Raw genomic sequence first — 57035 nt, 5'->3', positions numbered from 1 at the left:
CGTCGCGCACCTGGTCGATGCGTTGCTCGGCCGGTGCCCGGCGCTGCGCATCATGGCCACCAGCCGCGAGTCACTGGGGGTAGTCGGTGAGTCGCTGTTCGACGTCCGGCCGCTCGACCTGCCCGAACCCGGTGCTCCCGCCGTGGCAGCCGCCGCGGCCCCGGCCGTGCGCCTGTTCGCCGACCGCGCCCGGGCGGTGCGGCCCGGCTTCACCGTCGACGACGCGACGGTGGACGACGTCGTGGAGATCTGCCGGCGACTCGACGGCCTCCCGCTCGCCTTGGAACTCGCGGCGGCGCGGTTGCGCTCGCTGCCGGTCGGCGAAGTCCGCCGCCGACTGGGCGAACGGTTCGGCTTGTTGACCCAGGGCAGCCGTACGGCCCCGCCCCGGCACCGCACGCTGGCCGACGTCGTCGCCTGGAGCTGGGAGCTGCTCGACCACGACGAACGCCGCTTCGCCCAGCGGCTGGCGTTGTTTCCGTCGACCATCACCCCCGAGGGTGCGGCCTGGGTCGGCGGATCGGCGGCGACGCTGGATCTTCTCGCCTCGCTGGTCGACAAGTCGCTGCTGCACAGCGTGGACGAGATGCAACCGCGGTACCGGATGCTCGAGACCATCCGCGAGTACGCCCAGCAGCGGCTCATTGAATCCGGGGACGACCACGAGGCCCGGAAGGCGCTGATCGACTACGCCGTGGACCTCGCTGAGCGCGCCGAGCCACACCTACGCAACGCCGGCCAACTGCCGTGGCTGGCCCGGCTTCGCAGCGAACGCGACACGCTCGACGCCGCAGCCGTCCTGGCGCGCGAGGCGCGAGACGCCGTCGCCGTCAGCCGGCTCGCCGCCGCATCGAGCCTGTTCTGGACGATCCAGCTCGATCACCGCGACACCGTCCAGCGGCTGGAGCGAGCGCTGAGCGACGCCGTCGGCGCGCCCGCGGAGGCCAGAGCGACGATCGCCGCGTTCTACCTGTTCAATGCCGTGCTGGCCGGCGTGACGATCGACGTCGGCGAGGACCTACCGATCGGTGGTACCCATCCGGCGCATGCGTTGATCGCCCCCCCTGGTCCTGCTCATGCGTGGCGAGGACGTCGCCGCTCAAGCGCACGTGGACCAGGCGCTGGACGGCGCCGAGCCCTGGGCACGCGCCCTGCTGTTGTTCGTTCGGGCCATGGCGGGCGGGACCGGCGGCGACATGGCCGTGATGAACGACGATCTCGAAGCCGCCGCGGCGGCTTTTCGTGAATGCGGCGAGCGGTGGGGACTGTTGGCCGCGCTGACCATCTTCGGGCTCGCGCTGAGCATGTTCGGCGACGGGCGCGCGGCCGGCGCGCTCGAAGAGGCGATCCGGCTGCGTCGTGAGCTCGACCCGAGCGACGACGCTGTCGAGCAGCGAGCTTGGCTCGCCCAGATCCATGCCCACGCCGGGCGGACGGATCTGGCCAAGCCGGAATTGGCGGAGCTGGTGGCCGGGTCGCCGGGGCGTTACGTCGCGCTGGCGCATCACGTGCTGGGTGACATCGCCCGGCGCGACGGTGACCTGGCCGAGGCGAGGCGGCAGTACGACGCGGGTCTGGAAGTGGAGCGGCTGGCCGGAGGCATGCTGTTCGCCGCCGGCCTGAGTTCGTCACGGGCTCATCTCGATCTCGTCGTAGGCGACGTCGACAGCGCCCGGCGGCAGCTGGACCGAGCGCTGCGGGACGCGCTGCGGATCCGGGACATGCCGTTGGTGGCGATGGTCGCCGTCGCCGTAGCGCGGCTACTGGATCATCAGGGCGATGCGCGCGGCGCCGCCGAGGTCCTGGGGGCAGCCGAGATGCTGCGCGGTGCGCCGGACGTGCTCAACCCGGACATCGGTGAGCTCAGCGAGCGGCTACGGGCGACCCTGGGCGAGCGCGCCCACGCCGAAGCCGTCGAACATGGCCGCCGGCTCCGGCACGAGGACGCGCTCGAGCTGATCTCACATCACGCACGCTTGCGGTAGGCGTACACCGATGCCGGCACGAACACCGCGACGAAGGCCGCCGACCACAACAGCGACGCGGTGACCGGCCCGGAGACCGGACCGCCGAGCAGCAGGCCCTGAGCGGCCTCCACCACGTGCGAAACCGGGTTGACATCGACCCAGGCCTGCAACCAGCCCGGCATCGTCTCCGCCGGCGCCACCATGCTCGTGCCGAAGGCCAGCGGGAAGATGCCGAGAAAGGCGAACGTCGTGACCGCGGTCTCCTCCTTCACCGTCACCCCGATGAGCACGTTCACCCAGCTCAGGCTGAACCCGAAGAGCAGGGCGAGCGTTGCGGCGGCCAGCGCGGAGCCGGCGTTCGTCTCGACGCGGAATCCCATCAAGTAGCCGATGGCGAACAGCGTCACGAAGGCCACGATGTAGCGGACCATGTCGCCGAGCACCGAGCCGAGCAACGGAGCGGATCTGCCGATCGGCAGGCTGCGAAAACGGTCGAAGACGCCCTTCTTGATGTCGAGGTTGATCGCGAGACCCGTCGAGGTCAGCCCGGTCAGGATCGCCGTCATCACCAGGATGCCGGGGAAGACGTACTGCAGGTACTCCTGAGTCGAGCCGGCGACGGCGCCGCCGAACAGGTAGACGAACAGCAGTAAGAAGATGACCGGCAACAAGATGGCGTCCATGAACAATCCGGGGTTGCGCCGCACCTTGGTCAGGCTGCGCCCGGCCAGGGCGAGGCTGTGGCGGGCCAAGGCGTGCGGGCGGCTCACCGGCTGCTGTGTCGCCGCCGTGTGCTCGGTGGTGGTCAACGCGTCGGTCATGCTGCGTCCTCCTGGTCCTGGGGCTGGTCGTCGGTGTGCCGGCCGGTGAGGGCGAAGAACGCTTCGTCGAGGCTGGGCAGGCGCAGGGACAGTTCGGTGATGCCGATGCCGGCTTCGTCCAGGCGGCGCACGGCGGCGATCAGTGCTGCGTCGCCGTCGGCCGGCACGGTGAGCACGTCGCGGCGGGTGGTGTCGGGCGTGCGGCCCGTCACGGCTTCCAGGATTCCGGCCACTTCGGCGAAGCGGTCCGGATCGGTGGGAGATACGACGAGGGTCTGCCCGCCCACGATCCGCTTGAGCTCCGGCGGAGGCCCGGAGGCGATCAGCCGGCCGTGATCGATGACGGCGATGTGGTCGGCCAAGGCGTCGGCCTCCTCCATGTACTGCGTGGTGAGCAGGACCGCGCCGCCGTCGTCGGTCATCGACCGGATCATCCGCCAGACCTCGTCGCGCTTGCCCGGGTCGAGTCCGGTCGTCGGTTCGTCGAGGTAGACCACGCTCGGTCGGGCGATCAGGCTCGCTGCCAGGTCGAGGCGGCGACGCATCCCGCCGGAGTACGTCGACACTCGCCGCCCAGCGGCGTCGGTCAACTCGAACCGGGCGAGCAGCTCGTCGGCGCGCGCCTTCGCCTGCGGCCCACGCAGATCGAGCAGCCGGCCGAACAGGACGAGGTTCTCCCGGCCGGTCAGGTCTTCGTCCACCGAGGCGTACTGCCCGGTCAGCCCGATTCGTCGGCGTACCTGATCAGCCTGCTTGACCACGTCGAGGCCGTGCACGCTCGCCGTTCCCTCGTCCGGGCGGAGCAACGTGGCCAGGATCCGCACGGCCGTCGTCTTGCCCGCGCCGTTCGGCCCGAGGACCGCGAGGACGGTGCCCGGCTCGGCCGCCAGGTCGATACCGTCCAGCGCGGTCGTCTTCCCGAACCGCTTGACCAGGCCTTCTGTTCGGAATGCAAAGCTCATGTCCCGGAGCCTGCCGAACCGTCCTGGCAGATCTCGCACAGCGCACGCACAGTGCATGCACAGGGGCGGCACGGAAGCGCGCCATAGGCGCGACGGTAAGCGCTTGCCGCCGCGCCGCTCGTCTGTTTGACTGACGCCTCGTCAGGTCTAGACCTTTTCGAGGGGCACCCATGGATCTCTCCCGCCGTCGCTTGTTGTCGCTCCTGTCTGCCGCCGGGGTCCTGCCCGTCCTGGCGCCCCGCCTCGCCGGCGCGGCCGCCGCCACCGACGCCGACCGCGTGCTGGCCAACACCGTGGCGATCTTCGCCGGCACCGAGCAGACCAACGCTCGGCCCGAGGTCGCCGACAAGGTCGCCGCCATCGTGAGCACGGCCGCCGACCGCCTGCACCGCCTGGACACCGCCGGAGACGGCGAGTTGTTCGCCGGTCAGCCGCTCGGCACCGACAGCTCCAACCTGAACGCGGCGTACCAGTACCTCTACGAGATCGCGCTGGCGACCCGGACGCCGGGCTCGGACCTGCAGGGCGACATCGAGGTGCAGCGACGGGTCCTGGACGGGCTGGTCTGGCTGTATGAGAACTACTACGGCGACCAGTCAGCGGGCTACTACGGCAACTGGTTCCATTGGGAGATCGGCATCTCCAACTCGGTCACCCGGATCCTGGTCCTGCTCGCCGACGTGGTGAGTACGCAACGGCCGGGCCTCGTGGACACCTACGTCGCCGCCATGGACGCCTATCTGCGCAGCGGCAAGGACGGCGACGTCGACCTCGACTCGCGCTTCCACACCGGCGCGAACCTCGCCGACATCACCACCAACCGGATCTTGCAAGGAGCCGTCCTCGGCGACGACGAGCGCATCCACAAGGCGATCGAGGACCAGCTCACGGTCTTCGCCACCATCGACCCGTACAACCTGAAGCACGGCAACACCGACGGCTACTACGCCGACGGCTCGTTCATCCAGCACCACTCGGTCGCCTACACCGGCTCCTACGGCAAAGCGCTGCTCACCCGCGTGGTCCAGACCCTGAAGATCCTCGACGGCAGCGGATACGCCAACGGCGAGGCGCTGGTGCCCGTGGTCCACAGGTGGGTGGCCAACGGGTTCGCGCCGCTGATCTTCGAAGGCTGGATGATGGAGATCGTCAAGGGCCGCGCGGTGTCGCGGACCGGCAGCGGCTACGACGACGTCGCCGTCATCGTCGAGGCCGTGGTCGACCTCGCCGCCTACTCCGCAGGTGCCGACGCGGCCGCGCTGCGCAGCTACGTCGCCTTCATCCGGGCCAGCTCACGCACCACGCTCGACCCGTCTGATTTCGAATCCCCGATCAGCATCGCGCGCTACGCCGACATCGTCGACGACGACAGCATCGTGCCGGCGGATCTCAACCCTGCCTCGCGCACCGTGGCGTTCAACGCCATGGATCGCACCGTGCATCGTCGTCCCGGCTACGCGTTCGCACTCGCCCGCAGCTCGGATCGGATCAGCAAGTACGAGTACATGAACGGCGAGAACCTCATGCCGTGGTTCCAGGGCGACGGCGCGTACTACCTGTACCTGTCCGGCGTCGACCAGGCCGAGGCGTTCGGCGTCGACTACTACACCGTGGTGTCGCCGTACCGGCTGGCCGGTGTCACGGCCCCGGTCGAGCAGCGCCAGACGATCCCGCAGCTCTACGGCGAGCGATGGTACGAAAACCCCGACCACCCGTTGGAGTTCACGTCGTCGTCGGAGTCGCAGAACACGTACGTGTACTTCCCGCGCGGTACCAATCAGCACTCTGGCGGGGCGACGTTGGGCGCCTACGGCGCGGCCGCGCTGATTCAGTCCGACGACGTCGCCTACGCCGACAAGCAGGAGGGCATCCTGCCCGACGACTTCGTCGTCTACCGCAACGCCAACGCGACCAAGTCGTGGTTCCTGCTCGACGACGAGATCGTGGTGCTGGCCGCGGGGGTGGGGGACGAAGCCGGGCGCGCGGTGACGACGACGGTGGACTCCCGGCTGGCGGAACCGTCGGACGACGTGACCGTGCACGGAGTGCTGCGTTCCGGCGACGAGTGGGCGGGGCCGGGGACGGCCGACCTGCGCTGGTTGCGCTACGCCAACGCCACACACGGGACGGCGGTCGGCTATCTGTTCCTCGGCGGCGGACCGGTCGATGTCGCACTCGACGAGGTCACCCGCAGCCACCGCGTGATCCGCCTGTCCAATCGCGACACCGACGTCACCAAGAACGTCTTCGGCGTGACGTACGAGCACGCTGCGGGCGCCGAGCCGGCGACATTGGCGTACGCGCTGGTGCCGCACGCCACGGCTGAGGGGATGCAGGTCTACGACGACGGCCGGCTGTCGGTCGTCGCCAACGACGTGCAGGTGCAGGCGATCACGCACAGCGGGCTGAACCTCGTGGCTGCGAACACGTTCGGCCCAGGGAGCCACGAGGCGGCCGGAATCGTCATCGACGGGGCGGCATCGGTGCTCGTACAGACGCGGGCCGACCGTGTGACCACCGTGGCCGTATCCGACCCCACCATGCGGCGCGATTCCGTCACCGTCGTGCTGCGCGGCCGGCGGTTGACGAAGATCTCCTCCGGGCGAGGCGTACGAGTCAGCCACACCGACGACGGCACCCGCCTCGACGTCGACACCCATCACCTCTACGGCGGCACGCGGACGATCCGGCTACGCGGCTGAGCTCTCGATCATCGGCGCCGGCAGGAGGACAATAGTGTTGACAGGGGGAGGTCGCCATGACCGACAGGTCCGGCACGGCAGGCGCAGGTGGGGGAGCGTTCTACGGACTGGCGTTCATCGGGGCGCTGGTCTACTTCTGGCAACAGGCCTCGACGTTCGGCGAGTACGTGCTGGCGGTGCTCAAGGCGCTGGTCTGGCCTGCGTTCCTGGTGTATGAGGCGTTCGGGGCACTACTCGGCTGAGCAGCGTCACCGCTCTGGGGTGGATCATGGGTCGTCTGCGGAGTGGTGGGGCTGTGGGTGCATCATGATCGTCGTTTTGGGTGGATCATGGGTCGTCTGCGGCGTGGTGCGGCCGCTGATGCCTCATGATCGCCACAACCAGAAGTGCATTTAAAGTAATTTATGATTAGATCTTGACGTTCGAGGGCGCCTGGGCCACGCTGTCCAGCAACCGCGGGCAGGGCCCGCGGCACGCCGACTGCACAGCGCGGCACCGGTGGCGAAGCTGAATCCGCCTGCAACCCGCCGTCTCCACCCAGAGGTGCGCCCATGTCGAGACCCATCCGAGTCATCCGCCGACGCCGTGTCGTCGCCGCAGCAGCGTCCGCCGCCGTGATCATGCCCGTGCTGTGGTTGCCCGGCGCCGCTGTCGCTGACGGGCCTCCGGCGCGCCTGGGGGAGTTGCGGGTCGATACGCTGTCCGGCCGCGCGGACATGGTCACCGGCGGCGACGCGCTCGTTCAGGTCGACCTGCCGCGCCACGTTCCGCCGCGACGCGTCGACGTCACCGTCGACGGTCGCGACGTCACCGGCGCCTTCGAGTTCGACGACGCCGAACGGACCCTCACCGGACTGGTCACCGGCCTGGCCGAAGGTCCCAACGAACTACACGTGACGACGGGCGGCTCGAACCGGCCGTCGGCGGAGCTCACGCTGATCAACCATCCCATCGAGGGTCCGGTCTTCTCGGGGCCGCACCAGCAACCGTTCGCCTGCGAGACCGAGGGGTTCGAGGTGCCGGTCGTCGGTGGCACCCTCGGCGCGCCGCTGGATGAGAACTGCTCCATCGAGACCAGGGTCGACTACTTCTATCGGACGACATCCGACCAGTACGCGCCCTGGCCGGCCCAGGCGTCGGCCTATCCGGACGATCTGGCGACCGCGACGGTGAACGGTGCGCAGGTGCCGTTCATCGTGCGGATGGAGACCGGCACCGTGAACCGTGCCGTGTACCAGACGAGCATCCTGCACGATCCGCTGGCCGAGCCGGAGCCAGAGCCGGACGTCACCACCCGGCCGGCGGGCTGGAACGGGGCGGCCATCTACACGCTCGGAGGCGGGTGCGCCGGAGGGTGGTACCGGCAGGGGAGCACCACCGGCGGCGTGACGGACGAGGTGTTGCTGGGGCAGGGCTACGCACTGATGTCGTCGTCGCTGAACGTCTTCGGGAACAACTGCTCGGACGTGACGGCGGCGGAGTCGGCCATGATGGTCAAGGAACTCTTCGTCGAACGTCATGGCCCGATGGATCACACCATCGGCTTCGGCTGCTCCGGTGGCTCGTACCAAGCTCATCAGATGGCGGACAACTACCCGGGCATCCTGGACGGGATCGTCGTCGGGTGTTCGTTCCCCGACGTCGGGTTCAGTACCGTCAACTTCATCACCGACGCCTGGCTGCTCGACCACTACTTCACCAGCGACCCCGACGTGGCCTGGACGGAAGAGGAGCAGCGTGCGGTGACAGGTTTCGTCACCTACGCCACCGCCCCCAACGTCGCCTGGGGTGCTCGGCGTATCGACCCCCGTGCCTTCTGCGACAGCGTCCCGGCCGAGCAGCGATACCACCCGGACACCAACCCCGGCGGGGTGCGCTGCGGGGTGTACGACCACACCGTCAACGTCTACGGCGTCGACCCGGAGACCGGGTTCGCCCGACGACCCCTGGACAACGTCGGCATCCAGTACGGCCTGGCTGCGCTGAACGACGCGACCATCACGCCCGAGCAGTTCCTCGATCTCAACGAGAACGTCGGCGGGTTCGACGACGACGCCACCATCGGCCCCGAGCGCAGCGAAGCCGACCTGCACGCCGTACGCGCGGCCTACCGGACCGGGCGGCTGACCAACGGCGGCGGCGGATTGGCCGAGATCCCCATCATCGATCACCGTTCGTACGCAGACGACGCCCCGAACGGCGACATCCACGTCCGGTATCACACGTTCTCCATGCGGGAACGGCTCGAGAAGGCCAACGGCACGAGTGTCAACCACGTCAGCCTGCTCGACGACCGTATGCACGGATGGTTCAGCACGCAGAATCCGCTGGTCGTGCATGCAGTGACCCAGATGGACCGGTGGTTGCGCAACATCGCGGCCGACGACTCCGACCGGGCGCAGATCGACAAGATCGCCAGCGCGCGGCCGGCGGAGCTGGTCGACGGTTGCCAGACCCGGGAGCCGAACCCGACGTTCATCGCCGAGCCGCTGGACCGCGACCCGGACAGCACCTGCGAGCAGCTGTACCCATCCGCGTCGTTCCCCCGTGAGGTCGCCGGCGAGAGCGTCGCGGCGGACATCATCAAATGCCGCCGCAAGGATCCAGATCCTGCGGACTACGCCGTGGAGTGGACGGACGAGCAGTGGGACCGGCTGCAGGCCATTTTCGCCGACGGAGTGTGTGACTACTCCGAGCCCGGCGTGGAGCAGCAGGGCCTGGCGGGGACCTGGCTGCGGTTCTGATGCACAGTGGGCCTGGATCTGGTCAGCCCCGCGGTCCAGGTGTCTGAGCCAGTCCAGGCGCTGTCGGCCTGAGTGCTTCGTCGATCTCGGCCAGCAGCCGTGCTTTCGGGCGTGCTCCGACGACGGCCATCGTGATCTGCCCGTCGCGGAAGACCATCAGCGTCGGCAGCGACAACACCCGGTACCGCGCTGCGGTCGTGGGGTTCTCGTCGTTGTTGATCGTCGCCACGGTCAGCGAGTCAGCACGCTCGCGCGCAACGGCCTCGAGGACGGGTGCGAGCATGTGACACGGCGGGCACCATTCGGCCCAGAAGTCGACCAGGACCGGTCGAGGATGTTGAAGTACGGCGTGGTCGAAGGTGGCGTCGGTGACGATCGTCACGGCGCTGTCGGAGTCTGTCCTCGGCATCAATGCTCCTGCTCGGTGGTGGACGTGGTGGTCGTCGGACAGCCGGCGGCCAGACGGGCTCGGGCACGTTCGAGCTTGTCCGCCACCTGGGCCCGCCGCGCTGAGAGGACGCCGAGGCAGGCGTCGATGTCGGCCAGTTTGCGTTCGTAGGCGTCGATGGATTCCGCGCACGAGTCGCCGGTGTCGTGCCCGGCCCGGAGGCAGTCGACGAACGGCCTGGTGTCGTCCAGACTGAACCCGATGCTCTGCAGGGCCTGGATCTCGCGGACCAGGCGCAGGTCGGCTTCGTCGTACTCGCGATAGCCGTTGGGCGCGCGCTGCGCGGTGATGAGCCCTTGCGACTCGTAGAAACGCAGTGCCCGTGTCGTGATGCCCGCCTCGGAGGCGAGGTCGCCGATGCGCATGACCATGACGGTAGACCTTGACGCTCACGTCAGGGCAAGCACGACGGCGGGCGAGCAGCAACCCGGACGAGGTTCGACGACGACGCCGGCTACTGACCGATACGGCCGTCGATCCGCTCGCGCCATGGCCTCGGCGTCCAGGTCAGCGCACTTCAGTTCCAACGTGAGTCGGGCCGAGCGCAGCGCTTCGCTCAAGGTGGTGCGCTCGTCATCCAGCGTGGGCCCGTGTTCGCGCGGGTCGTCGTCGGAGGGCTTGCCGTCGGCGGTGAACATGTCGGCGCGTCGCGACGCAGTCACGGGCACGATGATGTGCCCGGATCGGCGCCGGGACAACGGATTTCCGCGACGACACTAGAACGTTCGTTCGAATCCGAGGTACGGTCGGTCTATGGCTGTTGCCTTCCAAGCGTCGCTGCTGGACGAACCGCTGGAGCCCGCGGGTGTGGGTGCTCTGGGGGCGAGCGTCGAGCGTACGGAGCTGACCGCCGGCGCATGGGTGGACCTCCGGCGTAGCTGGGTGCACGGGTCCGACTCGTTGTTCGCCCGGCTGGCGGAGTCCGTGCCCTGGCAGGCCGAGCGGCGGGAGATGTACGAACGTGTGGTCGACGTTCCCCGTCTCATCCGGTTCTACGGCGCTGATGAGACCCTGCCCGATCCAGTGCTGATCGAGGCGCGCGACGTACTGAACGACCATTACGGCGCCGAGTTGGGCGAGCCGTTCCGCACGGCGGGGCTGTGTTACTACCGCGACGGTCGCGACAGCGTCGCCTGGCATGGCGACCGCATCGGCCGGGGGAAGAGCGAAGACACCATGGTCGCGATCCTGTCGGTCGGTGAGCCGCGCAACCTGCTGCTGCGTCCGCGTGGCGGCGGTGAGAGCCTCAAGTTCTCCGTCGGGCACGGCGATCTGTTCGTCATGGGTGGCTCGTGCCAGCGGACCTGGGAGCATGCCGTACCGAAGACCAATCGCCCGGTCGGCCCGCGCATCAGCGTGCAGTTCCGGCCGGCTGGTGTGCGCTGAGTCGGGACCGACAGATGGCGGCCGGTGCATCACAGCGCGCACGTCGCGCAGCGCCGCTTGGTGTGCCGGTGATGAGCCAAAGACGCCATGGCCAGGGCGGCCGCCCAGATGAGATAGCCGGGGATGGCGACCCAGAAGAACGCCTCCGGCAGGTCGCCCATGCCGTCCGACGGCGGGAACGGGTTTCGGCCGCTGAGGCGCTCGATGATCATCTGGATCTGCATGAACCCGAAGTAGACCGTCATCGATCCGGACACCGCGATGCCGGGCCACAGCACCAGCGGGCGCGGTACCCGGCGCCCTCGCAGCCCAGGCACCCATTGCGGCCAGATCCGGCCGAACTGATGGACCTGCGCGAGGGGCAGCAGCGAACCGGCCAGCACGAATCCGAGGTCGAACAGCAGCGCCGAGGCACCGGCGCTCAGCGGTGACCGGTCGAAGCCCACCGCCGCCTGCGCCCCGATCCGGAGCACGCAACCGGCCACCGACACATACGCTGCCGCGTAGGCCCAACGCGGCATGTGGTCGATGGCTCCGGTCATCGCCCACAGTCGCCGGCAGGTCCGACAGGTCGGCCGCGCAGCCAGCAGATCCGATCGCACCGCCAGCAGCAGGGCCAGTCCTGACCCGACGCACACGGTGCGGCTGAGCGCCCCGAGCGGGTAGAACTCGATGCCAAGTCCAGGAAGCACCCCGCCGACGACGTCGAGCAGCAGCATCGCGCCCGCGGTGACCATCGCCAGGCCGACCGCCGCCGCCGTGATGCGCACCGCGTGTGCGGGGACGCCGGACACCGGCCGGACGACCAATACGCCCGCCAGCATGGCGGCGGCAGCACACAGGCCGACCGTGCCCCATCCGGACGTGAGCACGAGATCGGTGCCCACAGGCGAGAGCTCGCTCGGCTGGGTCGACACCTGCCACCACAGCCGTAGCGCGGTGTAGGCGGTAGCCATCGTCAGGGCGATCGCGGCGAACCGGTTCGGCGCGGATCGTGCGGCGGGTCGGGTCGCATGCTGGTGAATCGTCATGCGGCCAGCCTGGCCGCACAGCGAAGCTGAGCGCGTCCCCGCGGCGACGGAGTGCAGTCCCTCTGTCGGGGGAATGGCGGCCGTCGCCACGCGAACTAGAGCCAGCCGCGTCGGGCCGCCTGCACCCCGGCTTGAAATCGGTTCGCCGCCTGCAACTCGTCGAACAGCCGGCGAGTGCGCCGTCGCATCGTCCGGGTGGACCACCCCAGTTGCCGAGCGATCGCGTTGTCGGTCAACCCTGAAGCCATCAGCTGGGCCAATCGGTGGTCTTCGGCTCCATCGCCGGGCTCCTCGGGCGGGGCCGAGCCCACCGGTACCGCACGTTCCCAGTAGACCTCGAACAGCTCCAGCAGCGCCTGCAGGAGGGTCGATTCGCGAATGAGCGCCGCCTGAGCGTGCTCCACGTCGAGGTCGAGCGGCATCAGCGCCAGCCGCCGGTCGGCGATGGCCAGCTTCATCGGCAGTCCGCGCAGGACCCGCCCCTTCTCGCCCCGGGCGGCGAGCTGCTCCACTTCCTGCAGTGCCCCGGGCATCTCCAACGACTCGGGTGCGTAGATGGCGCGCCAGCGCACGCCGTAATCGAGGCTGACCGGCTCGACGGGGTTGGTGGCCGCGAGCGCGTAGGGCGGGCGGTCCAGGACGAGCATCTCTTCGTGGACTTGATGCTGCAGGCGGACGAACCACCGGCCGAGCTCTTCGGGCCCGTTGAGGATCTCGACCGTGCCGCCCCCGCCGCCGCGTCGCCGCACGGCGTGGAACACCGACGACAGCGCCAGCACGGAGCTGCGGACGCGCTCCAGCTCGTTGCTGCGATCTCGCACCAGCGCCTCGACGGCAGCCTCGGGATCGATGGCGGTGTACCGGCGTCGCCGCCCGGCCATCCGGGTGACCAGGCCGTAGGAGCGCAGTCTGGTGAAGGCGCGATCGACGCGGTTCTCCGGTGCGCCAAGCTGCTCGGCCAGTGCCGCGGGCGTGGCTTCCGGGAGGCTCAGCAGGGCGCGGTAGACGCGTTCGTCGAACGCACTGATGCCGACCGGTGCGAGGGACAGCGCCTGCGGGTCGTCGACGAGCGAGTCGTCGGGACGTACCTCGTCGGAGATCTCATCGGACATGGCGGACAGTGTGGCCGCATTGTGCCATAGGCCGCAATCGGCCACCGATCATCCGTTGTGTTCGGTGATCGTGCCCAGTACGAATAGGTCTAATCGCCACGGAATCCCCCGTCGCCGTGGCCGACACCGGGAGCACGATGTACCGCGAATCCACGTCCGCCGGCTCACCGTCTCGCCCCAGCCGGGTCCGATACGGCCTCGGCGCCACCCTTGTCGTCGCGCTCGGCACCGCCGGAGTCGCTCCAATGGCATCCGGTACCCCCACCGACACCGAAACGCCGATCCGGGTCATCGTCATGATGGCCGGCACACCCGCGCTGACCTCGGCTGGTGCTGGCTCTGCCGCAGCGGAGTCGACGATCATGGCCGAGGTGGATGCGAACCGCGCCGACCTGCGCGCCGCTCACGACGACATGCTCGCTGCCGCCGACGACGCCGGACTCGAGGTGACCCCGGTTCGCGAGTTCACCGACCTGATCGACGGCGTCGCCGTCACGGTCAGCGAGGCCGACGTCGAGCGGCTCGCGGACCTGCCCGGCGTCGCCGACGTGGTGCCCGATCAGCGCATCCGCAGCGCTACCGACGACAGTGTGCCGCTCATCGGTGCTCCCGAGGTCTGGGAGCGCGACGACGCCGACGGCGCCCCGGTGCGCGGGGCGGGCATGACGGTGGCAGTCCTGGATTCGGGCATCGACTACACCAACCCGTCGCTCGGCGGAGCCTTCGGCCCCGGGCACAAGGTGGTCGCCGGCTACGACTTCGTCGACGGCGACACCGATCCGATGGACGAGCACAACGGGCACGGCACCCACGTGGCCGGCATCATCGCCGGCGACGGTGAGGTCGTGGGGGTGGCGCCGGAGGCCGAACTGACCGCGTACCGAGTCATGAACTCCTATGGCTCCGGCTGGACGGCGGACATCATCGCCGGCCTCGAAGCGGCGATCGACCCTGCGAACCCGCACCGCGCGGACGTCGTGAACCTCAGCCTCGGCGGTCCCGGCGACGGGACCGACCCGCTCGGGCAGGCCGCCACCGCGGCCACGGAGGCCGGTGTGGTCGTCGTGGCCTCGGCCGGCAACTCCGGACCAGGAGCGCACACCGTGGGCTCACCGGCGCTCGCCGACGGGGTGCTGTCCGTGGGCGCCTCCGCCAGTGGCATCCGGCTGCCGGTCGCCGACCTCGTCGAACCGCGGCAGGAGCCGCTGCAGACCTTCCGGGTGCCCTACTCTGCCTCGCCACCGGACGAGCCGGTGATCGGTGAGCTGGTGGACGTCGGGGACGGGACCGAGGAGGACTACGACCGGATCGGGGACGTGACCGGCAAGATCGTCGCCTACCGCGCCCGGCTCCCGCGGGGCATGGAGAACGTCCAGCCGCACATGCTCGAGCAGGCGAGATTGGCCGAGGACCGCGGCGCCCTGGCACTGATCGCCTACACCGGAGCCGGCTCCGGCCCGATGCTCTCAGGCGAAACCGGTGAGCTCGTGAGCGCGGACGAGGCCGGAACGGTCGAGGTGCCGCTGCGCGGGATCGAATCCGGCGAGAGCTTCCGGATGGATCGTCTCGTCGTGCTCGGCTTCGCCGAGACGCAGTGGGAACGCGTGGTCCGCGACCTCGCCGAAGGGCCGGTGCGCATCGCGATCGCGGGCGAGGACATCACCGACCAGGTGGCGTCGTTCAGCTCGCGTGGCCCGACGGACGATTTCAGCATCGAGCCGGACCTGGTCGCGCCCGGTGTCGAGATCGCCTCCACCTGGCCGCTGGCGCAATGGGAGCCCGGCGTTTACCGACTGTCGGGTACCAGCATGGCCGCACCGCACGTGGCCGGTGCGGCGGCGCTGGTGCGCCAGCTGCACCCGGACGCGTCGGTGGCCGAGATCAGTGGTCGGCTGGTGGGTTCGGCGAAGGGCCTGGAGGCCGGACCGACGACGGCGGGCGCCGGTCGACTGGACGTGCCTGCCGCAGCTTCGACGTCGCTCATGGCCACACCGACGGCGGCATCGATGGGATTGGCCGACATGGCCGGGGACACCGTCGAGGGCAGCAGCACGGTGACGCTGCACAATCTCGGCGCCGACGACCTCGACGTCACCCTCACCACCGAGGCGGCACCCGGAAGCGTCGGAACGGCGACGGTCACCCCGAGGGAGGCGGTCATACCCGCCGGCGGCGAGCTCGAGGTGCAGGTGGCGGTTTCAGCCGAGACCCCCGAGTACGACGCCGATCTGTCCGGATGGGTCGTCGCGACCGCTGGCGCGGACGTTCCGCAGGTGCGCATTCCGTACCTGCTCGCAGCGCGGCACCTGGTGGTGCAGGCCTCGCCTGATCCGTCCGACGGCGCGTCGGAGGGCTTCGTCTGGACTCCTGTGGCGGTCTCCGAGCCGCCGGTGGTGACCGTGACGCCGCCTCGGGGCGCGCCCTACGACGTGCCCGCGCACCACGACCACGGCAACTGGTACCGCGCCGAACTGCACGGCGAACACGTCGGTGCATACGCCGTCCGGGCGTCGGTGACCACGGACGACGGACGGTACCTGCACGGTTCCGGCAGCTTCGAGGTGGCCGCACCGGTCGGGAATTCGCCCAGCCCCGTGAGCTGGCAGCCGATCGGCCCGAACGCCGACGGCGGCCCGATCGCCACCACGGCCGCCGACCCCGACGTCGCCGCGATCACCCAGTACACCAAAGCCGGGCCGTGGACGACCGATGACGGCGGAAGGACGTGGCGCCAACACAACCGGCTGCCCGTAGCGGGCGGAACCGGCGACATCGTCGTCGACGCAGCCGACCCGCAGACCATGTGGTACGCGGTCAACGGCAGCACGGGCGGCGTCTTCGACGTTCTCCTCGACCCGACGTATCAAGGCCGCATCCTGCGCACCGACGACGGCGGCGAGACCTGGCGCATTCTGGATTTCCCGGACGTCAGTGTGCTTCAGCTGGTCAGCGACGCGCGCACGCAGACGCTCGTCGCGGTGACCGAGGACGCGGTCATGGTGAGTCGCGACGGCGGCGAGCAGTGGTCCGGCCATCCGAACCCGGTGGGCGACGAACTCAGGGATGCCGATGTCGGCGGCACCGACGTGTTCCTGGCCGGCCCGGCCGGAGTGTGGGCACTACGAGGCGTGGTCGCCGGTGAGCCGTCGACGACGGAGCAGGTGTACGACTCCGAAGCTGCCGGCGTGGGCACCGTGGACGGCATGGTCGCCGACGACGTCGTGGTGGCCATGCTGACCGGCGACGACACCGTCGTCGGGTCCTACGACGGCGGGGCCACGTGGTCGCAGTTGTACGACGTGCCCGACGGCGGTGCCCTCGACATCCACATGGACGGCGGCGACATCATCGTGTCGACGTACCGGGAGTACAACCATCTCGGCGCCGACCACGGAACGTCGTGGACCACGCTCGCTCAGCCGGTGCCCGGCGCGATCGAGGACGACTTCGCCCGGTGGGGTGACGATCTGCTGTGGTCGTCACCCGGCGCGGGGATGTTCCGCACCGACCGCGACGGCGCCGGGTCGCAGCGCACCGGCGTCCAAGGCCGCACGGCCTACGACCTGGCCGTCGTCCAGGACGCTGAAGGCGAGGCGCGGTTGCTCGCCGGGACCGACGCGGACGTGTACGACACCGCACTGCCGACGCGCCCGAAACTTCCGGCCGACGTCGCCGAGTGGGGCCTGTCCGGGTTCGAGGCGCACACGGGAACCCGCGTGGCCACCGTCGTGCCGTCACCGCACGACCCGCAGACGGTGTGGAAGATCCGCGCGGACGCCTTGTCACAGTTCTGGGTCTATCGCAGCGTCGACGGCGGGCAGGAGTGGGAAGTACGCGGGAGGACGCATGAGGTCGCGTACGACCTCGCTCTCACCCCGGCCGATCCGGCGCGCGTGGTCGTGCCGTTCGGTAGCCGGGACGGCTACGGCCTGTTCGTCACGACCGATGCCGGAGACACGTGGCGCAAGCTCTTCCACGATGAGGTGTTCACGACGGTCGTCGCCGATCCCGACGATCCGGACCGGTTGTGGCTGGGCAGCTCGTCGGGCCTCTACCGTTCCGACGACTTCGGCCACACGGTCCAGAAAGTGACCGACGGTCAGGTCACGGCGCTGGCGATGTCCGGGGACCGGATCGTCGCCGCCGGCCCGGTCATTCAGGTCAGCGAGGACGGCGGGCAGAGCTTCACCACCGCTGACGCGGGTGGGGTGCCGATGATGGTCAGCGACGTGGTGGTCTCACCGCGCGATCCGGACGTCTGGTACGCCGCGGCCGGGTCGTACAGCGCGAACGGCCTGATCAAGGGTGGCCGAGGGGTCCTGCGCAGTTCCGACGGCGGGCACACCTGGGTGAACGTCTCCGGCGGGCTGCAGAACCTCGACGTCGTCTCGCTCGCTGCGAGCCCGGACGGGCGCTGGCTGTTCGCCGGCACCGACCAGGGTGGCGTCCACCGGGCTCGAATCCGGTAGCGGTGATCGTTGGCGCGTCGTGGCTGCCACAGCGACCACGACGCGCCAACGATCACCCCTCAGGGGTGGCCCGGAGTTCACCCTGACACATCCCTGAATCAACCCTTGACCTGCTGTTTCAGCGGTCCGGGTGGCCTTAGCGTGGCAGTCGTGCGGTGCTCGATACGCCGCCGATCGACCGACACGACCACGTGAGGACAGCCATGATCAGGGCACGACAACTCACCAAACGCTACGGAGACACGACCGCGGTCGACGCCATCGACTTCACCGTCGAACCGGGCACGGTCACCGGCTTCCTCGGCCCGAACGGTGCCGGGAAGTCCACGACCATGCGGATGGTCATGGGCCTGGATCACCCTTCGTCCGGTTCGGTCACCGTGAACGGCAAGGCGTACCGCGACCTCCCGGCGCCGCTGCACGAGGTCGGCGCGTTGCTCGAGGCCAAGGCGATCCACGGTGGGCGCAGCGCCTACAACCACCTGCTCTGGCTGGCCAAGAGCAACGGCATCTCCCGTCGCCGCGTCGACGAGGTGATCGAGCTCGTCGGGCTGGGCGCTGTCGCGCACAAACGATCCGGCGGCTTCTCGCTCGGGATGGGCCAGCGCCTCGGCATCGCCGCCGCCATGCTCGGCGACCCCGGCGTGCTGCTGTTCGACGAACCGGTCAACGGCCTGGACCCCGAGGGCATCCGCTGGATTCGCAACCTGATCCGCAGCCTCGCCGCCGAGGGGCGCACCGTGTTCGTCTCCAGTCACCTGATGTCGGAGATGGCACTGACCGCCGACCACCTGCTCGTCATCGGCCAGGGCAAGATCCTCGCCGACACCGACATGAACGACTTCATCGCCCGCAACTCGGCGAGTTACGTCCGCGTGCGCTCCCCGCACGCCACCGAGCTCGCCGAGCGGCTGAGCGCGCGCGGCTGGACGGTCGAACCGACCGATGACGGCGCGATGGCGGTCTATGGCGCCACCGCCGAGGAGATCGGCGACCTCGCCGGGTCCGAGCGGCTCTACCTGCACGAACTGGGCAGCGTGCAGGCCTCACTGGAGGACGCGTTCATGCGGCTGACCGCGGACGCCGTCCAGTATCAGGCCGCCGTTCCCGCAGCCGCGGCCACGCCCGCTCCAGGATCCACGCCCGATGCGCACGAACGCGCCGACCTGAACCCGGCTGGAGTGTGACCACCATGACCATCACCGCAACCGAACCCCGTGCGGTGCGAACGCATGCCGCGCCACCGCAGCGCGTCACGTTCGGCCGCATCGTCAGCGCCGAGTGGACGAAGGTTCGCTCCGTGCGCTCCACCATGTGGACGCTCGCGTCGATGATCGTCGTGAGCGTGGGGCTGACGGCCCTGATCTGCTGGGCGGTCGCCGGCGACCTGGCATCCGGAGACGCCGGCGGCGAGACGCCTGGCTCGTTCGTCAACTGGGGCATGATGTTCGGCCAGATCGGAGCGCTGGTGCTGGGCATCATCGTGGCCTCGGCCGAATACTCCAGCGGCATGATCCGCTCGACTCTGGCGGCCGTACCTCGCCGCTGGGCGGTGCTGCTGGCCAAGACGACGGTGCTCGGCGGGTTGCTCCTCGTCCTGGGCACCATCACATCGGTGGCGAGTTTCGCCGCGGGCAACGCGTTCCTGTCCGCCGAGGGCGTCGGGTTCGCCCTGGACGATCCGGGCGTCCTGCGGTCGCTGATCGGCGGCGGGCTGTACCTGGCGACGCTCGGCGTTTTCGGCCTCGGTCTCGGCATGCTGATGCGCCACACTGCCGGAGCGGTGACCGTGGGTATCGCCCTGGTGTTCGTGGTCGGGAACCTGGTGGCCCTGGTGCCCGGCGTGGCGGGGGAATGGCTGACGAAGCTGATGCCTGGCAACGCCGGCTCGGTGGTGGCGATGCTGGACTCCTTCAACCCCAACCTGCTGGGGCCGTGGACAGGCTACGGCGTGTTCGTCGGCGAGACCATCCTGCTGCTGGCCGTCGCCGGAGCCTTGTTCGCCCGGCGGGATGCCTGAGGCCGAGGGCGACTCACGGCGAGCGTTCGCAGGCGGTCGGTGGTGCACCGGCCGCCTGTGTTCCGTTGATCCGTACGGCGCTGACGGCGGCATTGTCGGTGTCGTCGGTCTCGCGTAACAGGTTCGCCGGGTCGGCGCGCAGCGTCAGGCAGTAGATGCCGTCCGGCAGGCCGTCGGCCAGCGGAAGCGATTGGCCAGGGGTTTCGACGTCGTAGTCGTCGGCGAAACCGGCGGTGATGCCTTGGACACTGGTGCGGTCGCAGTCGTCGTAGCGCTGGCTCGCCCCGGGCCACCGTGACCCGGGCAGTCGGCGGCTGTCGCGGAGGCAGAAGCTGACTTTGTCCGTCGCGGCGATCCGGGCCGCCCGGCCCGGGCGGGTGAGTACGTAGGAGGCCGAGGCGTCGAAGTGCCAGTGTTCGTGCGTGGGATGGTCGAGCATGCACCCGGCCGGAACCGTCTTGGCGGGCGTGTCGATCTCCGTGTCGTAGCGCTGGTCCCCGTCCGCATCGCCGATGACGGACTGGGCGGCGTGGCGCTGGTCGGGTGGGCAGTCCCCGCCGACGTCGGGCACCACGATCAGCGGGCCGTCCCCGACGTTGGCCAGCACAGCGCCGAACCGCAGCTCACGGCCGCCGTCGCCGGTGCGGCGGATCTGGACGTCCTCGGCCGGCAGGCTGCGCAGGTTCGGCAGCAGCAGTTGCGGCGCCCCTGCGCGGCGGGGGAGGTCGTTGGACTCGGCTTGAGCCGGTGCGGGCGCCCTGCCGCCAGCAGAATCACCGCTGGTCGAGGACGAGTCGCTGCACGCGGTGAGGGCGGCCGCCACGCACAGTGCGCCGATGGCCGCCGAGCCGAATCGGCGATCCCCCACACGTCATTGTCGCCCGAATCATCGCCCCTGGGTACCCGTCACGGTCATCGGGAACATGGCGGTGCACGCTAGGCTGTGTTGAGCGTTCCTGTCGCCTACATTCGAGGGTCCACGCCACCGTGTTCGCCACGCTCTCCGATCGCCTGTCCGCGACGTTCAAGAACATCCGCGGGAAGGGCCGCCTCTCCGAGGCCGACATCGACGCCACCGCACGCGAGATCCGTGTCGCGTTGCTCGAGGCCGATGTCGCCCTGCCGGTGGTCAAAGACTTCATCGCCGCGGTCAAGGAGCGCGCCCGCGGTGAAGAGGTTTCGCAGGCTCTCGATCCCGCCCAGCAGATCATCAAGATCGTCTACGACGAGCTCGTGCAGATCCTCGGCGGCGAGACGCGCCGGGTGCGCTTCGCCAAGCAGCCGCCGTCGGTGTTCATGCTCGCCGGCCTGCAGGGTGCCGGTAAGACGACCCTGGCGGGCAAGCTTGCCCTGTGGCTGAAGGACCAGGGCAAGCAGCCGTTGTTGGTGGCAGCGGACCTGCAGCGCCCGAATGCGGTCACCCAGCTGCAAGTGGTGGGCGAGCAGGCTGGTGTGGCGGTGTGGGCGCCCGAACCGGGCAACGGCGTGGGCGATCCCGTCGAGGTGGCTCGCTCCGGTGTCGAGCATGCCCGGCAGAAGCTGTACGACGTCGTCGTCGTCGACACCGCCGGCCGGTTGGGCGTCGACGAGGAGATGATGCGCCAGGCCGCGGACATCCGCGACGCCGTGTCGCCGGACGAGACCCTGTTCGTCGTCGACGCGATGATCGGTCAGGACGCCGTCGCCACGGCCAACGCGTTCCTCGAGGGCGTCGGTTTCGACGGCGTGGTGTTGACCAAGCTCGACGGCGACGCGCGCGGCGGGGCGGCGCTGTCGGTGGCGTCGGTCACCGGCCGACCGGTGATGTTCGCCTCGGCTGGGGAGAAGCTCACCGACTTCGACGTGTTCCATCCGGAACGGATGGCCTCGCGCATTCTCGACCTCGGCGACATGCTGACCCTCATCGAGCAGGCCGAGAAGGCCTTCGACAAGTCCGAAGCCGAGCAGATGGCCCGCAAATTGCAGGCCAAGGGCGGCAAGGACTTCACCTTCGACGACTTCCTGCAGCAGATGCAGGCGGTCAAGAAGATGGGCTCGCTCAAGAGCATCATCGGCATGCTCCCCGGAGCCGGGCAGATGCGCGAAGCGCTGGACGCCTTCGACGAACGCGAGCTCGACCGCGTCCAGGCGATCATCCAGTCGATGACGCCGGCAGAGCGGGCCAACCCGAAGATCATCAACGGCTCTCGCCGCGCACGTATCGCCCGCGGGTCCGGCACCCAGGTCAGCGACGTCAATCAGCTGGTCGAGCGGTTCTTCATGGCCCGCGACATGATGAGCCAGGCCGCCAGCGGCAAGTTCGGCGGCGGGATGCCAGGGATGCCCGGCATGGGTGGCATGCCCGGGATGCCAGGTGTCGGCGGCAAGAAGAGCAAGGGCAAGCAGTCCAAACAAGGCAAGAAGGGCAAGCGGGGAGCGCGGTCGGGCAATCCGGCCAAGCGCGCGGCGCAGCTTGCCGCCGCCGAAGACAAGCGCAATCAGCAACCTGCGCCAGGGCAGCTGCCGTCGGCGTTCGGCGGCGGCGACGAGGCGCCGGGTGATGGAAACTTCGAGTTGCCTGACGACATCGCCGAGTTCCTCAAGAAGCGTTGAGCCTCGGGGGAGGCGTGGTGAGTCCGGCCTGGCACGTCCGCGGCGTGGTGCTTCCCGAAGCTGAGCACCGAGACCTGTGGATCCACGACGGCCGGGTCACCTACGAGCCGGTCTCCGGCGCGCAGAGCGTGGGAACCGGCTGGGTCCTGCCGGGATTGGTCGATCTGCACTGTCACGTCGGTCTCGACAGCCATGGCGCTGTGGCCGACGACGAAGCCGAAAGCCAGGCCGTGACCGACCGTGACGCCGGCGTGCTCCTCCTGCGCGATGCCGGCTCACCGGCCGACACCCGCTGGATCGACGAGCGTGGTGACCTGCCGCGGATCGTGCGGGCCGGTCGGCACATCGCTCGGACTCGCCGCTACATCCGCAATTACGGCTGGGAGATCGAGCCCGAGGAGCTGGTCGCCTACGTCGAGCAGGAGGCCCGGCGCGGGGACGGTTGGGTGAAGCTGGTCGGCGACTGGATCGACCGCGAGAAGGGCGACCTCGGGCCGTGCTGGCCCCGCGAGGCCCTGGAGCCGGCCATCGCCCGCGCCCACGAGCTCGGGGCGCGGGTGACAGCGCACGTGTTCGGTGAGGAGGCGTTGCCGGACCTGCTCGGTGCCGGTATCGACGGCATCGAGCACGGCACCGGGCTGTCCGACGATCTGCTGGCGCAGATGGCCGAGCGCGGGGTCTCCATGGTGCCGACCTTGATCAACATCGCGAACTTCCCCACCTTCGCCGATCAGGGGGTGGCCAAGTTCCCGGCCTATGCCAAGCACATGCGTGCCCTGCACGAGCGTCGCTACGACACGGTGAGAAACGCCTACGAGGCTGGTGTTCCGGTGTTCGCGGGCACCGACGCGGGCGGCTATCTGCCGCACGGGTTGATCGCGCGCGAGGTGCTCGAGCTGGTCACCGCCGGCATCCCGGCCGTCGACGCCGTCGCCGCAGCGTCGTGGAAGGCACGCGCGTACCTGTTGGGCGACAGCGGTCGTCTCGACGAAGGTGCTGCCGCCGACCTGTGCGTCTACGCCGCCGACCCACGGGTGGAGCCCCAGACGCTACTGGAACCGGTCCGCATCGTCCTGCGCGGACGCATCGTTCGCTGACGTCGTTCGTTCCGCCGGCCGTCTTCTGCCACTTCTGGAGTGTCGTCCACGCTTGACGGGCTGCTGATGCGTGGAAAACCCTCCAGAAGTCGAACGTGGAACGGGTTCATGATGGTCGTGGGCGGGTCGTGAAGATCGTCGTGGTCCCAGGTGCGCGGTATAGCGGCATCTTCGACCACGACGATCTTCACGACCCCTTCTGGACTCCGCTGGGGGCGCTGATGAACGTCCCCGGCGGCAGCGCTTCAGCTCATGCTAAAGAAGTCTTGTTAAAGGAGTCTTTAGCAAGGTATCTTTAGCATCATGACCTCCGAACGACAGGCGATCAGCGATCCGACGAGCGTGCGCGCGCTGGCGCACCCGTTGCGGCTGCAGCTCTTGGACCTGCTCGGTATGGAGTCCGAACTGACGGCCACGCAATGTGCCGAGCGCACCGGTGAGAGCGTCGCCAGTTGCTCGTTCCACCTGCGGATGCTGGCGAAGTACGGCTACGTCGTGCCGGGCGAGCCGCGCGGGCGGGAAAAGCCGTGGAAGCTGGCCTCGCGTAGCCGAACCATCAGCCCGGACTACGACGACCCTGCCTCCGTTGAGGAAGTGTCGGTCTTCGCGCAGCTCGTGGTGGATCGTGAGGCCGACCGGCTCAAGCGGTGGCTGGCGCGGGCCGGGCGCGAGTTGCCGGAGTGGACCGACGCCACGCCATTGACGACGACGTCGTTGTGGCTCACCGCCGACGAGGCGAAGGAGATGTCCACCGCCATCATGGAGGTGCACCAACGCTTCAGCGAGCGGTTTCGGCAGCGACGCGACGACCCGACCACGCGCCCCGCCGGTGCTCGCCCGGTTCACGTGCTCGGCGCTTCCAGTGTCGACCCAGCAGCAGAATCTGCGGCATGAGCGCCTGGCGGCGGCCCGCCTTCCGGCGGCTGGGCACGGCGTGGACGTTCAGCAACTTCGGCGACAGCGCGCTGATCCTGACGCTCGGTATCTGGGCCAAGGACCTCACCGGCAGTAACGCCGCAGCCGGTTTGGTCTTTCTCGCCTTGGGGCTGCCGGTGTTCTTTGCTCCGCTCGCGGGCCACATCGCCGATCGCGTGTCGCGGCGGCGTCTGGTCATCGTCGTCAACGCCATCGCGGCCCTCGGCGTCCTCGTCCTCTTGTCGGTGCGCTCGGTCGATCAGCTGTGGCTCATCTACGTGGTGACCTTCGGCTACGGCTGCGTCGGCTATCTCACCAGTGCGGCACAGTCGGGGCTGCTGCGTGACATGCTCGCCGACGACGAACTCGCCGCGGCCAACGGCACGCTGAGCACGATCGATCAAGGGCTGCGGTTGCTCACACCGCTGGTCGGCGCGGGGCTGTACACGCTGTTCGGCGGTGCTGCGGTAGCGGTACTGACCTCAGCGATGCTGGCCGTCGCGGCCGTCGCCATGGTGACAGTGCGCGTCGACGAGACGCCGGCCTCACCGTCGGGGGAGCGCGAACGCTTCGTGCGCGAGGTGGCCGCTGGGGTCCGGCACATCCGGAGCGTGCCGGGCCTGGCACAGACGGTGCTCCTGGTCGGTGTCGCGTTCGCGGCCACCGGTCTCGCCAACTCCACGATCTGGGCCGTCATCGATGACGGGCTCGAACTCGGTAGCGAATTCTTCGGCGTGCTCGCCAGTATCCAGGGCGGCGGTTCCGTACTCGGCGGCCTGACCGCTGCCTGGCTGATCCGCCGCGGTGGTGAGCGGATGGCCATCGGGGCCGGGTTGGCGCTGCTGGCGGTGGGGATGGCGACCGGTCTGGTCGCCGTCGTCGCCGTCGTCACCGTCGGTGCGGCCGTGCTCGGCGTCGGCGTGGTGTGGATGGTGGTCGGGCTGGTCACCCTGCGGCAGCGGCTGACGCCGGCACGCTTGCAGGGTCGCGTCTCGGCCGCGACGAACATGGCGCTCAACGGCCCGCAGGCCGCGGGTACAGCCACCGGAGCTGCGCTGATCGCGGCGGTCGACTACCGCATCCTCGTCGCCGTCATGGCTGCTTCCATCGCCGTGTGCGCTGCGCTGGCCCTGGTACGCGCCCTCCAGCAGGCACGCTTCGACGCCGTCAGCACCGAGCCCGGCGCCGTCCTGAACGCTCCCGAACCGATCTGACCCGAGGAGGTCACCGATGCTGTACGTGCACGCCGGGGTGTACGACCCGCACGCCGAACGATGCATTCAAGCCGAGGAGAACCGGAACGCCCAAACCCTGATCAGGGCACGCCGACTCGAACGGTGGTCCCGGCGCGCCGCCAGGGTGTCGGCTCGACTGTCGCGTCACGCCGGAGCCTGGCGCGCCCGGCTGGTGTAGCTCGCCTCAGCCACGACGCTCGCGCAGCTGGTGAACGACGTGCCGGACGCACTCGCCCTGGTTGCGGAACCCCGGGTTGTGGAACGTGCGCCAGCCACCGTTCTTGCAAGCTTCCTTGGTGCCGAGTACGACGACCTCGAGCGGCTGCGGGTCCGGCCAGGTGGCTCGTGGACGGTCCTGGTTCTCGCCCAGGCTTTCCCAACGCAGCAGGTCTCGTCGGGTCTCGCCGGGCTGGGGGAGTAGCCGACGGGCGTGGAACGAACCGGCGTCGCCGGAATCGTCGTTGAGGTTGACCTGCATCTCGGTGCCGTTCTCATCGGCCGGTGGATGCTCGTAGTCGGAGCGGACGGCTGCCACGGAGTCAGGGACGGTCGGCGGCGAGGCGATCTCCTCGATCGGTTCGAGGCTCTGCCCGTCGATGACGAAGGTACGGGCGTCGCCGTGGCAGGTGACGTCGAGGCGCAGGTTGCCGTCGTCGGTCAGTTCCGGAGCCCAGTAGATCTCGACCTCGAAGACCAGCGTGCCGGGCTGGGAGAAGTCCCACGCTCCGGTCCAGTCGCTGACCTGGACGCGTTGCCAGCCGTCTTCGGAGTCGTCCGGGCGAGCCACGTAGACCTGCGTGTTCCCGTCCTCGTCGTACTTGTGGTAGGCCACCACCGGCTGCCCGTCGGCGTCGAAGCCGACCTGGACGTTGTTGTTGATGACGCCGCCGTCCACCGGCACGGGGTCCACCGCGTCGCTCTCGGCGCGGGTGATGGGCAACGGCTCGGGGGTATCCGCGCTGTCGCTCCAGCTGATCAGATCGGTGGTCTTGGCGTAGGAGACGGTGTTGCTGGTGGAGGCTATGCCGGTTTCGCGCCACACCCACACCATGTGGTAGTCGCCGTCGGGGCCGAGTCGCGGCTTAGCGGCGTAGGCATTGCGCTCACCCTCACCGTCCAGTACCGGGGTCTCCAGCAGCGCTCGCCACTGGTCGGTGGCCTCGTCATAGGCGTTGTAGATGTCGACGCCGTTGCCGCTGCTGCCCTCGCGGTAGCGGAACACCAGCGTGCCGTCCTGGAGCCGGAGGAAGACCGGGTAGGTCACCGAACTCTCCAGCTCGGGGTTCGTCATGTGCGCCACCCGTTGCAGCGTGGTGACGTCTCCCGGGGTCGTCGTGCGCCAGTAGCGCAGCTCGTCGTTGTGCATGTTGCCGGCGACGTGGAGGTTGCCCTCACGGTCGGTCTTGACGGTGATGTAGTTGTGACTGTCCCAGTCGATGGTGGAGGTCAGCTGCTGTTTGGTCCACTGATGGCTGTCGAGTTTGCGATGGGCGACGGTGAGGACGCGGTCGGAGCCGTAGTAGGCGACGTACTGGTCGTCGCCATCGGTGACCATCGACTGCCCGACGTAGTGACCGGCCCAGGTGTCGCCCACCGAGACGGTGTCGATGATCACCTCCTGCGGCGCATCGGCGGGGTCGGCGTCTGGCACGGTGCCGCAATTCAGCGGCAGATCGTTCGGCTCGGCCTGGGCAGAACTGACGAAAATAGTGGTCAGCGTGGCGACCGCGGCGAAGGCGGCCACGCCGGCGACGACGGTGCGCCGCGCGCAGCTGAGACGGTGAGGCATCACACGGGCTCCTGGAGTCGCGGACTCAAAGCCCGCGGCGGACGACGAGATGTAACGTTTCAAACACAGATCGTCGCGAACAGCAAGCCCCTGGCCGAATCAGGACGCCGAGAACGTGGCGGTACACCGCCGCCGTGGAGTTGGGTCGGCAGCGATCGATCTGGCACAATGACGTGTTGAACCGGTGCCCGTGTGGACCCTCTCACCCGCGGATGCCGTGTCCATCGAACCGTCGGCACCGATCCCCACTCGGGTGGCGGCGGGTCATTCGCGCGTGAAAACTCGAGGAGACTCCGCCCAAGTGGCTGTCAAGATCAAGCTGAAGCGGATGGGCAAGATCCGCACCCCGCACTACCGCATCATCGTCGCCGACGCCCGCAACAAGCGCGACGGCCGGGCGATCGAGGAGATCGGCCTGTACAACCCCAAGGTCGAGCCCAGCTACATCAAGCTCGACTCCGAGCGCGTGCAGTACTGGCTCAGCGTGGGCGCTCAGCCCACCGAGCCCGTCGCGGCGATTCTCAAGGTCACCGGCGACTGGCAGAAGTTCAAGGGGCTGCCCGGCGCCGAGGGCACGCTCAAGGTGGCCGAGCCCAAGGGTGAGAAGCGTGCCGCCTTCGATGCCGCGCTGGCCGAGGTGCACGGCGAAGCCAAGTCCGGCGCCACGACGCCGAAGAAGAAGTCGGCCAAGAAGAACGCGCCGAAGGCTGAGGCCAAGGCTGACGACAAGGCCGAGACCAAGGCTGACGACAAGGCCGAGGCCAAGGCTGACGACAAGGCCAAGGCTGACGACAAGGCCGAGGCCAAGGCCGACGAGACGGCCGAGCAGACCCCCGAAACCAAGGCCGACGCCCCGGCCGCCGAGGCGAGTACGGAAGAGTCCTGATGCTCGCCGAGGCGCTCGAACACCTCGTCGCCGGCATCGTCGAGCACCCCGACGACGTCCGTGTCCGCGCTCGTCAACTGCGGCGTGGGCGGCTGCTCGAGGTCAGAGTGCACCCCGACGATCTCGGCAAGGTCATCGGCCGGGGCGGGCGGACGGCCAGCTCGTTCCGCACGGTCATCGGTGCGCTGTCCGACTCCGGTGTGCGTATCGACTTCGTCGACGTCGACGGGCGCTGACACCTCGCACATGACGATCGAGCCCGTGCTGTGGGCGCCACACGGCACGGGCCGCCCGTCGTGCCGCGCGACGGCAGGGGGAGGGGAACCGCAGAGATGATCGTCACGGTCGGCCGCGTGACCCGTGCGCACGGCATCCGCGGAGACGTCACGGTCGAGGTGCGCACCGACACGCCCGACGAACGCTTTGCCGCCGGGCGCACCCTGATCACCGAGCCCGCCTCGGCGGGTCCGCTGACGGTCCGGCAGTCCCGCTGGCACAGCGGCCGACTGCTGGTGCGGTTCGAGAACGTCGATGATCGCGACGCGGCAGAAGCGCTGCGCGGCACTGTGCTGCAGACCGAGATCGACGATGACGAACGTCTCGACGATCCCGAGGAGTTCTACGATCACCAGCTCGAGGGGCTGCAGGTCGTGACGGTCGCCGGGAACGAGGTCGGCACGGTCGGCGAGGTGATTCACGCACCTGCCCAAGACGTCTTGGTGGTCCGCCACCCCCGGGGAGGCGAGTCGCTCGTGCCGTTCGTCGCCGACATCGTCCCCGAGGTCGATCTCGATTCCGGGACCGTGATCGTCGACCCGCCGCCCGGTCTGCTCGAACCCGAGACCCAGACCTCCGGCCCGCGGAAGCGGTCGGCGACCCCGGAGTCCGGGTCATGAGGATCGACGTCGTCACGATCTTCCCCGGGTACATGTCTCCGCTGGAGCTGTCGCTGGTGGGCAAAGCACGCGAAGCCGGACTGCTGGACCTGCGGGTGCACGACCTGCGCGACTGGACCACCGATCGGCACCGCACGGTCGACGACACGCCGTACGGCGGCGGTGCGGGCATGGTGATGCGGCCCGACGTGTGGGGCGACGCCCTGGACGACCTGCTCAGGCAACGCGACGTCGACGCCCGCCCACCACGACTGCTCGTCCCCACCCCGTCGGGGCGCTTGTTCGATCAAGCGATGGCTCAGGAGTTGGCCACCGAGCCGTGGATGGTCATCGCCTGCGGGCGCTACGAGGGGATCGACGCCCGCTTCGTCACTGACGCCGCCGCACGGATGCCGGTGACGGAGCTGTCCATCGGCGATTACGTGCTCGCCGGCGGCGAAGCAGCTGCCCTGGTGGTCATCGAGGCGGTCTCGCGCCTGTTGCCCGGCGTACTGGGCAACCCGGACTCCCTGGTCGAGGAGTCACACGGCGCCGAAGGACTGCTCGAATACCCCGTGTACACCAAGCCGCCCACGTGGCGCGGCCTGGACGTGCCAGAGGTGCTGTTGTCCGGCCATCACGCGCGGGTGGCCCGATTCCGGCGCGACGAAGCGTTGCGGCGCACGGCGTTACGCAGGCCGGAGTTGCTGAAGAAGATCGACGCCGACCGTCTCGACGAGCACGACCGAGCCGTGCTCGAGGCCCTCGGGTTTCACCTAGAGCCCCCTTCTGTGGCAGACTGATCGGCTGTTGCCCGAGTCGCGGTCGCCCCTGCCACAGGGGGGAAGCCGGCCGATGCCTCCGGGCCCTCACCGCCAGAACTTCGATACCGTCGGCGACCTGTGGCGCCCTCGAGGAAGCGAAACCCGTCATGAACACTCTCGACGCAGTCGATGCCGCCCAACTCCGTGACGACATTCCGGACTTCCGGGCCGGCGACAACCTCAAGGTTCACGTCCGCGTCGTCGAGGGCTCGCGCTCTCGTGTCCAGGTGTTCCAGGGCGTGGTGATCCGCCGGCAGGGCGCCGGCATCAGTGAGTCGTTCACCGTGCGCAAGGTGAGCTTCGGCGTGGGTGTGGAGCGCACCTTCCCCGTTCACACGCCGGTCATCGAGCGCATCGAGCTCGTGACGCGCGGTGACGTGCGCCGCGCCAAGCTGTACTACCTGCGTAACCTGCACGGTAAGGCCGCCAAGATCCGGGAGAAGCGCGAGACTTCCTGAGCCGGCGCACCCCGCACCAGCCCGTCCCGGCGCGATGACCGATACCGCCGCCGGTCGGGCTCGGCGCGGATCGTATTGTGTTGCGCGTGCCACCCGAAGCGTTCGACTCGACCCCGGGCTCGGCCCGGACACCTCAGGGGGAAGCCTTGACCGAGGAGAAGTCGCCTCGGGATGGCGCCGAAAACACCGAGGACTCCGGCTCGAAGCGTGGGCTGAGTGCGTTCATCAAAGAGACGGCCATCGTGGTCGTGCTCTCGCTCATCATCGCCACCGTAGTGCGAATCTTCCTGGTACAGGCGTTCTTGATCCCCTCCGGCTCGATGGAGGACACGCTGCTGGTCGGGGACCGTGTGCTCGTATCCAAGATCAGCCTGCGCTTCGGCGAGGTGCATCGTGGCGACGTCGTCGTGTTCGAGGACCCGAACAACTGGCTGGGCGCGCAGGCACCCGATGACGACACCGGGGTCGGCGCCGCGGTGCAGGAGTTCTTCGAGTTCGTCGGTGTGCTGCCCGACGACTCCGAGGAGCATCTGATCAAGCGCGTGATCGGACTCGGCGGCGACACCGTGGCCTGCTGCGACGAATCGGGCCGCCTGACCGTCAACGGCGAGCCGGTCGACGAGACCGCCTACCTGTTCCCGGGTGACTCGCCCTCGCTGAAGGAGTTCGAGGAGACCGTTCCCGACGGCGAACTGTTCGTCATGGGCGATCATCGGTCCAACTCCGGCGACTCCCGCATCCACGGCACCTTCGACGAGGATCTCGTGGTGGGGCGAGCCTTCGCGGTCGCCTGGCCCATCTCGCGCTGGGGCTCGTTGTCCGACGACGGCGCGTTCGACGCCGTGCCTGCCCCCTGACGCCGTGACGTCGTAGGGTGAGCCCATCATGACCGTGTCGACCGTTCGCCGCCGTACCGTCGTCCGGCGTGATGCCGGGCTCTACGCCTACGAGCGCACGCTGGCGCGCTCCGGGTTCGCGCCGGTCGCCGGCGCGGACGAAGCTGGCCGGGGGGCCTGTGCGGGTCCGCTGGTCGTGGCCGCGGCCATCCTGCCCACCGGGCGCCGGGGCGAAGTGCCCGGCCTCGCCGACTCCAAGCTCCTCGTCCCAGCCGTGCGCGAGCAGGTCTACGACGAGGTCGTCGCGCGCGCCCAGGCATGGTCGGTGGTGGTCGTCGAACCCGGCGACGTCGACCGCGTCGGCCTGCATCGCTGCAACATCGAGGCGATGCGCCGTGCCTTGGCCCGCCTGGACATCGCACCGAACTACGTGCTCACCGACGGCTTCCCGGTCACGGGCTTGGGCGTGCCCGGCCTGGCGATGTGGAAGGGTGACCAGGTCGCCGCGTGCATCGCTGCAGCGTCGGTGATCGCGAAGGTGACCCGAGACCGGATCATGTGCGAGCTGCACGAGAAGTGGCCGGAGTACGGATTCGACGCCCACAAGGGCTACTCGACGCCCGAACATCAACAGGCCCTTGATCGGCACGGCCCGACCCCGGTTCATCGTCGGTCGTACGCGAACGTCTCCCGCGTGGTATCCGTGGATGACGATGGTCCGAGAGGAGAGCGCGAGACATGAGTGCAGAAGATCTCGAGAAGTACGAAACCGAGATGGAGCTGTCGCTCTATCGCGAGTACCGCGACGTCGTCGGGCTCTTCTCGTACGTCGTCGAGACCGAGCGGCGTTTCTACCTGACCAACAACGTCGACTTCCAGGTCCGCGGTGAAGGCGCTGACGTCTACTTCGAGGTGACGATGAGCGACGCGTGGGTGTGGGACATGTACCGCCCGGCGCGGTTCGTGAAGAACGTCAAAGTGGTGACCTTCCGCGACGTCAACGTGGAAGAACTGGCCAAGAGCGACCTCGAGATCCCCAAGACCTGACCGCCCCCACTCGGGTGAAATGATCATGTTCACTACCCGATTCCCTGCCACACCACCCATGTAAGCCTCGTGGTGCGGCACAACGCCTCGTGGTGTCCAACAACCGACTGAGCTGATCGCCGCTCTTGACGTCCGGCCCGGCTGTCCACAGCTGAGCGCTGAGACGTGAGTTGTCCACATTCGCCGCCAACGGCCTTGGCCGATTCGTCCGGCCGCGACACGCTCGGTGCCGGAGGTGAGGCCGGTGCGGGTCAAGGACAAGATCGGGCAGTACGGCGAGCAGGTCGCCGTGCGGTACCTGCAACGCGAAGGGTTCGTCATCCTCGCGCGGAACTGGCGCTGCGAGGTCGGCGAGATCGACATCGTGGCCTTGGACGGTGCCACGGTGGTCGTCTGCGAGGTGAAAACCCGCAGCGGGTTCGGGTTCGGCTCCGGGCTCGAGGCGGTCACCCGCGAGAAGATCGCCCGGTTGCGGCGCCTCGCGCTGCGTTGGCTGGCTGAAGCCGGCCGGGCCGGCAGCCCAATGCGCATCGACGTCGTCGCCGTTCACCGCCGCCGGACCCAGCCGCGCACCGAACCGCTCATCGAGCATGTGCGAGGTGCCCAGTGACGCGCCTGGGCCGCTGCCGCAGTGTGGCCCTGGTGGGCGTGCGCGGCGCCGTGGTCGACATCGACGCCCACATCGGCGGGATGCCCGGCTTCACCCTCATCGGGTTGCCGGACGCTTCGCTGTACGAGGCGCGAGACCGGGTCCGCTCGGCGGTGCTGTCCAGCCGTGAGGCGTGGCCGCTGCAGAAGATCACCGTCAGCCTGTCGCCGGCGTCGCTGCCCAAGCGCGGCAGCCAGTTCGATCTCGGCGTGGCCGTGGCCGTTCTCGCCGCGGCCGAAGAAGTTCCCGTGGGAACGACCGAGTCGGTGTTGTTCCTCGGCGAGCTCGCTCTCGACGGACGGTTGCGGCCGGTTCGCGGCGTGCTCCCTGCCGTACTCGCCGCGGCCAGAGCCGGGCTGACCAAGGCGATCGTGCCAGAGCCGAACCTCGAGGAGGCGCGGCTGGTCCCCGGCGTGCACACGTTCGGTGCGCGTTCGTTGCGGCAGGTGTTGGCGTTCCTGCGTGGGGATGACATTCCCGCCGAGGAGCCGGACGACCTCGTGGCACCCAGCGTCGGCGGCGAGTACACCGCCGACAGCGACGATCTCGCCGACATCGCAGGTCAGCGCCATGCGAAGACGGCGATAGAGATCGCTGCGGCCGGGCATCATCACGTCCTGCTCAGCGGGCCGCCGGGAGCGGGTAAGACGATGCTCGCGCGTCGCTTGCCGACGTTGTTGCCCGATCTGTCGACCGAGGATTCGCTCGAGGTCACGGCCATCCACTCGGTGGCCGGCGTCCTGCCGCCGGACCGTCCGCTGATCGCGCGCCCGCCGTTCTCGGACCCGCACCACACGTCGTCCACGGCGGCCGTGGTCGGTGGGGGCAGCCGGACGATCAAGCCCGGTGCGGCCAGTCTGGCTCACCGGGGCGTGCTGTTCATGGACGAGGCACCGGAGTTCTCTCCGCGCGTGCTCGACTCGCTGCGCCAGCCGCTGGAGAACGGTCAGATCGTCCTGGCTCGGGCGGAGTCGACAGCGGTGTTCCCGGCTCGGTTTCTGCTCGTGCTCGCGCAGAATCCCTGCTCGTGCGGCAACCACGGCAGCGTCAGCCACGAGTGCACCTGCAGCCCGGACTCGGTACGCCGCTACGGCCAGCGGGTGTCGGGTCCGGTGCGCGACCGCGTGGACGTTCGGGTCAGGGTCGAGGCGCCGACGATCGCCGACATCGACGCTGCGGTCGACTCCGCCGAACCCGGGTCTCGAGTCGCCGAGCGGGTCGCGGCTGCTCGTGAACGTCAGGAACGCCGGCTGCGGGAAACGCCGTGGCGCTCGAACGGCGAGCTGCCCGGCTGGTTTCTCCGGCGCGAGCTGCGACTGCCGCCCGACGTCACCACGCCGGCCTATGACGAGCTGCGTCGAGGCAGCGTCACGGTGCGTGGTGCCGACCGTATTCTGCGCCTCGCCTGGACCGTTGCCGACCTCGCGGGGCACGACCGCCCCAGCCGTGCGGACGTCATGGAAGCCGTCGAGCTGCGGCTCGGCCGAGCAGCATGAACGCGGACGGACCGGTGGACCATGCCGAGCGGGTGGCCCGGGCGGCCCTGTCGGCCCTCGTCGAGCCTGGCCACACCGTGCTCATGCGACGTGTCGACGCCGCCGGTGCCGAGGCCACGCTGCGCGCGATCCGGCGGGGCGACACCAAGCTCGACCCGAACCATCGAATGCGTGATCGGTTGCGTAGCGGGCAGGTGGACGGCGAGGAGGTGCTGGCCACAGCGGACCGGTTGGGGATCGGCTACCTGTGCCCAGGCGAGGCCGGTTGGCCGGTCGCGCTCGAGGTGATGCGCGAAACCCTGGACGCCGGCGCGGACGCGGTGCCACCCCCGCTGGGCCTGTGGTGGCGCGGCGAGGCGGAGCTGGCCACAGCCGCGGAATCGGCCGTGGCCGTGGTCGGATCCCGCAATGCCACTCGGTACGGCGAGCGGGTCGCAGCCGATCTCGGTTCGGACCTGGCGATGGCCGGCTGGACCGTCGTGTCAGGTGCCGCCTTCGGCATCGACGCCGCATCGCACCGCGGTGCGCTGGCCATGGGCGGCACGACGGTGGCGGTGCTGGCCTGCGGCGTCGACGTGGCCTATCCGAAGAGTCACGCCAGCTTGCTCGACCGGATCGCCGCCCAGGGTGTCGTGCTCAGCGAGATGCCGCCGGGCGTACGGCCGATGCGGTCGTGGTTTCTGGCTCGCAACCGCATCATCGCGGCGTTGTCGGCCGGCTCCGTCGTCGTCGAGGCGGCGATGCGATCCGGTGCATTGAGCACGGCCGGCTGGGCGGTCAAACTCAGCCGGGAGGTGCTCGCCGTGCCGGGCCCGGTGACTTCCGCGTTGTCGGCAGGGTGCCACGACCTCGTCCGCGAGAAAGGGGCGACGTTGGTGACCGACGCGCGCGACGTCGTCGATGCGGTCGGGGCGCTGGGCGCCGATGCCGTACCAGCCCGGCGAGGCGAGGACCGGCCCTTCGACCGCCTGTCGCCGGTGCACCGACGGCTGCGCGAAGCGATGGCCGTCGGCCGGACGACGAGCGTGGCGATGCTGGTCGAAGCCACGAGCTTGTCGGCTGCGACCGTGCGTGCCGAGATGGACGTGCTCGCTGGAGCCGGCTGGGTCGAGGAGGACGGTGCCGGGTGGCAGCTGCCGCGTGGCGGTCCTTGACCAGGCCGTTCGTGGGCCGCACTGTGAGCTTGTGGAGACCCCAGCCGACGATCTGCCGCCTGCTCTGGCATCGGCCGTGGCGGAGTTCGCCCGGTATCTCGGTGCTGAACGCGACCGATCCGAGCACACGGTGCGCGCCTACGTCGGCGACGTGACGAGCTTGATGACGCACCTGGCGCGGCGCGGCATGACCGAGGTCTCCGAGCTTGACCTCTCGGTGCTGCGCAGCTGGCTGGCAGCACAGCGCACGCAAGGGCGATCGCGTGCGACGTTGGCGCGCCGGGCGTCGGCGGCCCGGGTGTTCACGGCGTGGGCGCACCGCGGCGGGCGGTTGGCCGAGGACGTGGGGGCGCTGCTCGCCGCGCCACGGGCGCATCGAGTGCTGCCTGAGCCCCTGCGGGCCGGCGAGGCGTCGACCCTGCTCGACGCCGCAGCGGACGCCGCCTCCAGCGGCGACCCCGTCGATCTGCGCGACCATGCGTTGCTCGAGTTGCTCTACGCCACCGGGATCCGCGTGGGCGAGCTCGTCGGTCTCGACGTCGACGACATCGACGCCGAGCGCCGGGTGGTCCGCGTCTTCGGTAAGGGCCGGCGGGAGCGAAGCGTGCCCTACGGTGTGCCGGCGCAGACCGCCCTGGATGCGTGGCTGCGCATGGGACGCCCGCAGCTGGCGCGGTCGGCGGCCGCAGCGGCGCTGTTCGTCGGTGTCCGGGGGGCCCGGCTCGGGCAGCGTGGGGCGCGCGCCATCGTTCACCAGCGGCTGCGTGCCGTGCCGGGCGCGCCCGACGTAGGCCCGCACGGGCTTCGGCATACGGCCGCGACCCATCTGCTCGAAGGCGGCGCGGACCTGCGCAGCGTGCAGGAGCTGCTGGGCCACGCCTCGCTGGGCACGACGCAGATCTACACTCACGTCTCCGTCGACCGGCTGCGGCAGGCCTACCGGCAAGCCCACCCACGCGCGTGACCGGCGAACGCGCGACCCCGGCGTGCTTGGCGCGTTCCGGTTCGCCCGCGGGTGTCCCGGGCAGCCACAGCATCGGATCAACCACCTGTCCATCGGCATACACCATGAAGTGCAGGTGACACCCCGTGGACGAGCCGCTGGTGCCGACCAACCCGATCGTGCGCCCGGAGGCAACGGTGTCACCCGCCGTGACGGCAGCCCGGGCGAGATGGCTGTACGACGTGGTGACGGGCACGCCGCCCACCCGGCCGTGATCGACCGTGACCTGCAACCCGTAAGCTCTCCGGTCGCCCACGTCGGTGACGCGACCCGCCGCCGCGGCGTGGACGCCGGTGCCGCAGGCCGCGCCGAAATCGGTGCCGTCGTGCAGCTTGTACACGCCGGTGAGCGGATGCGTGCGCATGCCGAACGCCGAGGTGACGCGTGGCTCGGCGACCGGCCACGCGAGCCGGGCGCCCCCGGGGAGCACCGGCGGGTCCGGCGCATCGCCGGAGACCGTCCGTTCCCCCAGGGGGAGCAACCTGACCGTGCCCGGTGCGGCTGCCACGAGGCTCAGCGGGTCGATGTAGCGCGCGTTGCTGCGCGCGCCCCAATGCAGGCAGGTCGCCGGTGCGCAGTGGCTGCCCGCCGCGGCGAGCGTGCCGATCGGGTCTCCGGCGCGCACGACGTCGCCATTCGCCACGCTCGCCGTGACCGGCTCGTACGTGGACTGCAGTGGGCCGTGGTCGACCACGAGCACGCCCCGCCCGGCGACTAGGCCCGCGTAGGTGATCCGCCCCGGGCCCGGCGCCCGCACCTCGGCACCGGCCGGGGCCGCCAGATCGACGCCCCGGTGGCCAGGCCCCCAGGGATCGGCAGGCGGGTCGAAGCCGGACACCACGTCCAGAGGCCCGTTCGGCGGGCCCACCGGCCGCACCCACCCGGGCGAGCCGTCGAGCACGTCAGGCCCTGCCCGCGCGACCCCACAGGTAGCAGCGGAGACGGCGAACACGACGGCCAGCACGGAGAACAACAGGACGATTCGGGGCATGCGCCCGAGCATCCAACTCAGCCGGCCGCTCGGGATGGCCCGATTCGCAAAATGTGGACAACCAGGTCACCCCGCGATCGTTGTGGACAACCGCCACGCGACCACGATGCGGACGTCCCGGCGAACACGCCCACGGATTGCGTCACGAACGAGTCAAGAAGCCGTAACGAAGCTGGGCCGACGGTGCTCACAGGTGGACGCGCCCGAGGGGGGAGTCGGAAGAGTCGAACATCTCGACAAGTGAGCAACGATCAGGCGTGGGCCGAAGGGTAAGGCGAGGGTCATGGCACGGACAGGTCGGCAACGCGGCGGCAGGGGACTTGCGGCGGTTCTCGCCGTCGCCGTGCTGGCGGGCGCCTGCAGCGGAGGCGAGGACGTCGACGTCGACGGCGAAGGCGGCGGTGACGGTGGTGAAGGCGGATCCGCCGGCGGCACGCTGATCGCCGCGATCTCCGCCGAGCCCGACCAGTTCGACCCGCACAAGACCCAGGCCTACGCGAGCTTCCAGGTTCTCGAGAACGTCTACGACACGCTGGTCGTGCCCGACGCCGAAGGCGAGTTCCAGCCCAGCCTCGCCACCGAGTGGACCACCAGTGACGACGGCTTGACGTGGACGTTCACCCTGCGCGAAGGGGTCACCTTCCACGACGGCTCGGAGTTCGATTCCGCCGACGTCGTCTACTCCTACAACCGCATCATCGACGAGCAACTGGCCAACGCGTTCCGGTTCGCCAGCGTCGCTGATGTGCAGGCGCCGGATCCCCAGACGGTGGTCATCACGCTCAGCGAACCGACACCGGCCCTGCTGTCCAACATCGGTGGCTTCAAAGGGATGTCGATCATTCCCGAGGGCGCAGCCGACGAGTACGACCTGGCCACCGAGGCCGTCGGTACCGGGCCGTTCACCTTCGAGTCGTCCGCGGCGGGCGGTGTCACGCTGGCCGCGTACGACGACTACTGGGGCGACGCTCCGTCGATCGACGGCGTGGAGTTCCAGTACATCAGCGAGCCGACGGCGGCGCTGACGGCGCTGCGCTCCGGCGACGTCCACTGGACCGACAACGTGCCGCCGCAAGACGTCGAGAGCCTCGCCGACGACGACCAGGTCGAACTCGGTACCACGCCCAGCGTCGACTACTGGTACATGGCGATGAACCAGGCCAAGCCGCCGTTCGACAACCGCGACTTCCGCCGGGGCGTGGCCTTCGGCATCGACCGGGCCGCCGTGACCGAGGCGGCGAAGTTCGGGGCCGCGACGGTCAACCAGACGGCGATTCCCGAGCAGAGTTTCTGGTACCACGAGTACGCGCCGTTCGAACACGACCCGGCGCAGGCGACGGACCTCATCGAGTCGGCCGGCGCGGCCACGCCGGTACAGATGGGCTTGATGGTCACCGACGAATACCCGGAGACGATTCAGGCGGCCCAGGTCATCCAGGCGAACCTGGCCGAGGTCGGCGTCGAGGTCAACATCGAGCAGGAGGACTTCGGCACGTGGCTGGACCGGCAGTCCCAAGGTGACTACGACGCGTTCATGCTCGGCTGGCTGGGCAACCTCGACCCGTTCGGGTTCTACCACGCCCAGCACGTGTGCGAAGGCACCTCGAACTTCCACAGCTACTGCAACCCCGAGGTGGACGACCTGCTCGGCCAAGCCGCCACCGAGACCGACCGGGACGCCCGCAAGGCGCTCTACGACCAGGCCGCCGAGCTCATCGCCGACGACGTCAGCTACCTGTACCTGTACAACCCCGACGTGGTTCAGGCCTGGGCTCCCGGACTCGAGGGGTACGAGGTGCGTGCGGACAAGGCCATCAACTTCGAGTCGGTGAGGCTGCCGGAGTGACCGGATACGTCCTGCGGCGGCTGTGGCAATCGGCCGTCGTGCTGCTCGGCGTGAGCGTGCTCGTCTTCGCCATCATGCAGCTGGTGCCGGGGGACCCGATCCGGTTGGCGCTGGGCACCCGGTTCGACCCGGACACCTACGAGGCGCTGCGCGCGCGGTCCGGGCTCGACGACTCGGTGCCGGTGCAGTACGTCAACTGGATCACCTCCGCGCTCACCGGCGATCTGGGGGTGAGCTTCCGCAGTGGCGAGACCGTGACGTCGCTGATCATCGAGCGGTTGCCGGCCACCCTGTCGCTCGCTGGGGGAGCGATCCTGGTCGCGATACTCATTGCCGTGCCGTTGGGCACGCTCTCCGCGCTGCGCCCCAGGTCCCCGGTCGATTGGTTCGCCACGCTGAGCAGCCAGGCCGGGCTGAGCGTCCCGGACTTCTGGCTGGGCATCATGTTCATCCTGATCTTCGCCGGCACGCTGGGCTGGCTGCCGTCGGCGGGATACACGCCGCTGTTCGAGGATCCGCTCGGTTGGGCCCAGCATCTGCTGCTGCCCGCGGTGACCGCAGGTGTGGGAAGCGGCTCCATTCTGACCCGCTTCGTGCGTTCCTCGGTCCTGGAGGCGATCGGACAGGACCACGTGCGCACGGCCCGAGCCAAGGGCATGCGCGCCGGTGACGTCCTGCGCTGGCACGTTCTGCGTAATGCGCTGGTGCCGTTCGTGACCGTCGGCGGTGTGCAGCTCGCGTATCTGCTGTCCGGCGTCGTGATCGTCGAGTACGTCTTCGCCTACCAAGGGCTGGGCCAACTGGCGTTTCAGGCCGTGCAGTCGCGCGACTATCCGGTGCTGCAGGGCGCGGTCCTGCTGTTCGCAGTGATCTTCCTGGTGATCAACTTGATCGTCGATCTCACCTACGCGCGGCTCGATCCGCGGATCTCGTACCGGAGCAGCCGATGAGTATCGAGGAGTCCGCTGAGACGCCGCCGGTGACGCGTCAGCACCGGCCACGGTGGCTGGAAACGCTGACCTTGCTGGCGCGTAACCCGTTGGCCATCGCGGCCGTCGTCGTCCTCGCCGGGCTCGTGTTCGCGGCGCTCCTGGCCGAGTCGATCGTGCCCCGCGACGACATCTTCACCCCCGACATCGCGAACCGGCTGCAGGCGCCGTCAGGCGAGCACTGGTTCGGCACCGACGAGCTCGGCCGCGACGTGTTCGCGCGCGTTCTGGCCGGCGCGGAGGTGTCGCTGCGCGTGGGCGCCGTGGCGGTGGGGATCTCCTTGACCGCCGGCGTGGTGGTGGGCTTGCTGGCCGGCTACTTCGGCCGGTGGGTCGACGACACCCTGATGCGGGTCATGGACGTGCTGTTCGCCTTTCCCGCGCTGCTCATGGCGATCGCCGTCCTGGCGATCCTCGGGGCCGGCTCCACCAACGCGATGATCGCGATCGGCATCGTCTACACCCCGATCTTCGCGCGCATCACCCGCGCGAGCGTGCTCAGCGTCCGCGAGGAGGTGTACGTGCGTGCGGCCCGCTCGGCCGGCGCGGGCAACGTGCGCATCATCGTCCGGCACGTGCTGCCCAACGTCACCGCGCCGATCATCGTGCAGACGTCGATCAGTCTGGCGTTCGCCATCCTGTCCGAGGCCGCGTTGAGTTTCGTGGGCCTGGGCACGCAGCCGCCGGACCCGTCGTGGGGGCGCATGTTGTCCGAGGGGCGTGGCTTCATCGAGCAAGCCTGGTGGATGGCGGTGTTCCCGGGAGCGGCCATCTTCGTGACGGTGCTGGCCTTCAACGTCCTCGGTGACGCCTTGCGCGACGTGCTCGATCCGCGCCAACGCTCGGCGATGAAAGGGGTGGGCGCATGAGCCCGGTGCTCTCGGTGCGCGACCTGCGCGTGGCGTTTCGGACCGGCGGCGGGCTTGCTCGCGTGGTCAATGGGGTCGACTTCGACGTCGAACCGGGTGAGACCCTGGCCATCGTCGGTGAATCCGGCTCGGGCAAGAGCGTGACGTCACTGGCCGTGCTGGGCTTGCTGCCGCAGGCGGTCACCGAGGTGCACGGCAGCGCGGTCTTCGACGGCGACGAGCTCATCGGCCGGTCCGAGGAGCACCTGCGCCGCGTGCGCGGCGCCGGCATCGGCATGGTCTTCCAGGACCCGATGACCTCGCTCAACCCGGTACTCACCGTCGGCCGCCAGATCGCCGAGGCGCTGCAAGCTCATGAGAAGGCCAGCGACCGCGCCGTACGCACCCGCGCGGCGGAGTTGCTCGGTGAGGTCGGCATTCCCGACCCGCAGGGTCGGCTGCGTGCCTACCCGCACCAGCTCTCCGGCGGGATGCGCCAGCGGGTCATGATCGCCATCGCGCTGGCCGGCAACCCGCAGGTGTTGATCGCCGACGAGGCCACCACGGCCCTGGACGTCACCGTGCAGGCGCAGATCCTCGAGCTGATCGAACGGCTGCAGGGCGAGCACGGGATGGCCGTGGTGTGGATCACCCACGATCTCGGCGTGGTCGCCGGCATCGCCGATCACGTGATCGTGATGTACGCCGGACGGTGCGTCGAGGAAGCCGCGGTGGACGACCTCTACTCGCGGCCGTCCCACCCGTACACGAGGGGACTGTTGTCGTCGCTCCCGCTGCTTGACGACCCTCGATCGGCACGTGAGCGTGACCCGCTGACGACGATGCCCGGCCTGCCACCCGATCCGGTCGCGCTGCCCGAAGGCTGCGCCTTCTATCCACGGTGCGCCTACCGGCTGGACGACCGATGCAAGACCGAGGTTCCGCCGTTGGCGCCGGTGGCCGCAGCTGCTGAGAACCACCGGGCGGCGACGTTCTATCGCATCGACGCGGCGGATGAACCGGAGGGGCAGCGATGACTCAAGGCGATGTGCTCGTCCGCGCGAAAAGCCTCGAGGTGCATTTCCCGCTGCCCGCTCCCGGCCCGTTCCGCTCGTCGCCGGGCGCGGTGCGCGCGGTCGACGGCGTCGATCTCGAGATCTTCCGGGGCGAGACCTTGGGCCTGGTGGGGGAGTCCGGCTGCGGCAAGTCGACCTTGGGCAACGCGCTGTTGCGGCTGGTCGAACCTACCGGCGGCGCGGTCGAGTTCGACGGCACCGACGTCACGGGCATGCCGGCGCGAGAGTTGCGCGCCTTGCGCCGGCGCACGGCCATGGTGTTCCAGGACCCGTTCGCCTCGCTGGATCCCCGGTTCACCGTGGGAGAGTCGATCGGTGAGCCACTGGTGATCCACGGGCTGCATCGCGGCCGCGAACGTCGTCGCGCCCGGGTGTCGGAGCTGATGGAGATCGTCGGGCTCAATCCGGATCTGCGCAACCGCTATCCGCACGAGTTCTCCGGTGGCCAGCGCCAGCGTGTCGGCATCGCCCGCGCACTGGCCAGGGAGCCCGACTTCATCGTCTGCGACGAGCCGATCGCGTCACTGGACGTCTCGGTGCAGGCCCAGGTCGTGAATCTGCTGGTGCGTCTGCAGCGGGAACTAGGCCTGACGTACCTGTTCGTCTCGCACGACCTGGCCGCCGTCCGGCAGGTCGCCGACCGAGTCGCGGTGATGTACCTGGGCCGGGTCGTGGAGATCGGCGACGGCGTGGCCGTCGGTGACGAGCCTCAACATCCCTACACCGAAGCGCTGGTGTCCGCCGTGCCGGTTCCGGTGCCCGAACGCGAGCGCGTACGCGAGCGCATCGTCTTGCAAGGTGACATCCCCAGCCCGACGAATCCGCCATCGGGCTGCCGGTTCCGCACCCGCTGCCCGCGGGTGTTCGAGCCGTGCCCCGACCACGATCCGGTGCTACAGCCAGTCGGGTCGCGCCAGGAGGCGGCCTGTCACCTGCACGGGGTCACGGGCTGAGCTGTTCGGAGTGCACCCGGGGGGTGGCTTGGCCCACGGATTGGTCGTTCGCGCGTCCGGCGTGGCCACGGGCGCGCGGGGTCGTGATGATCGTCGTGTGTGATTTGGCCGAGGGCGTGGGGTCGTGATGATCGTCGTGTGAAGATGCGCGGCGTAGAACGGCAATCGTCAGCACGACGATCTTCACGACAGCGCCCAGCGCGAAGCTCGTCAGTTTGCACCTGAGCCAGGCCCGAGGCGACCGTCACGTTGGTGGCCTCACCATGACCCTCGGCTGTGGAACCAGGGACGCTCGGCTGGGACACGTTGGACCGACCCTTGTGACCCCGACCTCTGTGACCCCGACCCCTGTGACCCCCGACCCCTGGAATCCCGCGTCCCCGGGACATCGGAACACCATGAACGGCGCGAACGCGTGGATGAGGCGGCTCGGCCCGCCCTGTGAACGGCCACCGCACTCGGCCGAGCGGGGCGCGGCCCAACGAGTGGTGTCGGACCTGCGTGTCCATCTATACTGGCAGCGGCTCAGCTTTGTCTGGGTCGAATTCGCGTGCCCGCACGCAAGGTTTTGCTCGCCAACGGTCCTGGACGGTTCGTCACACGAACCCACAGGCGGCGCAGCGGCCGCGGGCACCAGGCGTAGCGGCCGACCACCGCTGCGAACAACCGCAAACAACGCGCCGCCTCGCGATCTGCGGCCGGCGCACTAGGAGGAGACGCAGGCCATGGCCGTCGTCACCATGAGGCAGTTGCTGCAAAGCGGCGTGCACTTCGGGCACCAGACCCGGCGCTGGAACCCGAAGATGAAGAGGTTCATCCTCACCGAGCGCAACGGCATCTACATCATCGACCTGCAGCAGTCGCTGTCCTACATCGACCGCGCGTACGAGTTCGTCAAAGAGACCGTGGCGCACGGCGGGACGGTGCTGTTCGTGGGCACCAAGAAGCAGGCTCAGGAGGCCGTGCGCGAGCAGGCCACCCGTGTCAACATGCCCTACGTCACCGAGCGGTGGCTCGGCGGCATGCTCACCAACTTCCAGACCGTCAACAAGCGGCTGCAGCGGCTCAAGGAGCTCGAGGAACTCGACTTCGACGACGTCGCGGGGTCGGGACTGACGAAGAAGGAACTTCTCATGCGCCGGCGTGAGAAGGACAAGCTCGAGCGGACTCTCGGCGGCGTGCGCACGATGTCCAAGGTGCCCAGCGCCGTGTGGATCGTCGACACCAAGAAGGAGCACCTCGCCGTCGACGAGGCCCGCAAGCTGGGTATCCCGATCGTCGCCATCCTCGACACCAATTGCGACCCTGACGAGGTCGACTACCCGATCCCGGGTAACGACGACGCCATCCGCGCGGTGTCGCTGCTCACGCGCGTCGTGGCCGACTCCGTCGCCGACGGGCTGCTGGCCCGGCACGGGCAGCGCGGCGAGGCCACCAACGGCACCGACCTCGCCTCTGACGAGCCGCTCGCCGAGTGGGAGAAGGAGCTGCTCCAGGCCGACTCGGGCACCGTCACCGAGAACGACGCCGCCCAGGTTCCGGCCGAGCCCTCCACCCAGGTCGCGGGTGAGTCCGCCGAGGCCGTCGCCGAAGCCGCCGAGCAGAACGAGGGCGCCCAGCCCGCCGCTCCGCAGGCCTGAGCACCACCCCGATTCACGTCGCGGCGGCTCGGTCACACCGGGCCGCCGCGAGCTTTGACGACTTACTGACTATAGAGAGAAGTGTGAGGATGCCGAACATCACTGCCGCCGACGTCAAGCGCCTGCGTGAGGCCACGGGCGCCGGCATGATGGACGCGAAGAAGGCGCTGGAGGGTGCCGACGGCGACTTCGACCAGGCCATCGAGGCCCTGCGGATCAAGGGCGCGGCCAAGGCCGCCAAGCGCAGCGCCGAGCGCACCACGTCCAACGGTCTCGTCGCGGCCGACGGCCCGGCGCTGATCGTACTGGCCTGTGAGACCGACTTCGTCGCGAAGAACGCTGACTTCCAGAAGCTCGCCGCCGACATCGTCGCCGTTGCGGCCACGGCCAAGGCTGGCGACGTCGACACGCTGCTCGGTTCGAGCATGCCGGACGGACGCACCGTCAGCGCGGCGATCGACGAGGCCGCTGCGGTCATCGGTGAGAAGATCGAGCTCACCAAGGCCGCCGTCGTCGACGGTCAGTTCGCCACGTACCTGCACCGTCGCTCCGCCGACCTCCCGCCGCAGGTGGGCGTCCTGGTCGAGTACGAATCCGACGGCTCGGCCGAGGCCGCTCAGGCCGCGCACGATGCCGCCATGCAGGTTGCAGCGCTGCGCCCGCAGTACACCAACCGCGACGAGGTGCCGGCCGACGTCATCGACAACGAGCGGCGCATCGCCGAGGCGACTGCTCGCGAAGAAGGCAAGCCCGAGCAGGCGCTGCCGAAGATCGTCGAGGGCCGGCTCAACGGATACTTCAAGGACACCGTCCTGCTCGACCAGCCGGCGGTGAAGGATTCGAAGAAGTCCGTCGGTTCTCTCATGCAAGAGGCCGGCGTCACGGTCAAGCGGTTCGTCCGTTTCGAGGTCGGCGCCGCCTGAGCGGAGCACCTGTTCAGCCCCGTCAACCCGTACGACCGCAGGAGGCCGGCACCGTGACCGAGACGAGCGACACCACGGCGGTGCCGGCCGCGACCGACAGACCCCCGACGCCGCTGGGCGCGGCCAAGCGGGTCCTGCTGAAGCTGTCCGGTGAAGTGTTCGGCGGCGGCGCGGTCGGCGTCGACCCGAATGTCGTGCGCCGCATCGCCGCGCAGATCGCCGAGGTGATCGACGACGGCGTTCAGGTGGCTGTGGTCGTGGGAGGGGGCAATTTCTTCCGCGGCGCGGAGTTGCAGCACCACGGCATGGACCGAGCCCGGGGCGACTACATGGGCATGCTCGGCACGGTCATGAACTGCCTGGCCCTGCAGGACTTCCTCGAGCACCGGGGCGTCGACACTCGGGTGCAGACGGCCATCACGATGGGCCAGGTGGCCGAGCCGTACATTCCCCGGCGCGCGGCGCGGCACCTCGAGAAGGGCCGGGTCGTGATCTTCGGTGCCGGTGCGGGCATGCCGTACTTCACCACCGATACCGTGGCCGCCCAGCGCGCCCTGGAAATCGGTTGTGACCGGCTGCTCATGGGTAAGAGTGGGGTTGACGGCGTTTACGAGGCCGACCCGCACACGCATCCGGACGCGCGCAGATATGTCACCATCTCCTACGCAGAAGTGCTGCGGCAGCGACTCAATGTGGCCGATCCGGCCGCCTTCAGCCTCTGTATGGACAACCACCTGCCTATTGTGGTGTTCGGCCTCGATGTGGATGACGGCATCGCCCGGGCGATCCGGGGCGAGAAGATCGGCACCTTGGTCGCCTCCGACGTCGAAACCGTCGTCGATGTCGGTGGGTCGTAGAGTCCGTGACACGATGCCGGTGACGTGACCGGGTTCGGTCGGGGAACCTCTTGAGTAGAGACGGCACACGCAAGGCGAAGGAGTCATGGTGATCGACGAAACCCTCCTCGAGGCTGAGGAGAAAATGGAGAAGGCCGTTTCGGTCGGTAAAGAGGATTTCGCGACGATCCGGACCGGCCGAGCGCACCCCTCGCTGTTCAACAAGATCATGGTCGACTACTACGGCGTACCCACGCCGGTCAACCAGCTCGCGTCGTTCCACATCGCCGACGCGCGCATGATCACGGTGCAGCCGTACGACAAGAGCTCGCTCGGCGCCATCGAGCGCGCGATCCGCGATTCCGACCTCGGGGTCAACCCGACCAACGACGGCACGATCATCCGGGTCGCCCTTCCGGTGCTGACCGAGGAACGCCGCCGGGAGTACATCAAGGTCGCCAGAGAGAAGGCCGAGGGCTCACGGGTCTCGATCCGCAGTGTGCGCCGGCACGCGAAGGAGACCTTGGACCGTCTCGCTCGTGACGGCGAGGTCGGTGAGGACGACGTCGCCCGGGCCGAGAAGCAGCTGGAAACGCTCACGAAGAACTACATCGACCAGATCGACGAGTTGCTCAAGCGCAAGGAAGCCGAACTGCTCGAGGTCTGAGACACGTGGTGATGACCGACGAGCCGCCCGAGTCGCAGCCTCCGGAGGCCGGCGCCAAAGGTCCGGGGCATCGCGCGCGGCGGCACGGCCGGGCGGGGCGTGATCTGCGCGCGGCGACCGCCGTCGGGCTCGGGCTGGCCGCAATCGTCCTGAGCACGCTGTTCCTGTTCAAGCCCGCATTCGTGGGGCTGGTCGTGCTGGTCATGATCGTCGCCGTGTGGGAGCTCGCGACGGCGATGAGTCAGCGGTCGGTGGCGGTGCCGGTCGTGCCGGTCATGCTCGGCGCCGTGCTGATGCTCGTCGGTGGATACGCCGGCGGCGCCTCGCCGCTGATGGTCAGCCTCGGTCTCACCGTCGCTGCCGTCGGCGCGTGGCGGTTGGGCGATTCCAGCCCTGGTTACCTGCGTGACGTCGCCGCCGGCGTGTTCGTCGCGGTGTACGTGCCGTTCTTGGCCGGTTTCGCGATGATCCTGGTGCGCGCCGACGACGGTCATTGGCAGGTGTTCGCGCTGCTGCTGGTCGTGGTGGCCTCGGACACCGGTGGTTACGCCGCGGGCGTCATCGCCGGACGGCATCCGATGGCGCCCAGCGTCAGTCCGAAGAAGTCGTGGGAGGGCTTCGCCGGGTCGGTGCTGCTCGGTGGGACCGCCGGGGTGGCGGTGGCGATACTGGCCTTCGACGGCACCTGGTGGGCCGGCGCGATTCTCGGCCTGGTCGGGGTCATCGGAGCGACCCTGGGCGATCTCGGCGAATCCATGATCAAGCGTGACCTCGGGGTCAAGGACATGAGTTCGCTGCTGCCGGGGCACGGCGGTCTGATGGACCGGTTGGATTCGCTGCTGCCGTCGGCTCCGCTGGTGTGGCTGGTCCTCGAGTACGTCGTCACCTGACCCTCCTTCGCCGGTCAGCGGAGGCCCACTGCGGCCGGGCGTGTCACAATGGCGGTCATCATGCCCAAACCCGGTGAGTTGACGCTCGTCCCCGCGCGCCGTGGCAAGCCGCCGCGGCATCTTGCCGACCTCGACGTCGCCGATCGACGGCAGGCGGTGGCCGATCTGGGCGAGAAGCCGTTCCGCGCCGACCAGCTGTCGCGGCACTATTTCGCCCGCCACGTCAGCGACCCTGCGCAGATGACCGACGTTCCGGCCGCGGCTCGCGCCGACCTGGCCGCGTCACTGCTGCCGGTCCTGGTCACCCCCGTTCGCCACGTCGAGACCGACGACGGGGCGACCCGCAAGACGTTGTGGCGGCTGTTCGACGGTGCGCTGGTCGAAAGCGTGTTGATGCGCTACGACGGAGCGCGACCGCGGGTCACATTGTGTGTGTCCAGCCAAGCCGGCTGCGGCATGAACTGCCCGTTCTGTGCGACCGGCCAACAAGGCCTGACCCGCAACATGTCCGCGGCCGAGATCGTCGAGCAGGTCGTGGCGGCCGAGCGGGCGTTGCGCGCCGGTGAGGTCGCTGGTGGGCCGGGGCAGGTCACCAACGTCGTGTTCATGGGCATGGGTGAGCCGCTGGCGAACTACAAGGCGGTGGTCACCGCCGTACGCCGGCTCATCGACGCCGCGCCGGCCGGTCTGGGGCTCAGCCGCCGGGGCATCACCGTGTCGACGGTGGGACTCGCTCCGGCGATCGACAAACTCGCCGCTGAAGATCTCGGCGTCACGCTCGCGCTGTCACTGCATGCCCCCGACGACGAGCTGCGCGACGAGTTGGTGCCGGTGAACACTCGATGGAAGGTCGACGAGGCGCTCGACGCCGCGCGGCGCTATTTCGAGACCACCGGCCGGCGGGTCTCCATCGAGTATGCTCTGATCCGCGACATCAACGACCAGGCGTGGCGGGCCGATCTGCTCGGGCGCCTGCTTGATGCGCGTGGACGAGGATGGGTGCACGTCAACCCGATTCCGCTCAACCCGACACCCGGGTCGAAGTGGACCGCGTCGCGTCCGGAGGTGGCGGCGCAATTCGTAGCCACTCTGGCCGAACGCGGTATCCCGGTGACAGTCCGTGATACGCGGGGTAGCGACATCGACGGGGCATGTGGTCAGCTGGCTACTGTTACCGATTAGTATGCATTGCGATTGGCTCGGCCGGTCTCGGGGGATTTCGGCTTCTCGGGTCATGAGTTGGCTGGACTCATGGTCGTGAGGTACCCCGAGACCGGCCATTTCACTTCGGGAGGAGAGTGACACCTGGTGGCCGTCAGTCGCGAGCCCGAGTTTCGTACGACCCGGATGCGAGAGGGCTATGACCTGGACGCCGTCGACGACTTCGTCGACGTCGTCATCGACGCCCTCGAGGGGCGCAGCAGCGGGCGCGGTGTGACGCCGGAGCAGATCGAGAACGAGGAGTTCAAGGTCGTCCGGATGCGCGAGGGTTACGTCATGGACGACGTCGACGACTGGCTCGACGCGGCTGCGGCGGAACTCCGGCGCATGCGCAAGGCCGCTGCTCAGGCGCCTGCGCATGACCATGGTGCGCAGCACACGAGTGTGGGTACTCATCCTGGCCAGATGGCCGGTGCTCCCGCCGCACCCCCGGTGGCGCCGCCGGCGGTGCTCCCGCCTGGTGGCTACGGGGCACCTGGGGGCTACGACGTGCCCGCGTCCGGTTACGGCGCTCCCAACGCCGCGGGTTACGGCGGTCCCGCCGCGCCGCAGACGAATCCGGGTTACGCGCCGTACTACGACACCCAGCACGGCGCGCCGGCGGCGTACAACAGCTCACCCGGCACTGCTCCCGGAACCATCCCCGCATCGCAGCAGACGATGCCCGGCGCCCCGCCGAGCTACGATCCCCTGACCGACTCCGCGGTGAACGAACTCGACCCGGTGCTTCGAGCGCTGGATCCCTCTTTCGGCTCCGAGCAGCAGTATCCGCAGTCCTCCGCTCCCGCTCAATCGCCGATGGGCGCGCCCGTCGTCGACGATCAGTCACTGAGCCCGTCGACCACACCGTCGACGGGGCTGCACCACGTCGAGGTCTGGGTCCGTGACCTCGAGGCGGCGACCCGGTCGTTCGGTTGGCTGTTCGAGCGGCTCGGCTGGACGCTTTTCCAGGCATGGGAGCACGGTCGCTCCTGGCAGGCGCCCGGCGGCGGCCCCTACGTCGTGGTGGAAGCGTCCCCGGACATGAGCTGGGTCGCCTACGACCGCAAGGCCCCGGGCCTAAACCATCTGGCGCTGGCCGTCCCCGAGCAATGGATGGTCGATCGCATCGTCTCCGAGGCCCCGGCCTACGGCTGGCACCTCATGTTCGCCGATCGGCATCCGCATGCCGGCGGCCCGCATCACTACGCCGCGTACATGGAGAACGACGAGGGGTTCGAAGTCGAGGTCGTCGCTCCCTGAGACCGTCGGCGGCGCGGTGGCCGATCAGCGCCCGAGGTAGGCGCCGCCGTTGACGTGCAGGACCTGGGCGGTGACGTGTCCGGCTTCCGGTGAAGCCAGGTAACGCACCGCCGCGGTCACGTCGTCCGTTCTGCCCGCCCGGCCGTTCTTGGTCGCGTTGATCAATCGTTGCCGACGCTCGTCGGTGAGTGAATCCCGGAAGAACTCCGTGCCCTCGGTGAGGCCCGGCGCGACGACGTTCGCGGTGATAGCGCGCGGGCCCAGCCGGCCGGCGATGTCGACCGTCCACACCTCCACCGCCGCCTTGGCCGCTCCGTAGCTGCCCGATCCCTGGTGAGCGGCTATCGAACCGATGGTGACGATGCGCGCGCCGTCGACGAAGCGCGGGGTCAGCACCGTGGTCATCAGGACGGCGCTGAGGACGTTGGCGTCGAGATTGGCTCGCCAGGCAGCGGCGATGCCGGCCAGGTCGTCGGGTGCCGGGGCGGGCTGGTCGAAGCCGGTGTTGCCCCCTGCCGCGTTGACCAGGACGTCGACGCGTTCAGGCAGGTGCTCGGCTGCCGCTTGGACGGCCACCGGGTCCGACGCGTCGAAGTCGATCGCCCGTACGGACGGTCCGATCTCGGCGACGGCTCGCTCGAGTCGTTCCCGTCGCCGGCCGGTGATGACGACGGTGTCGCCGTCGGCGGCGAACGACTGCGCGACGGCGCGGCCGATGCCGGTTCCGCCCCCGGTGACGACGATGGTCCGTGCAGCCATGCAAACTCCTTTAGTGCTAAATTAATTGGCGTGACGAGCCTAAGGGCCGGTTGGGCGGCATGACAACACGGGACGAGGACGGCGCCGATCGGATTCAGGCGGCGTGGCGCCGCGAGCTGCCGGACGTGCCGGTCGAGTCGATCGGGATCATCACCCGGATCTGGCGGCTGGCGCAGCTGCTCTCCGACGAGCGACGCCGGACCCTGGAGCGCCTCGGCACTGACAGTTCGACCCTCGACCTGCTGAGCACCTTGCGCCGTAGTGGCCCGCCATACGAGCTCACCCCTGGGCAGATCGCCCAGCGCAGCTTCGTCACCGCCGGAGCGATATCGCAGCGGGTCGCCCGTGCCGAGGCGGCCGGTCTCGTGGTGCGGAATCGATCCGGCGACGACGGTCGGTCGGTGGTGGTCGCGCTGACCGAGACGGGGCGGCAGTTGAACGAGCGCGTCGTCGGCGAGTTGCTCCGCCACGAGGAATCGCTGCTCGACGGGCTCGATCAGCCTGCCCGCGCTGAGCTGGCGAATTCGTTGAAGGTCCTGCTGGGTCAGCTCGGCCGACGGGTCGGTGCCGAGGACCGGCCACCGCCCTAGTAAGAGGTACAGTATTGGTCTATGAAGGTGCTCATCTCGGCCGACATGGAGGGCGCCACCGGTGTGACGTGGAGCGCGGATGTCGAGCCCGGCACCGAGCCGTGGCAACGCTGCCGATCGATGTTCACCTCTGACGTCAACGGCGCCATCGCCGGGCTGTTCGACGGCGGGGCCACCGAGGTCGTCGTCAACGAGGCGCATGCCACCATGCGCAATCTTCTCCTCGAAGAGCTCGACGAACGGGCCACCATGATCACCGGCCGGCACAAGGCACTGACGATGGTCGAGGGCATCCAGGCCGGCGACGTCGACGGCGTGGTCTTTCTCGGCTACCACGCGGGAGCCGGGGCCGAGGGAGTGCTGGCGCACACCTACCTGCCCAACTCGATCACCGGTGTGTGGCTCGACGGCGCCCCGGCCAGTGAGGGGCGGCTCAATGCCCTCGTGGCGGCCCAGTACGGAACGCCGGTGATCCTCGTCACCGGCGACGACCGCACGTGTGCCGATGCGGCGACGTACGCACCCGAAGCGCATACCGTCGCGGTCAAGGAGTACGTGTCGCGCTACGCCGCTCGGTGCAAGCCGCCGGCCCGCACCTTCGCCGACATCCGTGCCGGTGCGAAGGCGGCGACCGCTTCGGCCGTGCGGCACGAACCGGCCACCGACGCCGGACCGTTCACCGTCGAGGTCGAAGTCGACGCGACCCAGTTGGCGGATTTCGCCGGTATGGTGCCCACCGTGGAACGTGTCGCCGAGCGCCGGGTCCGCTACACCGCCGGAACCGCTGAGGACATGATCCGCTGCTTCAAGACCGTGACCACGCTGATCTCGAATGGCATCGAAGACCGCTATGGCTGACCGCCCCTCGGACGTCACCACGCTGGCGTCGGACCTCATCCGTATCGACACCACCAACTCCGGCGACGGCACGTGCCGAGAACGTCCGGCCGCCGAGTACGTCGCCGAACGCCTCGACGACGTCGGCATCGAGGCCACCGTGATCGAATCGGCGCCCGGCCGGGCGAACGTCGTCGCGCGCATCGACGGCACCGAACCCGACCGCGACGCCGTCCTCGTCCACGGGCACCTCGACGTCGTTCCCGCCGAACCGGCCGACTGGCAGGTTCACCCCTTCTCCGGCGAGGTCCGTGACGGCGTCCTGTGGGGCCGCGGCGCGGTCGACATGAAGGGCATGGACGCGATGATGCTCGCCGTGGTCCGCGCCTGGATGCGCGAGGGCCGGCGACCCCGTCGTGACGTCGTGCTCGCGTTCACTGCCGACGAGGAAGCCAGCGCCGTCTACGGCTCGGATTTCCTCGTGCGCGAGCACGCCGATCTGTTCGAGGGCTGCACCGAAGGCTTCAGCGAATCCGGTGCGTACACGTTCCACGCCGGCGACGGGATTCGGCTGTACCCGGTCGGCGCCGGCGAGCGAGGTACCGCCTGGATGCGATTGACCGCCAATGGCCAGGCCGGGCACGGTTCGAAGGTCAACACCGACAACGCTGTCGGCGCGCTGGCCGCGGCGCTGGCCCGTTTCGACCAGCACGAATGGCCGGTGCGCCTGACGCCGACGGTGCGGGCCGCGGTGGAGGGTATCGGCACCGCGCTGGGGATCGAGGTCGACACCGACGATCCGGCCTTCGACGCCGACGAGGTGCTGGCGCAGTTCGGCCCCGCGCGTCAGCTCGTCGAGTCGACGCTGCGCAACAGCACCAACCCGACCATGATGCAGGCCGGGTACAAGGTCAACGTCATCCCGCAGACCGCGGTCGGTTACGTCGACGGGCGCGTCCTGCCGGGGATGAAAGACGAGTTCGAATCCACCGTCTCCGAGCTAGCGGGTCCGCGGGTGCACTGGGACTACGAGCACACCGAGGTGCCGTTGTCGGCCGACGTCGACTCGTCGACGTTCGCGGCGATGGCCGACGCGCTGACCGCTGAGGATCCCGGTGCGTACGTGGTGCCGATGTGTATGTCCGGCGGGACGGACGCCAAGCAGTTCTCCCGGCTGGGCATCGTCGGGTACGGCTTCTCGCCGTTGCAGCTGCCGCCAGGATTCGACTATCAGGCGCTGTTCCACGGCATCGACGAGCGCGTGCCGGTGGACGCACTGGACTTCGGTGTGCGCGTGCTCGACCGGTTCCTGACGACGGTCGGCTGATGACCGCGCAGTCGGCACCGTATGGAAGCTGGGCCTCGCCCGTCGACGTCGGACTCGTCGCGGAGAACGACGGCCGGCCCGGCTGGCTGAGCCACGACGGCGAGTCCTTGTGGTGGGTCCGCCCGATGCCCGCGGAGGGCGGACGCTCCGCGTTGCTGCGCTCGCGTGGCGACGGTGCCGGGCCTGCCGAGGTGGTCGTTCCGGCTCCGTGGAACGTGCGCAGCCGGGTCCACGAATACGGCGGGCGCGCCTACGTCCCCGTACCCGGTCGCTCCGGTGCAGCCGTCGTGTTCAGCGAGTTCTCCGATCAGCGCCTGTACCTGCTCGAGCCCGGCGCGGACGCCGAGCCCCGCCCGCTGAGCCCGCAACCGGCTCGCCCGGCCGGCTGGCGCTACGTCGAACCCGTGCTCGCGCCCGACGGCGACGCCGTGTGGTGCGTCCGCGAGGAGCATGTCGGCCCGGCACCGACCGACGTGCGACGAGCCCTGGTGAGCGTGCCGCTGGACGGCTCCGCGGCCGGTGACGAGTCGGCGGTGCGGGTGCTCGTCGTCGACCGGCACTTCCTCGCTTGCCCGCGCCCGTCGCCGGACGGCCGGAGTCTGGCCTGGATCGGCTGGGAGCATCCGGACATGCCATGGGACTCCACCGAGCTGCGGGTCGCGCGTATCGACGCGGACGGGACCGTGGGTCCGGCGGTCACGGTGGCCGGTGGGCGCGACGAGTCGGTCGTGCAGGTCGAATGGGAATCCGCGCAGACCCTCTTGCTGCTCAGCGACGCCAGCGGCTGGTGGAACCTGCACCGGCTTCAGCTGGCTCCGGACGGAACCGCCGACGGCGTGCCGGTCAACCTCTGTCCGCGCGACGAGGAGTTCGGCGGCGCGTTGTGGCAGCTCGGCATGCAGTGGTTCGCCCCATTGCCCAGCGGAGACGTCGCCGTCATCCACGGTGGCGCATCGACGCGGCTCGACGTTCTCGACCCCGGGACCGGCCAGCTGCGATCAGGCGGCGACGAGCGGTACACCGAGTGGGCACCGACCTTGGCCACGTCGGAGGCCGGCGTGATCGGCGTCGCTGCTGCGCCCGATGTGCCGTACGCCGTCGTCGGGGCGGCGGGCCGCATCGGTGAGAGCGAGGACGGGTCGACGGCGGTCCAGCGCGTGCTGCCGGTGCCGAGCCCGCGCACGTTCACCGGGCCCGGGGGACGCGAGATCCACGCCGCCGTCTACCCGCCGCGGCACCCGGACCTGCGCGGCCCCGATGGTGAGCTGCCGCCGTACGTCGTCTTCGTCCACGGTGGGCCCACGAGCCGCGTACCGATGGTGCACGACCTCGAGATCGCCTACTTCACCAGCCGCGGCATCGGGGTGGCGGAGGTCAACTACGGCGGCTCCACCGGACATGGCCGCGAGTACCGCAACCGGCTCCGCGAGAACTGGGGCGTCGTCGACGTCGAAGATTGCGTCGCCGTGGCGCAGGCGCTGGCGGCCGAAGGCAGCGCCGACCCGGCGCGGCTGGGCATCCGCGGCGGCAGTGCAGGTGGGTGGACCTCAGCGGCAGCGCTGACCTTCGACGACACGTTCGCCTGCGGGGTCATCATGTACCCGATCCTCGACCTGGCCGGCTGGCGCACCGGTGAGACCCACGATTTCGAGTCGCAGTACCTCGAATCCCTCGTCGGGCCGTGGCCGGCGACCGCTCAGCGCTACGCCGACCGCTCGCCGATCAACTACCCCGAGGGGATCACCGCGCCGTTCCTGCTGTTGCAGGGGCTGGAGGACGAGATCTGCCCGCCGGTGCAGTGCGAGCGGTTCGTCGAGCGGATCGCCGGGCGCGGGGTCCCGCACGCCTACCTGACCTTCGAAGGCGAGCAGCACGGCTTCCGCCGCAAGGAGACCATCGTCACGGCGCTGCAGGCCGAGCTGTCGCTGTACGCCCAGGTGTTCGGGTTCACGCCGGCCGACGACGTACCGACGCTCGCGTTGACGACGTGACCGACATGCGGCTGACACCCTTGACCCGGCCGCGGCGACTGCGAGCGGGGGACCGGGTCGTGGTCGTGTCGCCGAGCGGGCCGGTACCGAAGGAAAGCCTCGAGACCGGCTGCGCGATCCTGCGCGAATGGGGCCTCGACGTCGTCGTCGCGCCGCACGCCCTCGACCGCCACCCGAGCTTCGACTACCTGGCTGGTAGCGACCAAGATCGCGCCCGTGACCTGCAGGAGGCGTGGTGCGACCCGTCCGTGTCCGGGGTGATCTGTGCCCGCGGCGGCTACGGCGCGCAGCGCATGATCGAGTTGATCGACTGGGCGGCGATGCGCGCGGCCGGACCGAAGGTGTTGGTCGGGTTCAGCGACATCACCGCGCTCCACGGCGCCTTCGCCACGCATCTTGGGCTGGCGACGGTGCACGGCCCGATGCCTGGTACCACGATGTTCACCGACGACGATCGCACGGCCGACCTGTTGCGGCGCATGCTGATGGAACCGGGCGAGGCGATGGCGCTGACCTCGCCGGACGCGAGGGTACTGGTGCCAGGGGCGGCCCGCGGCGTGACCATCGGAGGCTGCCTGAGCCTGCTCGCCGGCGAGATCGGCACGCCGACCGCCCGGGCGAGCGCCGCCGGGGGCATCGTGCTCCTCGAGGACGTGGGGGAGAAGGCGTACCGCCTGGACGGCTTCCTCACCCAGCTATTGCGGACCGGGTGGTTCGACGGCGTGGCCGGCGTGGCGCTCGGGTCCTGGAAGGACTGCGAGCCGGTGGAGGAGTTGATGATGGACCGGCTGGGCGGGCTCGGTGTCCCGATCGTCGCCGACCTCGGGTTCGGTCACTGCGACAGCTCCATCACCGTGCCGCTCGGGGTGCCGGCCGTGCTCGACGCCGACG

At 69.4% G+C, this 57035-nt stretch carries 53 protein-coding genes and 1 pseudogene (1 of these 54 running past the window's edge); 43 read left to right on the top strand and 11 right to left on the bottom strand.

The genetic code is table 11. The features are described from left to right. Positions 1-1246 carry the 3' portion of a BTAD domain-containing putative transcriptional regulator gene (locus M6444_RS11490; RefSeq protein ID WP_298327130.1) on the top strand. Its footprint begins 1160 nt before the window's first position, so 1246 of the gene's 2406 nt are visible here — the last part of the coding sequence; the start codon falls outside the window, past its left edge; it ends in the stop codon at positions 1244-1246. Then, complete coding sequence (locus tag M6444_RS11485; protein ID WP_298327126.1) at positions 1197-1985, top strand: hypothetical protein; 789 nt, start codon at positions 1197-1199, stop codon at positions 1983-1985. Before M6444_RS11490 ends, M6444_RS11485 begins: the two co-directional genes overlap by 50 nt. On the opposite strand, the gene M6444_RS11480 is transcribed toward M6444_RS11485, so the two are convergent. Together M6444_RS11480 and M6444_RS11475 are read right to left on the bottom strand one after the other, a co-directional pair. Continuing rightward, the gene (locus M6444_RS11480) at positions 1967-2788 is read right to left on the bottom strand and encodes an ABC transporter permease (protein WP_298327123.1); all 822 of its coding nucleotides are present in this window, start codon (positions 2786-2788) and stop codon (positions 1967-1969) included. The two genes, M6444_RS11485 and M6444_RS11480, sit on opposite strands and share 19 nt — an antisense overlap. Then, a complete protein-coding gene (locus M6444_RS11475; protein WP_298327120.1) occupies positions 2785-3750 on the bottom strand; it encodes an ATP-binding cassette domain-containing protein in 966 nt (321 codons plus the stop codon). The genes M6444_RS11480 and M6444_RS11475 overlap by 4 nt, the downstream gene beginning before the upstream one ends. A 170-nt stretch (positions 3751-3920) precedes the next feature. On the opposite strand from M6444_RS11475, the gene M6444_RS11470 reads away from it, so the two are divergent. The 3 genes from M6444_RS11470 (at position 3921) to M6444_RS11460 (ending at position 9196) form a co-directional block, all read left to right on the top strand. Next, complete coding sequence (locus tag M6444_RS11470) at positions 3921-6452, top strand: polysaccharide lyase family 8 super-sandwich domain-containing protein (protein ID WP_298327117.1); 2532 nt, start codon at positions 3921-3923, stop codon at positions 6450-6452. Positions 6453-6508: 56 nt separating this feature from the next. Then, complete coding sequence (locus tag M6444_RS11465) at positions 6509-6694, top strand: hypothetical protein (protein WP_298327115.1); 186 nt, start codon at positions 6509-6511, stop codon at positions 6692-6694. 378 nt (positions 6695-7072) lie between these two features. Further along, the gene (locus M6444_RS11460; protein WP_363326330.1) at positions 7073-9196 is read left to right on the top strand and encodes a DUF6351 family protein; all 2124 of its coding nucleotides are present in this window, start codon (positions 7073-7075) and stop codon (positions 9194-9196) included. Positions 9197-9218: 22 nt separating this feature from the next. Here M6444_RS11460 and trxA read toward each other — a convergent pair whose 3' ends face one another. From trxA to M6444_RS11445, 3 genes are read right to left on the bottom strand one after another with little or no spacing between them, the layout of a single operon-like run. Further along, entirely contained in the window at positions 9219-9605 is a 387-nt protein-coding gene (gene trxA, locus M6444_RS11455) for a thioredoxin (RefSeq protein ID WP_298327111.1), read from the bottom strand. Beyond that, entirely contained in the window at positions 9605-10009 is a 405-nt protein-coding gene (locus M6444_RS11450) for a MerR family transcriptional regulator (RefSeq protein ID WP_298327109.1), read from the bottom strand. Before M6444_RS11450 ends, trxA begins: the two co-directional genes overlap by 1 nt. 24 nt (positions 10010-10033) lie before the next feature. Next, positions 10034-10306 (bottom strand): hypothetical protein, encoded by a 273-nt coding sequence (locus M6444_RS11445; RefSeq protein WP_298327106.1) that lies wholly within the window; start codon positions 10304-10306, stop codon positions 10034-10036. Positions 10307-10397: 91 nt separating this feature from the next. Here M6444_RS11445 and M6444_RS11440 point away from each other — a divergent pair, with 91 nt between their 5' ends. Further along, complete coding sequence (locus M6444_RS11440) at positions 10398-11030, top strand: alpha-ketoglutarate-dependent dioxygenase AlkB (protein WP_298327104.1); 633 nt, start codon at positions 10398-10400, stop codon at positions 11028-11030. A 29-nt stretch (positions 11031-11059) separates the two neighbouring features. On the opposite strand, the gene M6444_RS11435 is transcribed toward M6444_RS11440, so the two are convergent. Then, a complete protein-coding gene (locus M6444_RS11435) occupies positions 11060-12061 on the bottom strand; it encodes a hypothetical protein (protein ID WP_298327103.1) in 1002 nt (333 codons plus the stop codon). A 95-nt stretch (positions 12062-12156) separates the two neighbouring features. Further along, positions 12157-13173 (bottom strand): helix-turn-helix domain-containing protein, encoded by a 1017-nt coding sequence (locus tag M6444_RS11430; protein WP_298327100.1) that lies wholly within the window; start codon positions 13171-13173, stop codon positions 12157-12159. A 116-nt stretch (positions 13174-13289) separates the two neighbouring features. Here M6444_RS11430 and M6444_RS11425 point away from each other — a divergent pair, with 116 nt between their 5' ends. The 3 genes from M6444_RS11425 (at position 13290) to M6444_RS11415 (ending at position 19662) form a co-directional block, all read left to right on the top strand. Next, positions 13290-17642, top strand: a complete 4353-nt coding sequence (locus M6444_RS11425) for a S8 family serine peptidase (protein ID WP_298327097.1) — start codon at positions 13290-13292, stop codon at positions 17640-17642. 203 nt (positions 17643-17845) lie between these two features. After that, a complete protein-coding gene (locus M6444_RS11420; RefSeq protein WP_298327094.1) occupies positions 17846-18829 on the top strand; it encodes an ABC transporter ATP-binding protein in 984 nt (327 codons plus the stop codon). A gap of 5 nt (positions 18830-18834) precedes the next feature. Next, positions 18835-19662: an ABC transporter permease subunit gene (locus tag M6444_RS11415; RefSeq protein ID WP_298327091.1), complete on the top strand. Its 828-nt coding sequence runs from the start codon at positions 18835-18837 to the stop codon at positions 19660-19662. 13 nt (positions 19663-19675) lie between these two features. Here M6444_RS11415 and M6444_RS11410 read toward each other — a convergent pair whose 3' ends face one another. Beyond that, entirely contained in the window at positions 19676-20530 is an 855-nt protein-coding gene (locus tag M6444_RS11410; protein ID WP_298327087.1) for a lysyl oxidase family protein, read from the bottom strand. Positions 20531-20649: 119 nt separating this feature from the next. On the opposite strand from M6444_RS11410, the gene ffh reads away from it, so the two are divergent. The 5 genes from ffh (at position 20650) to M6444_RS11385 (ending at position 25679) form a co-directional block, all read left to right on the top strand. Beyond that, positions 20650-22254 (top strand): signal recognition particle protein, encoded by a 1605-nt coding sequence (gene ffh, locus M6444_RS11405; protein ID WP_298327084.1) that lies wholly within the window; start codon positions 20650-20652, stop codon positions 22252-22254. Between the two features lie 17 nt (positions 22255-22271). Then, entirely contained in the window at positions 22272-23351 is a 1080-nt protein-coding gene (locus tag M6444_RS11400) for an amidohydrolase family protein (RefSeq protein ID WP_298327082.1), read from the top strand. A 303-nt stretch (positions 23352-23654) separates the two neighbouring features. Beyond that, positions 23655-24245, top strand: coding sequence for a winged helix-turn-helix domain-containing protein (locus M6444_RS11395; protein ID WP_298327079.1), 591 nt, complete (start codon positions 23655-23657; stop codon positions 24243-24245). Further along, entirely contained in the window at positions 24242-25480 is a 1239-nt protein-coding gene (locus M6444_RS11390; RefSeq protein ID WP_298327076.1) for an MFS transporter, read from the top strand. Before M6444_RS11395 ends, M6444_RS11390 begins: the two co-directional genes overlap by 4 nt. Before the next feature lie 16 nt (positions 25481-25496). After that, positions 25497-25679 (top strand): hypothetical protein, encoded by a 183-nt coding sequence (locus tag M6444_RS11385; protein ID WP_298327073.1) that lies wholly within the window; start codon positions 25497-25499, stop codon positions 25677-25679. Positions 25680-25685: 6 nt separating this feature from the next. On the opposite strand, the gene M6444_RS11380 is transcribed toward M6444_RS11385, so the two are convergent. Beyond that, entirely contained in the window at positions 25686-27290 is a 1605-nt protein-coding gene (locus M6444_RS11380; RefSeq protein WP_298327070.1) for a BNR repeat-containing protein, read from the bottom strand. Between the two features lie 301 nt (positions 27291-27591). On the opposite strand from M6444_RS11380, the gene rpsP reads away from it, so the two are divergent. The 12 genes from rpsP to M6444_RS11320 all read left to right on the top strand — a co-directional run bounded on the left by rpsP (position 27592) and on the right by M6444_RS11320 (position 36479). Beyond that, positions 27592-28176, top strand: coding sequence for a 30S ribosomal protein S16 (gene rpsP, locus M6444_RS11375; protein ID WP_298327067.1), 585 nt, complete (start codon positions 27592-27594; stop codon positions 28174-28176). Further along, a complete protein-coding gene (locus M6444_RS11370) occupies positions 28176-28412 on the top strand; it encodes an RNA-binding protein (RefSeq protein ID WP_298327064.1) in 237 nt (78 codons plus the stop codon). Before rpsP ends, M6444_RS11370 begins: the two co-directional genes overlap by 1 nt. 96 nt (positions 28413-28508) lie before the next feature. Then, on the top strand, positions 28509-29072 hold the full coding sequence (rimM, locus tag M6444_RS11365; protein WP_298327061.1) for a ribosome maturation factor RimM: 564 nt from the start codon (positions 28509-28511) through the stop codon (positions 29070-29072). After that, a complete protein-coding gene (gene trmD / locus M6444_RS11360) occupies positions 29069-29854 on the top strand; it encodes a tRNA (guanosine(37)-N1)-methyltransferase TrmD (protein WP_298327060.1) in 786 nt (261 codons plus the stop codon). Before rimM ends, trmD begins: the two co-directional genes overlap by 4 nt. A gap of 128 nt (positions 29855-29982) precedes the next feature. Beyond that, a complete protein-coding gene (gene rplS / locus M6444_RS11355) occupies positions 29983-30333 on the top strand; it encodes a 50S ribosomal protein L19 (RefSeq protein WP_298327057.1) in 351 nt (116 codons plus the stop codon). Positions 30334-30419: 86 nt separating this feature from the next. Next, positions 30420-31190: a signal peptidase I gene (lepB, locus tag M6444_RS11350; protein WP_298327055.1), complete on the top strand. Its 771-nt coding sequence runs from the start codon at positions 30420-30422 to the stop codon at positions 31188-31190. 28 nt (positions 31191-31218) lie between these two features. Beyond that, the gene (locus M6444_RS11345) at positions 31219-31911 is read left to right on the top strand and encodes a ribonuclease HII (protein ID WP_298327052.1); all 693 of its coding nucleotides are present in this window, start codon (positions 31219-31221) and stop codon (positions 31909-31911) included. After that, positions 31908-32216: a DUF2469 domain-containing protein gene (locus M6444_RS11340; RefSeq protein ID WP_298327049.1), complete on the top strand. Its 309-nt coding sequence runs from the start codon at positions 31908-31910 to the stop codon at positions 32214-32216. The genes M6444_RS11345 and M6444_RS11340 overlap by 4 nt, the downstream gene beginning before the upstream one ends. 244 nt (positions 32217-32460) lie before the next feature. Further along, positions 32461-32826 carry a YraN family protein gene (locus M6444_RS11335; protein WP_298327046.1) on the top strand — a complete coding sequence of 122 codons (366 nt, stop codon included), beginning with the start codon at positions 32461-32463 and terminating at the stop codon, positions 32824-32826. Continuing rightward, positions 32823-34361: a YifB family Mg chelatase-like AAA ATPase gene (locus tag M6444_RS11330; protein WP_298327043.1), complete on the top strand. Its 1539-nt coding sequence runs from the start codon at positions 32823-32825 to the stop codon at positions 34359-34361. Before M6444_RS11335 ends, M6444_RS11330 begins: the two co-directional genes overlap by 4 nt. Continuing rightward, a complete protein-coding gene (gene dprA / locus M6444_RS11325) occupies positions 34358-35515 on the top strand; it encodes a DNA-processing protein DprA (protein WP_298327041.1) in 1158 nt (385 codons plus the stop codon). The genes M6444_RS11330 and dprA overlap by 4 nt, the downstream gene beginning before the upstream one ends. 31 nt (positions 35516-35546) lie before the next feature. Next, entirely contained in the window at positions 35547-36479 is a 933-nt protein-coding gene (locus M6444_RS11320) for a tyrosine recombinase XerC (RefSeq protein WP_298327039.1), read from the top strand. Positions 36480-36612: 133 nt separating this feature from the next. Here the strand turns inward: M6444_RS11320 and M6444_RS22985 are convergent. Then, positions 36613-37509 (bottom strand): annotated as a pseudogene (locus tag M6444_RS22985) (peptidoglycan DD-metalloendopeptidase family protein); the annotation flags it as partial. Positions 37510-37792: 283 nt separating this feature from the next. Between M6444_RS22985 and M6444_RS11305 the strand changes: the two are divergent. The 12 genes from M6444_RS11305 (at position 37793) to M6444_RS11250 (ending at position 50640) form a co-directional block, all read left to right on the top strand. Continuing rightward, on the top strand, positions 37793-39355 hold the full coding sequence (locus M6444_RS11305; protein WP_298327031.1) for an ABC transporter substrate-binding protein: 1563 nt from the start codon (positions 37793-37795) through the stop codon (positions 39353-39355). After that, positions 39352-40305, top strand: a complete 954-nt coding sequence (locus M6444_RS11300; RefSeq protein ID WP_298327028.1) for an ABC transporter permease — start codon at positions 39352-39354, stop codon at positions 40303-40305. Before M6444_RS11305 ends, M6444_RS11300 begins: the two co-directional genes overlap by 4 nt. Next, the gene (locus tag M6444_RS11295) at positions 40302-41213 is read left to right on the top strand and encodes an ABC transporter permease (RefSeq protein WP_298327025.1); all 912 of its coding nucleotides are present in this window, start codon (positions 40302-40304) and stop codon (positions 41211-41213) included. The genes M6444_RS11300 and M6444_RS11295 overlap by 4 nt, the downstream gene beginning before the upstream one ends. Then, a complete protein-coding gene (locus M6444_RS11290; RefSeq protein WP_298327022.1) occupies positions 41210-42229 on the top strand; it encodes an ABC transporter ATP-binding protein in 1020 nt (339 codons plus the stop codon). The genes M6444_RS11295 and M6444_RS11290 overlap by 4 nt, the downstream gene beginning before the upstream one ends. After that, entirely contained in the window at positions 42226-43221 is a 996-nt protein-coding gene (locus M6444_RS11285) for an oligopeptide/dipeptide ABC transporter ATP-binding protein (RefSeq protein WP_298327019.1), read from the top strand. Before M6444_RS11290 ends, M6444_RS11285 begins: the two co-directional genes overlap by 4 nt. 725 nt (positions 43222-43946) lie before the next feature. Then, positions 43947-44861, top strand: a complete 915-nt coding sequence (gene rpsB / locus M6444_RS11280; protein ID WP_363326327.1) for a 30S ribosomal protein S2 — start codon at positions 43947-43949, stop codon at positions 44859-44861. A gap of 89 nt (positions 44862-44950) precedes the next feature. Continuing rightward, positions 44951-45784, top strand: coding sequence for a translation elongation factor Ts (gene tsf / locus M6444_RS11275; RefSeq protein WP_298327016.1), 834 nt, complete (start codon positions 44951-44953; stop codon positions 45782-45784). A gap of 80 nt (positions 45785-45864) precedes the next feature. Beyond that, positions 45865-46641: a UMP kinase gene (gene pyrH / locus M6444_RS11270; protein WP_363326329.1), complete on the top strand. Its 777-nt coding sequence runs from the start codon at positions 45865-45867 to the stop codon at positions 46639-46641. 88 nt (positions 46642-46729) lie between these two features. Further along, positions 46730-47287, top strand: coding sequence for a ribosome recycling factor (frr, locus tag M6444_RS11265; protein ID WP_298327172.1), 558 nt, complete (start codon positions 46730-46732; stop codon positions 47285-47287). Positions 47288-47298: 11 nt separating this feature from the next. After that, positions 47299-48177 carry a phosphatidate cytidylyltransferase gene (locus M6444_RS11260; protein ID WP_298327169.1) on the top strand — a complete coding sequence of 293 codons (879 nt, stop codon included), beginning with the start codon at positions 47299-47301 and terminating at the stop codon, positions 48175-48177. 60 nt (positions 48178-48237) lie between these two features. After that, a complete protein-coding gene (gene rlmN, locus M6444_RS11255) occupies positions 48238-49359 on the top strand; it encodes a 23S rRNA (adenine(2503)-C(2))-methyltransferase RlmN (protein ID WP_298327012.1) in 1122 nt (373 codons plus the stop codon). Positions 49360-49485: 126 nt separating this feature from the next. Next, the gene (locus M6444_RS11250) at positions 49486-50640 is read left to right on the top strand and encodes a DivIVA domain-containing protein (RefSeq protein WP_298327011.1); all 1155 of its coding nucleotides are present in this window, start codon (positions 49486-49488) and stop codon (positions 50638-50640) included. 24 nt (positions 50641-50664) lie between these two features. Here the strand turns inward: M6444_RS11250 and M6444_RS11245 are convergent, their stop codons facing one another. Then, positions 50665-51399, bottom strand: coding sequence for an SDR family oxidoreductase (locus M6444_RS11245; protein WP_298327008.1), 735 nt, complete (start codon positions 51397-51399; stop codon positions 50665-50667). Between the two features lie 59 nt (positions 51400-51458). Here M6444_RS11245 and M6444_RS11240 point away from each other — a divergent pair, with 59 nt between their 5' ends. The 5 genes from M6444_RS11240 to M6444_RS11220 all read left to right on the top strand — a co-directional run. Next, entirely contained in the window at positions 51459-51989 is a 531-nt protein-coding gene (locus M6444_RS11240; RefSeq protein WP_298327006.1) for a MarR family transcriptional regulator, read from the top strand. Positions 51990-52010: 21 nt separating this feature from the next. Beyond that, on the top strand, positions 52011-52847 hold the full coding sequence (locus tag M6444_RS11235; RefSeq protein WP_298327004.1) for a M55 family metallopeptidase: 837 nt from the start codon (positions 52011-52013) through the stop codon (positions 52845-52847). Next, positions 52822-54153, top strand: a complete 1332-nt coding sequence (locus tag M6444_RS11230) for a M20/M25/M40 family metallo-hydrolase (protein WP_298327002.1) — start codon at positions 52822-52824, stop codon at positions 54151-54153. Before M6444_RS11235 ends, M6444_RS11230 begins: the two co-directional genes overlap by 26 nt. Further along, complete coding sequence (locus M6444_RS11225) at positions 54153-56144, top strand: prolyl oligopeptidase family serine peptidase (protein ID WP_298327000.1); 1992 nt, start codon at positions 54153-54155, stop codon at positions 56142-56144. Before M6444_RS11230 ends, M6444_RS11225 begins: the two co-directional genes overlap by 1 nt. Positions 56145-56149: 5 nt before the next feature. Further along, a partial coding sequence (locus M6444_RS11220) for an LD-carboxypeptidase (protein ID WP_298326998.1) occupies positions 56150-57035 on the top strand: 886 nt, incomplete at its 3' end.

It is taken from the genome of Haloactinopolyspora sp., assembly GCF_027324685.1.
Lineage (GTDB): Bacteria > Actinomycetota > Actinomycetes > Jiangellales > Jiangellaceae > Haloactinopolyspora.
This window is presented reverse-complemented; position numbering and strand designations above follow the sequence as displayed.

What these genes read in the sequence shown, in the direction of transcription:
- tsf (WP_298327016.1), top strand. Translation starts at nt 44,951, where the DNA reads ATGCCGAACATCACTGCCGCCGACGTCAAGCGCCTGCGTGAGGCCACG.
- M6444_RS11460 (WP_363326330.1), top strand. Translation starts at nt 7,073, where the DNA reads ATGCCCGTGCTGTGGTTGCCCGGCGCCGCTGTCGCTGACGGGCCTCCG.
- M6444_RS11440 (WP_298327104.1), top strand. Translation starts at nt 10,398, where the DNA reads ATGGCTGTTGCCTTCCAAGCGTCGCTGCTGGACGAACCGCTGGAGCCC.
- M6444_RS11430 (WP_298327100.1), bottom strand. Translation starts at nt 13,173, where the DNA reads ATGTCCGATGAGATCTCCGACGAGGTACGTCCCGACGACTCGCTCGTC.
- M6444_RS11225 (WP_298327000.1), top strand. Translation starts at nt 54,153, where the DNA reads ATGACCGCGCAGTCGGCACCGTATGGAAGCTGGGCCTCGCCCGTCGAC.
- dprA (WP_298327041.1), top strand. Translation starts at nt 34,358, where the DNA reads ATGAACGCGGACGGACCGGTGGACCATGCCGAGCGGGTGGCCCGGGCG.
- M6444_RS11370 (WP_298327064.1), top strand. Translation starts at nt 28,176, where the DNA reads ATGCTCGCCGAGGCGCTCGAACACCTCGTCGCCGGCATCGTCGAGCAC.
- M6444_RS11245 (WP_298327008.1), bottom strand. Translation starts at nt 51,399, where the DNA reads ATGGCTGCACGGACCATCGTCGTCACCGGGGGCGGAACCGGCATCGGC.
- M6444_RS11340 (WP_298327049.1), top strand. Translation starts at nt 31,908, where the DNA reads ATGAGTGCAGAAGATCTCGAGAAGTACGAAACCGAGATGGAGCTGTCG.
- rimM (WP_298327061.1), top strand. Translation starts at nt 28,509, where the DNA reads ATGATCGTCACGGTCGGCCGCGTGACCCGTGCGCACGGCATCCGCGGA.
- M6444_RS11305 (WP_298327031.1), top strand. Translation starts at nt 37,793, where the DNA reads ATGGCACGGACAGGTCGGCAACGCGGCGGCAGGGGACTTGCGGCGGTT.
- trmD (WP_298327060.1), top strand. Translation starts at nt 29,069, where the DNA reads ATGAGGATCGACGTCGTCACGATCTTCCCCGGGTACATGTCTCCGCTG.
- M6444_RS11480 (WP_298327123.1), bottom strand. Translation starts at nt 2,788, where the DNA reads ATGACCGACGCGTTGACCACCACCGAGCACACGGCGGCGACACAGCAG.
- M6444_RS11450 (WP_298327109.1), bottom strand. Translation starts at nt 10,009, where the DNA reads ATGCGCATCGGCGACCTCGCCTCCGAGGCGGGCATCACGACACGGGCA.
- rpsB (WP_363326327.1), top strand. Translation starts at nt 43,947, where the DNA reads ATGGCCGTCGTCACCATGAGGCAGTTGCTGCAAAGCGGCGTGCACTTC.
- M6444_RS11235 (WP_298327004.1), top strand. Translation starts at nt 52,011, where the DNA reads ATGAAGGTGCTCATCTCGGCCGACATGGAGGGCGCCACCGGTGTGACG.
- M6444_RS11420 (WP_298327094.1), top strand. Translation starts at nt 17,846, where the DNA reads ATGATCAGGGCACGACAACTCACCAAACGCTACGGAGACACGACCGCG.
- rlmN (WP_298327012.1), top strand. Translation starts at nt 48,238, where the DNA reads ATGCCCAAACCCGGTGAGTTGACGCTCGTCCCCGCGCGCCGTGGCAAG.
- M6444_RS11435 (WP_298327103.1), bottom strand. Translation starts at nt 12,061, where the DNA reads ATGACGATTCACCAGCATGCGACCCGACCCGCCGCACGATCCGCGCCG.
- M6444_RS11380 (WP_298327070.1), bottom strand. Translation starts at nt 27,290, where the DNA reads ATGCCTCACCGTCTCAGCTGCGCGCGGCGCACCGTCGTCGCCGGCGTG.
- M6444_RS11385 (WP_298327073.1), top strand. Translation starts at nt 25,497, where the DNA reads ATGCTGTACGTGCACGCCGGGGTGTACGACCCGCACGCCGAACGATGC.
- M6444_RS11470 (WP_298327117.1), top strand. Translation starts at nt 3,921, where the DNA reads ATGGATCTCTCCCGCCGTCGCTTGTTGTCGCTCCTGTCTGCCGCCGGG.
- M6444_RS11395 (WP_298327079.1), top strand. Translation starts at nt 23,655, where the DNA reads ATGACCTCCGAACGACAGGCGATCAGCGATCCGACGAGCGTGCGCGCG.
- M6444_RS11390 (WP_298327076.1), top strand. Translation starts at nt 24,242, where the DNA reads ATGAGCGCCTGGCGGCGGCCCGCCTTCCGGCGGCTGGGCACGGCGTGG.
- M6444_RS11465 (WP_298327115.1), top strand. Translation starts at nt 6,509, where the DNA reads ATGACCGACAGGTCCGGCACGGCAGGCGCAGGTGGGGGAGCGTTCTAC.
- M6444_RS11230 (WP_298327002.1), top strand. Translation starts at nt 52,822, where the DNA reads ATGGCATCGAAGACCGCTATGGCTGACCGCCCCTCGGACGTCACCACG.
- M6444_RS11285 (WP_298327019.1), top strand. Translation starts at nt 42,226, where the DNA reads ATGACTCAAGGCGATGTGCTCGTCCGCGCGAAAAGCCTCGAGGTGCAT.
- rplS (WP_298327057.1), top strand. Translation starts at nt 29,983, where the DNA reads ATGAACACTCTCGACGCAGTCGATGCCGCCCAACTCCGTGACGACATT.
- M6444_RS11485 (WP_298327126.1), top strand. Translation starts at nt 1,197, where the DNA reads ATGGCCGTGATGAACGACGATCTCGAAGCCGCCGCGGCGGCTTTTCGT.
- M6444_RS11240 (WP_298327006.1), top strand. Translation starts at nt 51,459, where the DNA reads ATGACAACACGGGACGAGGACGGCGCCGATCGGATTCAGGCGGCGTGG.
- M6444_RS11295 (WP_298327025.1), top strand. Translation starts at nt 40,302, where the DNA reads ATGAGTATCGAGGAGTCCGCTGAGACGCCGCCGGTGACGCGTCAGCAC.
- M6444_RS11475 (WP_298327120.1), bottom strand. Translation starts at nt 3,750, where the DNA reads ATGAGCTTTGCATTCCGAACAGAAGGCCTGGTCAAGCGGTTCGGGAAG.
- trxA (WP_298327111.1), bottom strand. Translation starts at nt 9,605, where the DNA reads ATGCCGAGGACAGACTCCGACAGCGCCGTGACGATCGTCACCGACGCC.
- M6444_RS11415 (WP_298327091.1), top strand. Translation starts at nt 18,835, where the DNA reads ATGACCATCACCGCAACCGAACCCCGTGCGGTGCGAACGCATGCCGCG.
- M6444_RS11260 (WP_298327169.1), top strand. Translation starts at nt 47,299, where the DNA reads ATGACCGACGAGCCGCCCGAGTCGCAGCCTCCGGAGGCCGGCGCCAAA.
- M6444_RS11345 (WP_298327052.1), top strand. Translation starts at nt 31,219, where the DNA reads ATGACCGTGTCGACCGTTCGCCGCCGTACCGTCGTCCGGCGTGATGCC.
- M6444_RS11290 (WP_298327022.1), top strand. Translation starts at nt 41,210, where the DNA reads ATGAGCCCGGTGCTCTCGGTGCGCGACCTGCGCGTGGCGTTTCGGACC.